Annotated in this window: 51 protein-coding genes and 2 pseudogenes (2 of these 53 cut by a window edge); 28 read left to right on the top strand and 25 right to left on the bottom strand. The window is 69.2% G+C overall.

From position 1 onward, the window contains the following. Together NGJ44_RS09265 and NGJ44_RS09260 are read left to right on the top strand one after the other, a co-directional pair. Nucleotides 1-1,273: the 3' portion of an ABC transporter permease gene (locus NGJ44_RS09265; RefSeq protein WP_251863760.1), read on the top strand. 398 nt of this gene lie to the left of the window's left edge; only the last 1,273 of its 1,671 coding nucleotides appear in the window; the start codon falls outside the window, past its left edge; it ends in the stop codon at nt 1,271-1,273. Between the two features lie 5 nt (nt 1,274-1,278). Next, the gene (locus NGJ44_RS09260; RefSeq protein ID WP_053245668.1) at nt 1,279-2,055 is read left to right on the top strand and encodes an ABC transporter ATP-binding protein; all 777 of its coding nucleotides are present in this window, start codon (nt 1,279-1,281) and stop codon (nt 2,053-2,055) included. Between the two features lie 38 nt (nt 2,056-2,093). Here the strand turns inward: NGJ44_RS09260 and NGJ44_RS09255 are convergent, their stop codons facing one another. The 3 genes from NGJ44_RS09255 to NGJ44_RS09245 all read right to left on the bottom strand — a co-directional run bounded on the left by NGJ44_RS09255 (nt 2,094) and on the right by NGJ44_RS09245 (nt 4,938). Beyond that, nucleotides 2,094-3,071, bottom strand: coding sequence for a Bug family tripartite tricarboxylate transporter substrate binding protein (locus tag NGJ44_RS09255; protein ID WP_251863759.1), 978 nt, complete (start codon nt 3,069-3,071; stop codon nt 2,094-2,096). Between the two features lie 62 nt (nt 3,072-3,133). Further along, nucleotides 3,134-4,039 carry a pirin family protein gene (locus NGJ44_RS09250; protein ID WP_053245665.1) on the bottom strand — a complete coding sequence of 302 codons (906 nt, stop codon included), beginning with the start codon at nt 4,037-4,039 and terminating at the stop codon, nt 3,134-3,136. A 200-nt stretch (nt 4,040-4,239) separates the two neighbouring features. After that, nucleotides 4,240-4,938: a pirin family protein gene (locus NGJ44_RS09245; protein WP_053245666.1), complete on the bottom strand. Its 699-nt coding sequence runs from the start codon at nt 4,936-4,938 to the stop codon at nt 4,240-4,242. Between the two features lie 140 nt (nt 4,939-5,078). Between NGJ44_RS09245 and NGJ44_RS09240 the strand changes: the two genes are divergently transcribed. Beyond that, nucleotides 5,079-6,020, top strand: a complete 942-nt coding sequence (locus tag NGJ44_RS09240; protein WP_251863758.1) for a LysR family transcriptional regulator — start codon at nt 5,079-5,081, stop codon at nt 6,018-6,020. Between the two features lie 136 nt (nt 6,021-6,156). Here the strand turns inward: NGJ44_RS09240 and ntrC are convergent, their stop codons facing one another. The 5 genes from ntrC to rdgB all read right to left on the bottom strand — a co-directional run bounded on the left by ntrC (nt 6,157) and on the right by rdgB (nt 12,363). After that, entirely contained in the window at nt 6,157-7,656 is a 1,500-nt protein-coding gene (ntrC, locus tag NGJ44_RS09235) for a nitrogen regulation protein NR(I) (protein WP_251863757.1), read from the bottom strand. Next, the gene (gene glnL, locus NGJ44_RS09230) at nt 7,656-8,720 is read right to left on the bottom strand and encodes a nitrogen regulation protein NR(II) (RefSeq protein WP_251863756.1); all 1,065 of its coding nucleotides are present in this window, start codon (nt 8,718-8,720) and stop codon (nt 7,656-7,658) included. Before glnL ends, ntrC begins: the two co-directional genes overlap by 1 nt. Before the next feature lie 188 nt (nt 8,721-8,908). After that, the gene (glnA, locus tag NGJ44_RS09225; protein WP_251863755.1) at nt 8,909-10,321 is read right to left on the bottom strand and encodes a type I glutamate--ammonia ligase; all 1,413 of its coding nucleotides are present in this window, start codon (nt 10,319-10,321) and stop codon (nt 8,909-8,911) included. A gap of 181 nt (nt 10,322-10,502) precedes the next feature. Next, a complete protein-coding gene (hemW, locus tag NGJ44_RS09220; RefSeq protein WP_053245064.1) occupies nt 10,503-11,726 on the bottom strand; it encodes a radical SAM family heme chaperone HemW in 1,224 nt (407 codons plus the stop codon). Between the two features lie 10 nt (nt 11,727-11,736). Next, nucleotides 11,737-12,363 carry an RdgB/HAM1 family non-canonical purine NTP pyrophosphatase gene (rdgB, locus tag NGJ44_RS09215; protein ID WP_053245067.1) on the bottom strand — a complete coding sequence of 209 codons (627 nt, stop codon included), beginning with the start codon at nt 12,361-12,363 and terminating at the stop codon, nt 11,737-11,739. Between the two features lie 252 nt (nt 12,364-12,615). Between rdgB and NGJ44_RS09210 the strand changes: the two genes are divergently transcribed. Beyond that, entirely contained in the window at nt 12,616-14,409 is a 1,794-nt protein-coding gene (locus NGJ44_RS09210; RefSeq protein WP_251863754.1) for an EAL domain-containing protein, read from the top strand. On the opposite strand, the gene NGJ44_RS09205 is transcribed toward NGJ44_RS09210, so the two are convergent. Next, the gene (locus NGJ44_RS09205) at nt 14,290-15,972 is read right to left on the bottom strand and encodes a methyl-accepting chemotaxis protein (protein ID WP_251863753.1); all 1,683 of its coding nucleotides are present in this window, start codon (nt 15,970-15,972) and stop codon (nt 14,290-14,292) included. The two genes, NGJ44_RS09210 and NGJ44_RS09205, sit on opposite strands and share 120 nt — an antisense overlap. Before the next feature lie 202 nt (nt 15,973-16,174). On the opposite strand from NGJ44_RS09205, the gene NGJ44_RS09200 reads away from it, so the two are divergent. Together NGJ44_RS09200 and NGJ44_RS09195 are read left to right on the top strand one after the other, a co-directional pair. Next, nucleotides 16,175-17,335 carry an acyl-CoA dehydrogenase family protein gene (locus NGJ44_RS09200; protein WP_251863752.1) on the top strand — a complete coding sequence of 387 codons (1,161 nt, stop codon included), beginning with the start codon at nt 16,175-16,177 and terminating at the stop codon, nt 17,333-17,335. Then, nucleotides 17,332-18,708 (top strand): MmgE/PrpD family protein, encoded by a 1,377-nt coding sequence (locus tag NGJ44_RS09195; protein ID WP_502802122.1) that lies wholly within the window; start codon nt 17,332-17,334, stop codon nt 18,706-18,708. The genes NGJ44_RS09200 and NGJ44_RS09195 overlap by 4 nt, the downstream gene beginning before the upstream one ends. Before the next feature lie 10 nt (nt 18,709-18,718). Here the strand turns inward: NGJ44_RS09195 and NGJ44_RS09190 are convergent, their stop codons facing one another. Both NGJ44_RS09190 and NGJ44_RS09185 read right to left on the bottom strand, forming a co-directional pair. Continuing rightward, nucleotides 18,719-19,471, bottom strand: a complete 753-nt coding sequence (locus NGJ44_RS09190) for an SDR family NAD(P)-dependent oxidoreductase (protein ID WP_251863750.1) — start codon at nt 19,469-19,471, stop codon at nt 18,719-18,721. Further along, entirely contained in the window at nt 19,471-20,799 is a 1,329-nt protein-coding gene (locus NGJ44_RS09185) for an MFS transporter (RefSeq protein ID WP_502802120.1), read from the bottom strand. The genes NGJ44_RS09190 and NGJ44_RS09185 overlap by 1 nt, the downstream gene beginning before the upstream one ends. 112 nt (nt 20,800-20,911) lie before the next feature. Here NGJ44_RS09185 and NGJ44_RS09180 point away from each other — a divergent pair, with 112 nt between their 5' ends. After that, a complete protein-coding gene (locus NGJ44_RS09180) occupies nt 20,912-21,712 on the top strand; it encodes an SDR family NAD(P)-dependent oxidoreductase (RefSeq protein ID WP_251863748.1) in 801 nt (266 codons plus the stop codon). On the opposite strand, the gene NGJ44_RS09175 is transcribed toward NGJ44_RS09180, so the two are convergent. Beyond that, nucleotides 21,709-22,194 (bottom strand): MarR family winged helix-turn-helix transcriptional regulator, encoded by a 486-nt coding sequence (locus NGJ44_RS09175; RefSeq protein ID WP_152968153.1) that lies wholly within the window; start codon nt 22,192-22,194, stop codon nt 21,709-21,711. The two genes, NGJ44_RS09180 and NGJ44_RS09175, sit on opposite strands and share 4 nt — an antisense overlap. Nucleotides 22,195-22,346: 152 nt before the next feature. Here NGJ44_RS09175 and NGJ44_RS09170 point away from each other — a divergent pair, with 152 nt between their 5' ends. Next, nucleotides 22,347-23,270, top strand: a complete 924-nt coding sequence (locus tag NGJ44_RS09170) for a cupin domain-containing protein (protein WP_251863747.1) — start codon at nt 22,347-22,349, stop codon at nt 23,268-23,270. Nucleotides 23,271-23,323: 53 nt separating this feature from the next. Here the strand turns inward: NGJ44_RS09170 and rph are convergent, their stop codons facing one another. Beyond that, nucleotides 23,324-24,061, bottom strand: coding sequence for a ribonuclease PH (gene rph / locus NGJ44_RS09165; protein WP_251863746.1), 738 nt, complete (start codon nt 24,059-24,061; stop codon nt 23,324-23,326). Nucleotides 24,062-24,259: 198 nt separating this feature from the next. On the opposite strand from rph, the gene NGJ44_RS09160 reads away from it, so the two are divergent. After that, complete coding sequence (locus NGJ44_RS09160) at nt 24,260-25,186, top strand: YicC/YloC family endoribonuclease (RefSeq protein ID WP_053246063.1); 927 nt, start codon at nt 24,260-24,262, stop codon at nt 25,184-25,186. A gap of 146 nt (nt 25,187-25,332) precedes the next feature. Here NGJ44_RS09160 and NGJ44_RS23105 read toward each other — a convergent pair whose 3' ends face one another. Further along, nucleotides 25,333-25,455: a hypothetical protein gene (locus NGJ44_RS23105; RefSeq protein ID WP_255352271.1), complete on the bottom strand. Its 123-nt coding sequence runs from the start codon at nt 25,453-25,455 to the stop codon at nt 25,333-25,335. 13 nt (nt 25,456-25,468) lie between these two features. Between NGJ44_RS23105 and NGJ44_RS09155 the strand changes: the two are divergent. From NGJ44_RS09155 to NGJ44_RS09135, 5 genes and pseudogenes are all read left to right on the top strand, one after another. Then, nucleotides 25,469-25,679, top strand: a pseudogene (locus NGJ44_RS09155) (helix-turn-helix domain-containing protein); the annotation flags it as partial. A 182-nt stretch (nt 25,680-25,861) separates the two neighbouring features. Further along, nucleotides 25,862-26,266: a group III truncated hemoglobin gene (locus tag NGJ44_RS09150; RefSeq protein WP_251863745.1), complete on the top strand. Its 405-nt coding sequence runs from the start codon at nt 25,862-25,864 to the stop codon at nt 26,264-26,266. 77 nt (nt 26,267-26,343) lie between these two features. Then, nucleotides 26,344-26,784, top strand: coding sequence for a succinate dehydrogenase, cytochrome b556 subunit (gene sdhC, locus NGJ44_RS09145; RefSeq protein ID WP_251863744.1), 441 nt, complete (start codon nt 26,344-26,346; stop codon nt 26,782-26,784). Continuing rightward, on the top strand, nt 26,781-27,113 hold the full coding sequence (gene sdhD / locus NGJ44_RS09140; RefSeq protein ID WP_251863743.1) for a succinate dehydrogenase, hydrophobic membrane anchor protein: 333 nt from the start codon (nt 26,781-26,783) through the stop codon (nt 27,111-27,113). The genes sdhC and sdhD overlap by 4 nt, the downstream gene beginning before the upstream one ends. Before the next feature lie 21 nt (nt 27,114-27,134). Further along, on the top strand, nt 27,135-27,830 hold the full coding sequence (locus NGJ44_RS09135) for a succinate dehydrogenase iron-sulfur subunit (protein ID WP_053246061.1): 696 nt from the start codon (nt 27,135-27,137) through the stop codon (nt 27,828-27,830). Nucleotides 27,831-27,869: 39 nt separating this feature from the next. On the opposite strand, the gene fdxA is transcribed toward NGJ44_RS09135, so the two are convergent. Genes fdxA through ytfE form a run of 3 tightly spaced genes read right to left on the bottom strand, consistent with a single transcriptional unit; the run spans nt 27,870 to nt 31,254 of the window. Next, nucleotides 27,870-28,199: a ferredoxin FdxA gene (gene fdxA / locus NGJ44_RS09130; protein ID WP_251863742.1), complete on the bottom strand. Its 330-nt coding sequence runs from the start codon at nt 28,197-28,199 to the stop codon at nt 27,870-27,872. Nucleotides 28,200-28,255: 56 nt separating this feature from the next. Continuing rightward, the gene (locus tag NGJ44_RS09125; protein ID WP_053246059.1) at nt 28,256-30,544 is read right to left on the bottom strand and encodes a nitric-oxide reductase large subunit; all 2,289 of its coding nucleotides are present in this window, start codon (nt 30,542-30,544) and stop codon (nt 28,256-28,258) included. A 29-nt stretch (nt 30,545-30,573) separates the two neighbouring features. Beyond that, nucleotides 30,574-31,254, bottom strand: a complete 681-nt coding sequence (ytfE, locus tag NGJ44_RS09120; protein ID WP_053246058.1) for an iron-sulfur cluster repair protein YtfE — start codon at nt 31,252-31,254, stop codon at nt 30,574-30,576. A gap of 156 nt (nt 31,255-31,410) precedes the next feature. Here ytfE and norR point away from each other — a divergent pair, with 156 nt between their 5' ends. Next, nucleotides 31,411-32,946: a nitric oxide reductase transcriptional regulator NorR gene (norR, locus tag NGJ44_RS09115; protein WP_251863741.1), complete on the top strand. Its 1,536-nt coding sequence runs from the start codon at nt 31,411-31,413 to the stop codon at nt 32,944-32,946. Nucleotides 32,947-32,970: 24 nt separating this feature from the next. Here the strand turns inward: norR and NGJ44_RS09110 are convergent, their stop codons facing one another. Then, on the bottom strand, nt 32,971-34,527 hold the full coding sequence (locus NGJ44_RS09110; protein ID WP_053246055.1) for an amino acid permease: 1,557 nt from the start codon (nt 34,525-34,527) through the stop codon (nt 32,971-32,973). Between the two features lie 127 nt (nt 34,528-34,654). After that, nucleotides 34,655-36,151 carry an AMP nucleosidase gene (locus tag NGJ44_RS09105; protein WP_369798779.1) on the bottom strand — a complete coding sequence of 499 codons (1,497 nt, stop codon included), beginning with the start codon at nt 36,149-36,151 and terminating at the stop codon, nt 34,655-34,657. 291 nt (nt 36,152-36,442) lie between these two features. Here NGJ44_RS09105 and NGJ44_RS09100 point away from each other — a divergent pair, with 291 nt between their 5' ends. Then, the gene (locus tag NGJ44_RS09100) at nt 36,443-37,045 is read left to right on the top strand and encodes a C40 family peptidase (protein WP_053246056.1); all 603 of its coding nucleotides are present in this window, start codon (nt 36,443-36,445) and stop codon (nt 37,043-37,045) included. A 50-nt stretch (nt 37,046-37,095) separates the two neighbouring features. Here NGJ44_RS09100 and NGJ44_RS09095 read toward each other — a convergent pair whose 3' ends face one another. Beyond that, on the bottom strand, nt 37,096-37,869 hold the full coding sequence (locus NGJ44_RS09095; protein ID WP_053246057.1) for an SDR family oxidoreductase: 774 nt from the start codon (nt 37,867-37,869) through the stop codon (nt 37,096-37,098). A 139-nt stretch (nt 37,870-38,008) separates the two neighbouring features. Here NGJ44_RS09095 and NGJ44_RS09090 point away from each other — a divergent pair. The 5 genes and pseudogenes from NGJ44_RS09090 to NGJ44_RS09070 form a co-directional block, all read left to right on the top strand. Continuing rightward, a pseudogene (locus NGJ44_RS09090) lies at nt 38,009-38,557 on the top strand (c-type cytochrome); the annotation flags it as partial. Beyond that, nucleotides 38,554-39,465, top strand: coding sequence for a c-type cytochrome (locus NGJ44_RS09085; protein ID WP_053244836.1), 912 nt, complete (start codon nt 38,554-38,556; stop codon nt 39,463-39,465). The pseudogene NGJ44_RS09090 and the gene NGJ44_RS09085, both read left to right, overlap by 4 nt. Nucleotides 39,466-39,549: 84 nt before the next feature. Next, nucleotides 39,550-40,182: a guanylate kinase gene (gene gmk / locus NGJ44_RS09080; protein WP_082308321.1), complete on the top strand. Its 633-nt coding sequence runs from the start codon at nt 39,550-39,552 to the stop codon at nt 40,180-40,182. 42 nt (nt 40,183-40,224) lie between these two features. Further along, nucleotides 40,225-40,428, top strand: a complete 204-nt coding sequence (rpoZ, locus tag NGJ44_RS09075; protein ID WP_053244837.1) for a DNA-directed RNA polymerase subunit omega — start codon at nt 40,225-40,227, stop codon at nt 40,426-40,428. Between the two features lie 22 nt (nt 40,429-40,450). After that, on the top strand, nt 40,451-42,748 hold the full coding sequence (locus NGJ44_RS09070; protein WP_251863740.1) for a RelA/SpoT family protein: 2,298 nt from the start codon (nt 40,451-40,453) through the stop codon (nt 42,746-42,748). A gap of 112 nt (nt 42,749-42,860) precedes the next feature. Here the strand turns inward: NGJ44_RS09070 and NGJ44_RS09065 are convergent, their stop codons facing one another. Both NGJ44_RS09065 and NGJ44_RS09060 read right to left on the bottom strand, forming a co-directional pair. Then, nucleotides 42,861-44,201: an aspartate aminotransferase family protein gene (locus tag NGJ44_RS09065; RefSeq protein WP_053244838.1), complete on the bottom strand. Its 1,341-nt coding sequence runs from the start codon at nt 44,199-44,201 to the stop codon at nt 42,861-42,863. A gap of 21 nt (nt 44,202-44,222) precedes the next feature. Beyond that, complete coding sequence (locus NGJ44_RS09060) at nt 44,223-45,695, bottom strand: N-acyl-D-amino-acid deacylase family protein (RefSeq protein ID WP_251863739.1); 1,473 nt, start codon at nt 45,693-45,695, stop codon at nt 44,223-44,225. A gap of 172 nt (nt 45,696-45,867) precedes the next feature. Here NGJ44_RS09060 and NGJ44_RS09055 point away from each other — a divergent pair, with 172 nt between their 5' ends. Further along, a complete protein-coding gene (locus NGJ44_RS09055; RefSeq protein ID WP_053245991.1) occupies nt 45,868-46,770 on the top strand; it encodes a MurR/RpiR family transcriptional regulator in 903 nt (300 codons plus the stop codon). On the opposite strand, the gene NGJ44_RS09050 is transcribed toward NGJ44_RS09055, so the two are convergent. The 3 genes from NGJ44_RS09050 to NGJ44_RS09040 are packed head-to-tail and all read right to left on the bottom strand — an operon-like array spanning nt 46,743 to nt 49,619. Beyond that, nucleotides 46,743-48,089, bottom strand: coding sequence for an amidase family protein (locus NGJ44_RS09050; RefSeq protein ID WP_251863738.1), 1,347 nt, complete (start codon nt 48,087-48,089; stop codon nt 46,743-46,745). The two genes, NGJ44_RS09055 and NGJ44_RS09050, sit on opposite strands and share 28 nt — an antisense overlap. Further along, entirely contained in the window at nt 48,079-48,264 is a 186-nt protein-coding gene (locus tag NGJ44_RS09045; RefSeq protein WP_251863737.1) for a hypothetical protein, read from the bottom strand. Before NGJ44_RS09045 ends, NGJ44_RS09050 begins: the two co-directional genes overlap by 11 nt. Before the next feature lie 35 nt (nt 48,265-48,299). Continuing rightward, entirely contained in the window at nt 48,300-49,619 is a 1,320-nt protein-coding gene (locus NGJ44_RS09040; RefSeq protein WP_251863736.1) for an MFS transporter, read from the bottom strand. A 278-nt stretch (nt 49,620-49,897) separates the two neighbouring features. Here NGJ44_RS09040 and folE point away from each other — a divergent pair, with 278 nt between their 5' ends. The 6 genes from folE to pdxR all read left to right on the top strand — a co-directional run. Continuing rightward, nucleotides 49,898-50,443 (top strand): GTP cyclohydrolase I FolE, encoded by a 546-nt coding sequence (gene folE, locus NGJ44_RS09035; RefSeq protein WP_053245988.1) that lies wholly within the window; start codon nt 49,898-49,900, stop codon nt 50,441-50,443. Nucleotides 50,444-50,625: 182 nt separating this feature from the next. Then, nucleotides 50,626-51,378: a response regulator transcription factor gene (locus NGJ44_RS09030; protein WP_251863735.1), complete on the top strand. Its 753-nt coding sequence runs from the start codon at nt 50,626-50,628 to the stop codon at nt 51,376-51,378. 217 nt (nt 51,379-51,595) lie between these two features. Beyond that, nucleotides 51,596-52,624, top strand: a complete 1,029-nt coding sequence (gene tauA, locus NGJ44_RS09025) for a taurine ABC transporter substrate-binding protein (protein ID WP_053245986.1) — start codon at nt 51,596-51,598, stop codon at nt 52,622-52,624. 92 nt (nt 52,625-52,716) lie between these two features. Continuing rightward, the gene (locus NGJ44_RS09020; RefSeq protein ID WP_251863734.1) at nt 52,717-53,550 is read left to right on the top strand and encodes a taurine ABC transporter ATP-binding protein; all 834 of its coding nucleotides are present in this window, start codon (nt 52,717-52,719) and stop codon (nt 53,548-53,550) included. Then, nucleotides 53,543-54,367 carry an ABC transporter permease subunit gene (locus tag NGJ44_RS09015; RefSeq protein ID WP_053245984.1) on the top strand — a complete coding sequence of 275 codons (825 nt, stop codon included), beginning with the start codon at nt 53,543-53,545 and terminating at the stop codon, nt 54,365-54,367. The genes NGJ44_RS09020 and NGJ44_RS09015 overlap by 8 nt, the downstream gene beginning before the upstream one ends. Nucleotides 54,368-54,484: 117 nt before the next feature. Next, nucleotides 54,485-55,150 carry the beginning of a MocR-like pyridoxine biosynthesis transcription factor PdxR gene (pdxR, locus tag NGJ44_RS09010; RefSeq protein ID WP_053245983.1) on the top strand. It continues 867 nt past the right edge of the window, so the window shows 666 of its 1,533 coding nt (coding positions 1-666); the start codon lies at nt 54,485-54,487; its stop codon lies off the right edge, out of view.

Genomic DNA, 55,150 nt, shown 5'->3' with positions numbered 1-55,150 from the left:
CGCGGTGCTGGGCTTCGACAGCCCGCGCCAGTTCCGCCTGCCCGACCTGCGCTCGATAGGCGGGGCCATTTTCGTGCTGGGTTTCGTGCTCTACCCCTACGTGTACCTGAGCACCCGGGTCATGTTCATGACGCAGGCCGCCAGCCTGCTGGAAGCCGCGCGCACCCTGGGCGCGGGCCGGGCCGAGGTCTTCTTCCGCGTCGTCCTGCCCCTGGCGCGCCCGGCCATCGCCGTGGGCGTGAGTCTCGCGCTGCTGGAAACACTGAACGACATCGGCGCCTCGGAGTTCCTGGGCGTGCAGACCCTGACCGTCTCCGTCTACACCACCTGGGTGACGCGCTCGGACCTGGCCGGCGCGGCGCAGATCGCCCTGACCATGCTGGCCTTCGTGGTGGGCCTCATCCTGCTCGAACGCCATGGCCGGCGCCGCCAGCGCTACGCCAACACGCAGCGCATGCGCCCCATGCGGCCGCGCCGCCTGCGCGGGCCGGCCGCCGCCCTGGCCGCGGCGCTGGGCTGGATTCCGGTGCTGGCCGGCTTTGCCGCGCCCGCCCTCTACCTGGTCTGGGAAACCTACAAGCGGCTGCATCTGGTGGGCGGCGTGTCCGACCAGCTGCTCGCGGGGCTGCGCAACACGCTGACGGTGGCCGTCAGCGCCACCGTGGTCACGCTGCTGTGCGGCCTGGTCGTGGCCTGGGCAGGCCGCAGCCTGCGCGAAAGCGCGGTCTTCAACCCGGGACGGGCCTGCGGCCGCATCGCCAGCCTGGGCTACGCCGTGCCCGGCACCGTGCTGGCCATCGGCCTGCTCACGCCCTTCGTTTGGATAGACCGCGCGATTGCGGGCGTGTTCGGCGGGTCGGGCCTCTTGCTCATGGGTTCCATGGCGGCGCTGGTATGCGCCTATTCCATCCGCTTCCTCGCCATTTCCACCGGCGCCATCGAGGCCGGCCTGGCGCGCATCCCGCCCTCGCTCGAACAGGCCTCGCGCCTGCTGGGCGAAACCTCCGCCGGCACGCTGCGCCGCGTGCACCTGCCGCTGCTGCGCCCGGCGCTGGCGGCCAGCGCGCTGCTGGTGTTCGTGGACGCCATGAAAGAACTGCCCGCCACCCTGCTGCTGCGTCCCATGAATTTCGATACCCTGGCCACCTGGCTGTACGCCGAGGCCGCGCGCGGCACCTATGAAGAAGGCGCCGTCGCCGCGCTGGCCATCGTGCTGGCCGGCCTGCTGCCGGTGGTGCTGCTGGCCCGCACCAACCTCAAGATGGGACATTGAACACCGTGCCCGACCTACTCCAACTCGATCATCTCTGCCTCGCCTACGACACCCCGCAGGGGCCGCGCCGCGTGGTGGACGACCTGACGCTGGGCCTGCCGGCCGGCGACATCGGCTGCCTGCTGGGCGAATCCGGCTGCGGCAAGACCACCGTATTGCGCGCCATCGCCGGATTCGAGCCGGTGCGCTCGGGCCGGATCCTGCTCGACGGCGCGGTGCTTTCCTCGCCCACGGCGCAGGTTCCGCCCGAGCAGCGCCGCGTGGGCATGATGTTCCAGGACTATGCGCTCTTTCCGCACCTCTCCGTCGAACAGAACGTGGGCTTCGGGTTGCGCCGCATGACGCGCGCCGAGCGCGCCCGGCGCGTAACCGAGATGCTCGAACTGGTGGGGCTGGCGCACGCCGCCGGCAGCTATCCCCACGAGATCTCCGGCGGACAGCAGCAGCGCGTCGCGCTGGCGCGCGCCCTGGCGCCGTCTCCCGACCTGCTGCTGCTGGACGAGCCCTTCTCCAACCTCGACGTGGACACGCGCGAGCGCCTGGCGTTCGAGGTGCGCGACATCCTCAAGCGCACCAACCATACGGCGATCCTGGTCACGCACAACCAGGCCGAAGCCTTCGCCATCGCCGACCACATCGGCGTGATGGCCCAGGGCCGCATCGCCCAATGGGACACGCCCTACAACCTGCGGCACCATCCCGCCAACGCCTTCGTGCGCGACTTCATCCGCCCCGAGGCATTGGCCGAGCAGCGCGAAGCGGCCTACGCGCGCGGCCGCTGAGCCGCGGGCGGAGCGTCCGCGCCCCGCCCGCCTAGCCTTCAATCGGCCGAGAGCTTCACCTTCCGCGACAAGGCCCTGAACGCCTCGTACTGGCTGCGCGTGAGCTTTTCCACGTCTTGCGGCGCGGAACCGAAGGGCGTGAAGCCGGCCTGCTGCAGCGTGGCCTTCACATCGGGCAGCGCCAGCGCCCATTGGAACGCCTCGCTCAGCGTGTCCGTCACGTCGGCCGGCATGCGCGCCGGCCCGTATACCGCGAACCAGGGATCGACCACCGCGCCGGGGTAGCCCAATTCGGCCAGCGTGGGCACGTCCGGCAGCGAGGGCGAGCGCTGGCTGCCCGTGACCGCCAGCGCTCGCGCCTTGCCCGCCTGGATATGCGGCAGCGAGGCCGGCAGGTTGTCGAACATCACCGGCAGGTGCCCGCCCAGCAGGTCGTTGATGGCCTGCGCGCTGCCCTTGTAGGGAATGTGCTGCATGCCCGCACCCGTGATCTGGTCGAACATCACGCCAGCCAGGTGCATGGACGTGCCCGTGCCGGGCGTGCCATAAGCCGTGCCCGGATGCGCCTTGGCGTATGCAACCAGCTCGCTCACGCTTTTCACCGGCACCGCCGCGCCTGTCTCCAGCACCACGGTGGAGGTGCCCAGCATGCTCACGCCGGTGAAATCCCGCATCGGGTCGAACGGCATGGACGGATAGACGAAGGGGTTGAGCGCATTGGTCGAAATCGCGCCGAAGCCGATGGTGTAGCCGTCGGGCGCCGACTTGGCCACGGCGTCCATGCCGATGTTGCCGCCCGCTCCGGGGCGGTTCTCCACGATGACGGGCTGGCCCAGCCTCTCCGTGAGCTTCTGCGCCGCCGCGCGCGCCACCAGGTCGGTGGTGCCGCCCGCGGTATAAGGCACGATGAAAGTAATGGGTTTGGCGGGAAAGCCCGCGGCATGCGCGGCCGTGCCCGCCGCCGCCAGGGCCAGCGCGGCCGCGCCGCACAGCGACTTGATGCGTGCTTGAATCATGATGTCTCCATTCCGCTTTTCTCGGCAAGCGGGTGGCGCATCATACCGCCGGCGCGCCCGGCTCAGGCGCGCGGCGCGGGCAGCGGGATGAACTCGGTTTCGTCGCCCGGCACGGTCTGGCCGAAGCGGTCGCGCTGCCATGCTCTCTTGGCCTCCTCGATGCGCTCCTTGCTGCTGGAAACGAAGTTCCACCACACAAAGCGCGGGCCGTCCAGCGGCTCGCCGCCCAGCACCGCGAAACGCGCCGCCGAGCGGGCGCGGATCTCCACCGGCCGGCCCGGCGCGAACACCACCAGGCGTCCGCTCTCGAAGACCTGGCCGTCCACCTCCACCGCGCCTTCGGTCAGATAGGCGGCGCGCTCTTCGTACTCCGCGGGCAGCACGACGGCCGCGCCGGCCTGCAGGCGCAGATCGCCATAGAAGAGCGGCGACAGCGTCCGCACCTGCGACGTCCGGCCGAACAGGGAACCGGCCACCACCTGCGCGCGCACGCCCTCGCCTTCCACCACCGGTTGCGCGTCCAGCCCGTAATGCGTGAAGCCCGGGTCCGCTTCTTCGTGCTCGCGCGGCAGCCCCACCCAGAGCTGCAGGCCACAGAGGCGCTGGGCGGCCAGGCGGCTCTCGGGCGAGGAACGCTCGGAATGCACGATGCCGCGGCCCGCCGTCATCCAGTTCACCTCGCCGGGCAGGATGGTCTGCACGTGCCCCGCGCCATCGCGGTGCACGATGGCGCCCTCGTACAGGTAGGTCACCGTGGACAGCCCGATGTGCGGATGCGGGCGCACGTCCAGGCCGGCGCCGGGTGCGAATTCCGCCGGCCCCATCTGGTCCAGGAACACGAAGGGGCCGACCGCGCGGCGCTGCGCCGACGGCAGGGCCCGGCGCACTTCGAATCCTCCGAGGTCGCTGGTGCGCGGCACCACGACGGTTTCGATCCGGCCCTCGCCGGCTGCTGACAAAGTGGACATGGCAATCTCCGCAGTAAGGGGCCCGTGCGGGGCGTGCGGCCCGGATCCGGAATCCGGTTTCGGATCGGGCCTCGAATCCGGGCTGAAAGCCGGCCTGGAAGCCGGTTTCAGGAACCCGCCCCCAAGTATGAACCATGGGCGCGGGCCGGCGAGCCCGCCCGGGGATGGCCCTTCCCCGGGGCGGCTCCGCTTTCCCGCCTTCAGGCGAGGTCGAACACCAGCACTTCGGCCTTGCTGCCGCCCGACAGCGTCACCCGCTCTTCGCCGGTGACGGCCGCCGCGTCGCCGGCCGACAGCGCCTGCCCGTTGACCATGATGCTGCCCCGGGCCACGTGCACCCAGGCCCGGCGTCCCGGCGCGAGGGCGAGCGATGCGCTCTCGTCGCCGTCGAACAGGCCGGCATAGAGCGTGGCGTCCTGGTGGATCTTCATGGAGCCGTCCACGCCGTCGCGCGAAACCAGGGCCTGCAGCCGTCCGCGCTTTTGCGCGTCGGAGAACTGCCGCTCCTCGTACTCGGGCACGATGCCGGTCACGTCGGGCTCGATCCAGATCTGCAGCATGTGGGTTTCACGGTCGGGCTGCGGATTGAATTCCGAATGCAGCACGCCCCGGCCCGCGCTCATGCGCTGCACGTTGCCCGGCTGGATGGTGGAACCGCTGCCCATGCTGTCCTTGTGGGCGACCGCGCCGTCCAGCACGTAGGTAATGATCTCCATGTCGCGGTGGCCGTGCGTGCCGAAGCCGCGGCCCGGGGCGATCCGGTCGTCGTTGATCACGCGCAGGGCGCCAAACCCCATGTGCGCCGGGTCGTAATAGTTGGCGAAGGAAAAGGTGTGGAAGGAATCGAGCCAGCCATGGTTGGCGTGGCCACGTTCGGCGCTGCGGCGCAGAGTAAGCATGATAGGCTCCTGTTTCAGTTAAAGTGAATGACCTCGCGTTCCGGTCGGATTCCGCTTGTCATCCGTCATGAGTGCTATTCTGCAGTCACCCGGACAGCAATTGAGCCACTGATTTTGAAGACATCATTCAATATTTTCGAATGAAGAATGACGCCCCCTCGCCGCACGCCATCACGCCCGACCTGCTGATGCTGGTGGACGCCATCGCCCGCCATGGCAGCTTCGCCAAGGCCGCCCGCGAACTGGGCAAGGTGCCCTCCGCCGTCACCTACGCCATCCGCAAACTCGAAGACGGGCTGGACGTGCTGCTGTTCGACCGCAGCGGCCATCGCGCCACGCTGACGCCTGCCGGGCAGGCCCTGCTGGACGACGGCCGCCAGCTCCTGCAGGCGCTGGACGACCTGGCCTGCCGCGTCAAGCGTATCGCCTCGGGCTGGGAAGTGGAGCTGCGCATCGCCGTAAGCGCCGTGCTGCCCTGGCGGCCCATCTACGAGCTGATCGAGGAATTCCAGGCGCTGGGCAGCGCCACCACGCTGCGCTTTTCGGTCGAGGTGCTGAGCGGCAACTGGGACGCGCTGGGCGCCGGACGGGCGGACCTGGTCATCGGCGCGCCGGCGGCCAGTCAGCCCGCCGGCCCCTACCGCACCCAGGCCATGGGCCAGACCCAGTTCGCCTTCTGCGTGGCGCCCCGCCATCCGCTGGCCGCGCTCAAGCGCCCGCTGCGCCGGGCCGATGTCGCGCCCTACAGCGCGGTGGTCGTGGCCGACACCTCCCGCGGGCTGCCGCCGCAGACGCGAGGCATCCTGGCCGAGCAGGCGATGCTGGTCATGCCCACCATGCAGGCCAAGATAGAAGCGCAGATCCGGGGACTGGGCTGCGGCTACCTGCCCATGACGCTGGCCGCGCCCTACGTGGCGCAGGGAGTGCTGGTGACGTGCGACACCGAAGAAGGCATGCCGCCCGTGGAGCACGTGGTGTACGCCTGGCGCGCCGAGGCGCCGGGCGAAGCCCTGAAGTGGTGGCTGCGGAAACTGCAATCGCCCCGGCTGTGCGAAAGCCTGCTCGGACTGGGCGAAGCGTAGGACGAGGCGCGGCCGGCGAGGCGCGGCTGGCGAGGCGCGGCCGGCGAGGCGCGGCCGGCGAGGCGCGGCCGGCGAGGCGCGGCCGGCGAGGCGCGGCCGGCGAGGCGCGGCCGGCGAGGCGCGGCCGGCTGCCCCGCTACTCGTCGTCGATGCCCAGCTCGCGCAGCTTGCGCGTGATGGTGTTGCGGCCGATGCCCAGCCGCGTCGCGGCCTCCACGCGGCGGCCCCGGCTGGCGTCCAGAGCGCTTTGCAGCAGGATTTTCTCGAACTGCCGCGTCAGCGTCGCCATGACCGCCGGCTCGCCCCGTTCGAGACGGTACTGCGCATCGCGCAGCAGCGAATCCTGCCAATTACGCGGCGAACCCTCTTCGGACACGGCCGGCGAGCTGGGCTGCACCACGGCGCCCACGCCGCTGGGCGGCGGCGCGGCCGGCGCGCGCGGCGCCATGCCCGCCTGCTGGTGCTCCATGGCGCGGATTTCCGGCGGCAGGTCGGCCCGGTCCACCGTCTGGCCCGGCGCCATCACGGTGAGCCAGTGGCAGAAGTTCTCCAGCTGGCGCACGTTGCCCGGGAAGTCGAATTTCGTGAGCACGGCCAGCGCTTCGGGCGTCAGCCGCTTGACCGGCACGCCCAGCGCGCGCGCGCTGGCCGTCAGGAAATGATTGGCCAGCGCGGGAATGTCCTCCACGCGTTCGCGCAGCGGCGGCAGCCGCAGGCGGATCACGTTCAGCCGATGGAACAGGTCTTCGCGGAACAGGCCCTGCTCCACGCGCTGCTCCAGCGGCTGGTGCGTGGCCGCCACGATGCGCACGTCCACGCGCACCGGCTGCGAGCCGCCCACGCGGTAGAAACTGCCTTCGGCCAGCACGCGCAGCAGCCGCGTCTGCAGCTCGATGGGCATATCGCCGATTTCGTCGAGGAACAGCGTGCCGCCGTGCGCCTCTTCGAAACGGCCGCGGCGCAGGTTGCTCGCGCCGGTGAACGCCCCGCGCTCGTGACCGAAGAGTTCCGCCTCGAGCAGATCGCGCGGAATGGCCGCCGCGTTCAGCGCCACGAAGGGGCCGTTGGCGCGCACGCCGTGGCCGTGCAGGGCCCGCGCCACCAGTTCCTTGCCAGTGCCCGATTCGCCCGTGATGAGCACGGTGACCTTGGACTGGGCCAGCCGGCCGATGGCGCGGAACACCTCCTGCATGGCGGTGGACGACGATTGCGTCATCATCCAGCGCTCGTTGTTCTGCGGCGACTCGCCCTGCCCTTCCTGGGTTTCCGGCGCGGCCGATTCCTGCATGGCGCGCTGGATCAGAGCCACCGCCTCGTTCACGTCGAAAGGCTTGGCGAGATAGTCGAAGGCGCCGCCCTGGAAGGCGGACACCGTGCTGTCCAGGTCGGCAAACGCCGTCATGACGATGACCGGCAGGCCCGGATGCCTTTCCTTGAGCTGGCGCAGCAGCTCCAGACCGTTGGCCCCGGGCATGCGGATGTCCGAAACCAGGGCCGCGGGCGTTTCCTGCCCCAGGGCCTCGATCACTTCGGCGGCCTGCGAAAAGCTGCGGGTGGGGACGCCGGCCCGCGCCAGGGCCTTTTCCAGCACCCAGCGGATGGCCTGGTCGTCATCGACGATCCATACGGGTTTCATCAGTGTGCGGGCTCCATCGGTAGGACCAGGCGAAACTCGGTTCGGCCGGGTCGGGATTCGAATTCGATGATGCCGCCGTGCTGCTGCACGAAGTCCTGCGCCAGACTCAGGCCCAGCCCCGTGCCGCCCGCCCGCGCCGTCACCAGCGGATGGAAAATGCGGTCGCGGATGTGCTCCGGCACGCCGGGTCCGTTGTCGATCACGGACAGCACCAGCGCCAGGCGGTGCTGGCGGTGCGCGAGCATGACCTGCCGCGCCACGCGCGTGCGCAGCGTCACCACGCCCGGCGCGAGATCGGGCGCCGGCGGCCGCGCCACCAGTTCCTGCGCGGCATTGCGGGCCACGTTCAGCACCGCCTGCATCAGGCGCGCCGCGTCGCCGTGGAGCTCGGGCACGGACGCATCGTAATCGCGCTGCAGCGCGACGTCGTTGCGGAACTCGGCCTGGATCAGCGCGCAGACGCGCTCGCAGATTTCATGGATATTGACCGGCCGCGCATTGAGCGGCACGCGCTGCGGACCGCTCAGGCGGTCGACCAGCGCCTGCAGGCGGTCGGCTTCGGAAATGATGACCTGGGTGTACTCGGCCAGCGCCGCATTGGGCAGCTCGGCCTCCAGCAGCTGCGCCGCGCCGCGCAGCCCGCCCAGGGGATTCTTCACCTCGTGCGCCAGATTGCGCAGGAGTTCGCGGTGCGCCTCGATCTCGTCGACCAGCCGGTGGTTGCGGTCGGCCAGCACGCGCTGCTCGATCTCGCGGGTTTCGATGAGGACGGGCCACGGCTGCCCGGTGAGCCCCACCGTGGTCACGGTGACCTCCACCGATTCGCCCGGGCGGCGCAGCGAGGCGAGCTGGCGCACGTCGGCGAAGCGCCCGGCGGCGGCGCGGTCGATGGAAGACTGGATGTTCTCGGGGTTGTCGAACAGCGTCGCCGCGGACTGCCCGGCGAGCTGCTTGCGGGACCGGCCGAACAGGTCTTCGGCCGCCGCATTGGCGTATTCGATATGGCCGCGTTCGTTGACCAGGAAAACGGACGTTGCCAGCAGATCGAGAGCTTCTACATTCATTTTCTATGTGCCTGATTGACGGGGATGACGGACAACTTCCGCGTTCGGCGCGCGAGGCGCCCCGCCCCGCGCCGCCAGCACGGCAAGCCTGGCGGCGCGGGCCATCGAACCTCGGCCTGGCGGAGCATGCGGTTTCGGCCCTGGTTTACGCCCGCATCGCATGCTCCGCCAGCCACAGCCCCGGAAAATCAGAGGCTGTAGTACATGTCGAACTCGACCGGGTGCGTGGTCATGCGCAGGCGCGTCACCTCGCCCATCTTCAGGTCGATATAGGCGTCGAGCATCTCGTTGCTGAACACGCCGCCGCGGGTCAGGAACTCGCGATCCTTGTCCAGGGCTTCCAGCGCTTCTTCCAGCGAGGCGCAGACGGTCGGGATCTTCGCGTCTTCTTCCGGCGGCAGGTCGTACAGGTTCTTGTCAGCCGGATCGCCGGGGTGGATCTTGTTCTGCACGCCGTCCAGGCCGGCCATCATCAGGGCCGAGAAAGCCAGGTACGGGTTGGCCAGCGGATCCGGGAAGCGCGTCTCGATGCGGCGGCCCTTCGGGTTGCCCACGTACGGGATGCGGATCGACGCCGAGCGGTTGCGGGCCGAGTAGGCCAGCTTGACCGGCGCCTCGAAGTGCGGCACCAGGCGCTTGTACGAGTTGGTGCCCGGGTTGGTGATGGCGTTCAGCGCGCGGGCGTGCTTGATGATGCCGCCGATGTAGAACATGGCGAATTCCGACAGGCCGGCGTAGCCGTTGCCCGCGAACAGGTTCTGGCCGTCTTTCCAGATGGACTGGTGCACGTGCATGCCGGAGCCGTTGTCGCCGACCACGGGCTTGGGCATGAAAGTGGCGGTCTTGCCATAGGCATGGGCCACGTTGTGCACGATGTACTTGACGATCTGGGTCCAGTCGGCGCGCTGCACCAGGGTGCTGAACTTGGTGCCGATCTCCAGCTGGCCGGCGCCGGCCACTTCATGGTGGTGCACCTCGACCGGCACGCCCATCTGTTCCATCAGCAGGCACATTTCGGAGCGCATGTCCTGGAAGGAATCGACCGGGGGCACGGGGAAGTAGCCGCCCTTGACCAGCGGACGATGGCCGGTGTTGCCGCCTTCGAATTCCAGGCCGCTGGACCACGAGGCTTCTTCCGACTTGATCTTCACGAACGTGCCCGACATGTCGGTGTTCCAGGTAACGCCGTCGAACACGAAGAATTCGGGTTCCGGGCCGAAGTAGGCGGTGTCGCCCAGGCCGGAGGACTTGAGGTAGGCTTCGGCGCGCTTGGCCAGCGAGCGCGGATCGCGGTCATAGCCCTTCAGGTCGGACGGCTCGACCACATCGCACGACAGGATCAGCGTCGGCTCTTCGCGGAACGGGTCCATGTTGGCGGTGGACAGGTCGGGGATGAGCAGCATGTCGGACGCTTCGATGCCTTTCCAGCCCGGAATCGAAGAACCGTCGAAGGCCTGGCCGCTTTCCAGCTTGTCTTCATCGATCGCCGAAACAGGCACCGACACGTGGTGCTCGCGGCCCACGGTATCGGTAAAGCGGAAGTCGACGAATTTCACTTCGTTGTCAGCGATCTTTTTCAGGACGTCTTTCGGGCTTGCCATGTCATCTCCATTAGATAAAAGGGTCGAGGGCAGCGCCGCTCGACTGGCATAAAAAGGGGAAGCAAGATGCGTGCCAGCTCCGGCTGCTGGGATACCCCGGGTGGGCGACACGGAAGCGGGAAATTTAGCACCATTATGGTGCAAAACATGGGGCGTTGCGCCCCATTTTGGTGCCGTACTGTTACAGGAACATTTCCTGCAGGTCATTCAGGAAGCGCCAACCCAGTGCGGTGGCCTTCAGCCGGGTCGGATCGGCATCGAGCAGCCCGCGGTTCACCGCTGCCTCCAATTGGTGCGCGATCGCGGCCAGCGACAGCCCCGTGCGTTCGGTGAAAAGCGAGGCGGGCACGCCGTCTTTCAGGCGCAGCGCATTGAGCATGAACTCGAAAGGCAGTTCGTCGGGCCCGACCTGGCGCTGCTCGGCCAGGTGGCTGCCGTCGCGCGCCATGGCGGCCTGCATCCACGACTCCGGGTTGCGCAGCCGCGCCTCGCGCACGATGCGGTCGGGGAACGACAGCTTGCCATGCGCGCCCGGGCCGATTCCCAGGTAATCGCCGAATTCCCAGTAATTCAGGTTGTGCCGGCACCGCGCCCGGGGCCGCGCATAGGCCGACACCTCGTAGCGGAACAGCCCGGCCGCGGCCAGGTCCGCCTCCACGGCGTCCTGCATGGCGGCGCTGGCATCGTCGTCGGGCAGATCCTTTGGCGGATACTTGGCGAACACCGTGTTCGGCTCCATCGTCAGATGGTAGAGCGAGAGGTGCTCGGTGCCGAAGCCGACGGCCTGGCGCAGGTCCGCGCGGCAATCCTGCAGCGTCTGGCCGGGCAGCGCGAACATGAGGTCCAGGTTCACGCGCGGCACGGCGCGCTGGGCCATCTCGACGGCCGCCCGCGCCTGGGCCGCGTCGTGGATGCGCCCCAGCTTGCGCAGCTGGGCGTCGTCGAAGCTCTGGATGCCCAGCGAAATCCGGTTGACGCCGCTGGCGGCATAGTCCGCGAAACGGCCCGCCTCGGCCGTGCCGGGATTGGCCTCCATGGTGATTTCGGCGTCCGGCCACAGGTTGAGGCAGGCGCGCAGCATGGCCAGCAGCTCGTCCAGGCCGGCCGCCGACAACAGGCTGGGCGTGCCGCCGCCGAGAAACACCGAAACCACCTGCCTTCCCCAGATGGAAGGCAGGGCCTGTTCCAGGTCGGCGCGCAGCGCGTCGAGATAGGCGCGTTCCGGAATGCCTTGCGGCTGGGCCGCGTGCGAATTGAAGTCGCAATACGGGCACTTGCGCACGCACCACGGCACGTGCACGTAGACCGACAGCGGCGGCAGGCTGGCCAGCGCGGCGCCGGCCTGCCTGCCGGCCGGCGCAGGCTTGCCGCCCAGCTCGGAACGGATGGGGATGGTGATGGACATGCGCGGCGCTTCAGCCCCGGGCCAGCTTGCCCAGCAGTTCGCGCAGCGCGCGCGCCCGGTGGCTGACGCGGTTTTTCTCGTCGGGCGGCAGCGAGGCCGCCGTCAGCGCCATGTCGGGAAGGTAGAAATGCGGATCGTAGCCGAATCCGTTCTCGCCCTCCGGCTGGTCGATGATCTCGCCGTGCCAGATGCCTTCGCCGATCAGCGGACAGGGGTCGTCCTCGGTCCGGACCAGCGCCAGCACCGCCACGTACCAGGCGCTGCGGTCTTCGACGCCGGCCAGCTCCCGCACCAGCAGGGCGTTGTTGGCCGCGTCGGATTTCTCGCCGCCCTGGCGCATCTGCGCATAGCGGGCGGAGTACACGCCGGGCGCGCCGCCCAGCGCGGCCACGCACAGGCCGGAATCGTCGGCCAGCGCGGGCAGGCCCGTCAGCCGGCTGGCATGGCGGGCCTTGGCCAGCGCGTTCTCGATGAAGGTGACGTGCGGCTCGTCGGCCTCGGGAACGCCGAGCTCACCCTGCGGCACCAGCTCCATGCCCAGCGGGGCGAACAGCGCGGAGAACTCGCGCAGCTTGCCGGCGTTGTTGGAGGCCAGCACCACGCGGCGCAGCGAATCGGGAATCTTGGGGGATGTCATGAGGCGGATTGTATAGGCGCGCGCCCGCAATACAGGGATTTCCCCCGATAGCGTCCAGGATGCAACATTTGGTGCAAATCGTTGTTGACAGCTATGTAACAGCCCCTGCATATTGCGCCTACCGGCTCGGCGCAACACCGTGGACACATTTTGTTGTCAGTATGTCTTTATTGTCACCGAACGTATCAGAGTGCACAGGCGATGAGCTCAACCCTTGCATTGCCCCGGCAAGCCCCCGCCGTTCCCGTCACGATGGCAGCGTCCGCCACGGTTCCGGAGCCCGCATGCCTGGCGGCCATCCTGCAATCGCGGCAACTCAGCCCGCGGTTCCAGCCGGTGGTCGATCTGGCCCACAGCAGGGTGTTCGGCCATGAAAGCCTGATCCGCGGACCGCAAGGCACCGACCTGCACCTGCCCGACGCCCTGTTCACCGAAGCCCGCCGCCAGGGGCTGCACCCGCAGCTCGAACTCGCCAGTTTTCGCGCCGGCGTGCAGGGTTTCCAGGAACGCGAGGCGCGCGGCAAGCTCTTTCTCAATCTTTCCGGTTCCGCCCTCATCCACTACTGGACGCTGTGGGGGCCGGCACTGCCCGCGAAGCTGCTCAAGGGCAGCAGCGTGGATCCCGCCAGCATCGTGGTGGAGCTGACCGAGCACGATCCGCTCTCGCCGCACATGAACGCCCTGGCCAGCGCCCTGGCCTGCCTGCGCGAACACGGCATGCGCATCGCGCTGGACGACTACGGCGCGGGCGGCTCCAATCTGCAGGTGTGGGCCGAACTGCAGCCCGACCTCATCAAGATCGACCGCTATTTCTTCGACGGCATCGGCCGGGACGAGCGCAAGCGCCACATGGTGGACGCCATTATGAAAGTGGCCCGGCACCTGGGCACCTCCATCGTGGCCGAAGGCATCGAAACGGCCGACGACCTGGCCGCCGTGCGCGACCTGGACATCCGCTACGCGCAGGGCTGGCTGCTGGGCCGGCCGGAGGAATCTCCGCTCGACGAACTGGCGCCCACGCTGCAGCAGTCGCTGCGCGTGCGCCCGCCTGCGCCGCGCCCGGCGCGCCCGGGCGGCGGCACCGCCGCCAGCCTGCGCGTGCAGGCCCCGGCCGCGCTGCTGCACAAGCACACCAACGACGACGTGCACCGCCTGTTCCTCGAGCACAAGGATCTGCACGCCGTGGCCGTGCTCGACGAGCAGCAGCGCCCGCTGGGCATCATCAACCGCCGCGACTTCTCCGAACACTACGCCCAGCGCTACACCCGCGAACTCTTCGGGCGCGACCCCTGCTCCACCTTCATGAACAGCGAGCCCGTGCTGGTGGACGCCGACGTGTCCATCGACCAGCTCAGCCGCGTGCTGGTTTCCGAAGACCAGCGCTACCTCATGGACGGGCTCATCATTACCCGCAACGGCTGCTACGACGGGCTGGCCACCGGCGAAACCCTGGTGCGCTCGGTTACCGAGATGCGCATCGAGGCCGCGCGCTACGCCAACCCGCTGACGTCCCTGCCCGGCAACATTCCCATCAGCCGCCACATCTCCGCCCTGCTCGAAGAAGCCGGCGATTTCACCGTCTGCTACGGCGATCTGAACAACTTCAAGCCCTTCAACGACGTCTATGGCTACTGGCGGGGCGACGACATGATCCTGCTGGCCGCGGAGATCATCAAGCGGCACTGCGATCCCCAGCGCGACTTCGTCGGCCACGTGGGCGGCGACGATTTCGTCTTCATGATGCGCAGCCCGGACTGGCGGGATCGCGCCCGCCGCATCATCGCCGACTTCAATGCGCGCGCCATCGATCTCTATGACGACGACGCGCGGCGGCGCGGCGGCATCGAAGCGGAAGACCGCTACGGCGTACCGCGCTTCTTCCCCTTCGTGACGCTGGGCGTGGGCACGCTCACCGTTACGCCTGCCCTATGCGGCCGCATCCGCCCCGAGGACATCGCCTCGGCCGCCGCGCACGTCAAGCACAAGGTCAAGCACGCCAATCTTTCCCTCGTCAGCGAGTCCTACCCCGGCGCGCTCGCCGCCTGACTCCGCCGCGCCGATCCGGAACACCGCCACCGCCTCGCGCACCCGGCGCGCCTGGCTTTCCAGCGCGGCCGCGGCCGCCGCCGTCTGCTCGGCCATGGCGGCGTTCTCCTGGGTGGCCCGCTCGATCTCCGACACCGCCCCATTCACCGACACAATGCCGTCCGCCTGCTGCGCGGCGGACAGGAAAATGCCGTCCACGATGCGCGTCACGCTGTCGGCGGCCTCGCGCATGCCCGCCATGGTCTGGCCGGCCAGCCCGACCTGCCGCACGCCCGCCCGCACCCGCGCGCCCGACTCCTCGATGAGCTGCCGGATTTCGCGCGCGGCCTGGGCGCTGCGCTGCGCCAGCGTGCGCACCTCGCCGGCCACCACGGCGAAACCCTTGCCGTGCGCGCCCGCGCGGGCCGCTTCCACGCCGGCATTGAGCGCCAGGATGTTGGTCTGGAAGGCGATGCTGTCCACCACGCCCACGATTTCGCCGATGCGCTGCGCGCTCTGCGCGATGTCTTCCATGCAGCGCGCCACGTCGGCCACCGCCTCGGCTCCCCGCCGGGCCAGGTCCGCCGCGCTGGCCGCCTGGGCGCTGGCCTGGCCGGCATCGCCGGCGGTGCGCTGCACCGCCTCCTCGAGCTGCGTCAGGCTGGCCAGCGCCTCCTGCACCGAACCCGCCTGGCGCGCGGCGCGTTCCGACATCTCCGCGCCGCCGGCCGCGATCTCGCCGGCCCCGGCGTGCAGTTCCTCCACGCCGCGCCGCACCGCGGCCACCGCCGCCGTCAGCCCCGACCGCATGCGCCGCATGGCCGAATAAAGCACGCCGATCTCGTTGTGGCCGCGCGCCGCGATGGCCGCGGTGAGATCGCCATCGGCGATGCGGTCGAAATGCGCGCCTGCCTCGTTCAGCGGCCGCAGCACCGAACGCCGCAGCGCCAGCCGGATCAGCACGGCCAGGAACGCAGCCACCCCCAGCAGACCGGCCGCGGCCAGGATCACGCGCTCCAGCGCGCGGCCCGCGCCGGCCACCGCGGCCTCGCCCCGCTGCCGCGCGTGGACCTGGTAGGCGTCCGCGCTCTGCACATAGGCCGCGCCCGCCGGCGCCAGCGCCTGCTCCACGATGCGGTTGGCCTCGATGCCGTTCCAACCCTGGATCGCCTTGTGCAGCGGCGCCAGCGCGCCATCGGCGAAACGGCCATAGGCCGCCAGCACCCTGTCGAACAGCGGCCCGCCGTCGGGGTCGCCGTCCGGGTTGGCGCGCAGCCGCCCGGCGCCCGCGGCCGCCTGCGCCAGCAACGCCTGCGCCTGGGCCAGGTGGGCGTCGCGCGCCTCCTGCATGCCGCTTTCCATGGCCGTCTTGGCGTCGGTCAGGGCGGCGCGCGCCTGGAACAGGCGGCCGGTCGTCTCGGCCAGATCGCCGGCGCGCTCGATGCTGCCGCGCCCCAGCGCCTCGATCTGCGCGCGATTGTCCCGCAAGACCGCAATGCCCGCCGCGGCAGCCACCGCGAACAGCACCACGAACACCGCCAGGGCGGCCGTCATCGCCGTCGTGACCTTGAGATTCCTTTTCATGTCCATCCATCGCGTGGCGCCCGCGCAGCGGGCGTAATGGCCCGGATTATGGACATCCAGTTTGGCAATTTCTTGACACATTCCCCGGCGCGCCCCGCCCAGCTTTCGCCTCCGAAAACCCCGTATTAATGAATTGTGAATTGGCAGCCGCCCGCCGTTGCGGCACATTGCCCGCTATCGCAAACCCTTTTTCGATTGCCTCATGTCTCAATCCGCCGACGCCTACCAGGACATCCGTGAAGCCGTGCGCGACCTCTGCGCCCAATTCCCCGCCGAGTATTTCCGCAAGATCGACGAAGAGCGCGGCTACCCCGACGACTTCGTGCGCGCGCTCACCGAGGCCGGCTGGCTGGCGGCGCTGATCCCCCAGGAGTACGGCGGCTCGGGCCTGGGCCTGACCGAAGCCTCCATCATCATGGAGGAAATCAACCGCAGCGGCGGCAACTCGGGCGCCTGCCACGGCCAGATGTACAACATGGGCACCCTGCTGCGCCACGGCTCCGAGGCGCAGAAGCGCCAGTACCTGCCGCGCATCGCCAGCGGCGAGCTGCGCCTGCAGTCCATGGGCGTCACCGAGCCCACCACCGGCACCGACACCACCAAGATCAAGACCACCGCGGTGCGCCGCGGCGACCGCTACGTGGTCAACGGCCAGAAGGTCTGGATCTCCCGCGTACAGCACTCGGACCTCATGATCCTGCTGGCGCGCACCACGCCGCTGGACCAGGTCGCGCGCAAGTCCGAGGGCATGTCCATCTTCATCGTGGACCTGCACGATGCCGTCAAGCACGGCATGACGGTCCGCCCCATTCCCAACATGGTCAACCACGAAACCAACGAGCTCTTCTTCGACAACCTGGAAATCCCGGCGGAGAACCTGATCGGCGAGGAAGGCAAGGGATTCAAGTACATTCTCGACGGCCTGAACGCCGAGCGCACGCTCATCGCCGCCGAATGCATCGGCGACGGCTACTGGTTCGTGGACAAGGTCACGGCCTACGCCAAGGAGCGCAAGGTCTTCGGCCGCCCCATCGGCCAGAATCAGGGCGTGCAGTTCCCCATCGCGCGCTCCTACATCAACGTCGAGGCCGCCAGCCTCATGCGCTTCGAGGCCTGCCGCCTGTTCGACGCGCACCAGCCCTGCGGCGCGCAGGCCAACATGGCCAAGCTGCTGGCCGCCGACGCATCCTGGGAAGCGGCCAACGCCTGCCTGCAGTTCCATGGCGGCTTCGGCTTCGCCAACGAGTATGACGTCGAGCGCAAGTTCCGCGAGACCCGGCTCTACCAGGTGGCGCCCATCTCCACCAACCTCATCCTGTCATACGTCGCCGAACACATCCTGGGCCTGCCCCGTTCCTTCTGACCATGAGCCTCGAACACTCCTCCCATCCAAGCGCGGAACTCGCCGCCTTCGCGGCCAACCTGCGCCACGAAGACATCCCCGCCGCGGTCCTGCGCCGCGCCGAAGACCTGCTGCTCGATTGCCTGGGCTCCATCCTGGCGGGCGCCTCGGCGCGCCCCGTGCAGGCCATCGAGCGCTACGCCCGCGCCATGGGCCCGGCCGACGGCCCCAGCGAAGTCCTCATCACCCGCCGCCGCACCACGCCCCTCTTTGCCGCCATGGTCAACGCGGCCGCCGCGCACGTGGTCGAACAGGACGACGTGCACAACGGCTCGGTGTTCCATCCCGCCGCCGTGGTGTTTCCGCCCGCGCTCGCCGTGGCGCAGGCCCTGGGCAGCTCCGGCGCCGAACTGCTGACGGCGGCCGTGGCCGGCTACGAGATCGGCATCCGGGTCGGCGAATTCCTGGGCCGCTCGCACTACAAGATCTTCCACACCACCGGCACCGCCGGCACCCTGGCCGCCGCCGTCGCCGTGGGCCGCCTGCTCAGGCTCACGCCCGAGCAGATGCTGCACGCGCTGGGCTCGGCCGGCACCCAGGCCGCCGGCTTGTGGGAATTCCTGCGCGACGCCGCCGACTCCAAGCAGCTGCACACGGCCAAGGCGGCCGCCGACGGCATCACCGCCGCCTATCTCGCCAAAGAAGGCTTCACCGGCGCGCGCCACATCCTCGAAGGTCCGCAAGGCATGGCCGCGGGCATGTCCACCGACGCCGACCCCAGCCGCCTGGTCGACCGCCTGGGCACGCGCTGGGCGCTGGCCGAAACCTCGTTCAAGTACCACGCCTCCTGCCGCCACACCCATCCGGCCGCCGACGCCCTGCAGCTCTCCCTGCGCGAAAACGGGCTCTCCGAATCCGACATCGAGCGCGTGGTGGCCCACGTGCACCAGGGCGCCATCGACGTGCTCGGGCCGGTCGTCAACCCCGCCACCGTGCACCAGTCCAAATTCTCCATGGGCACCGTGCTGGCCCTCATCGCCCGCCAGGGCCGCGCCGGCCTGGCCGAATTCGACGCCGGCCTGGACGACCCGGGCGTGGCCGATTTCCGCGCGCGCGTGGAAATGCAGCTCGACCCCGAAGTCGATGCCGCCTACCCCCGACGCTGGATCGGCAAGGTCACCGTCTACACGCGCGACGGCCGCGTGTTCCATGCCCGCGTGGACGAACCCAAGGGCGACCCCGGCAACACCCTCGGCCGCGACGAAATCGAGGACAAGACGCTGCGCCTGGGCCAATATGCCGGCGCCGCCACCGAAGCCGAGCTGCGCGGCCTGATCGGCGCCATCTGGAGCCTCGACGGCGCGCCGCGCGTGGGAGATCTGCTGCCGCGCTGAGGGCCCCGGCTCAGAAGGCCAGCAGGCCCGCCGCCAGGAATCCCCCGTCGACCGCCAGGGTCTGGCCGGTGATGTAGCCGGCCTCCTCCTCGCAAAGAAACGCCACGGCGCGCGCGATGTCCTCGGGCGCGCCATAGCGGCGCATGGGCACTGTCTGTTCATACGCGCGCCGCGTCGCTTCCGCATGCTGCGCCCGCGTCAGCGGCGTTTCGATCGGGCCCGGCGCAACGCAATTGGCCGTGATGCCATGCCCGGCCAACTCGATCGCCATCTGCCGGGTGAGCGCGGCCAGGCCCGCCTTGGAACTGCCATAGGCCGCGCGATTGACGCCGGCGCGCACGCCGCTGATGGACGTGATGTTCACGACGCGGCCCCAGCGATGCCGCAGCATCATCCTGGCGGCATGCTGGCCCAGCAGCATGGGGCCGGTCAGGTTGACGGCCATGACGTTTTGCCATTGCTCCAGCGTACCGTCGAGAAAAGCGGCGGGACGGGCGATTCCCGCGTTGTTCACCAGGATGTCGCAGCGGCCGTGCCGTTGTTCGAGCTGGGCGAACAGCGCGCTTATGCTGCCGGGTTCGCCCGCGTCCAGGCGGCGGGCCTCGGCGCTTGCGAGCTCCGCGGCGAGGCGGCCGGCCGCGTCCAGGTCGAGGTCGGCCACGATCACGTGGCGCCCCGTCTCGCAAAGCCGTCTTGCAATGGCCGCGCCGATGCCGCGGGCCGCGCCGGTGACCAGCGCCACGCGCTTCATGGCGGCCGCCATTATCGCGCTCCCCGTTCCACGAGACGCGACGGCAGGCGGAACACCAGCGCCGCGCCGATCACGGCCGCGCAGGCCAGGCCGTACAGCCCGCTGCTCACCTGCCCTGTCGCGTCGGCCGCCAGGCCGACCAGGTAGGGCGCGACGAAGCCCGACAGGTTGCCGATAGACGTGATCAGCGCGAACCCGGTGGCGGCGGCGGCGCCGGTGAGAAAAGCGGTAGGCAGGTTCCAGAACAGGGGAATGGCGCTGACGATGCAGGCCATGGCCACCGTGAGCGCCACGAACGACCAGACCGGATCCGCGCGCAGCACGACGCTGAGCACCAGCGCGGCCGCGCCCGTCAGCCCCGCGCACGCCAGATGCCGCCGGCGCTCGCCCGTGCGGTCCGAATTCCAGGCCAGCGCCAGCATGGCCGCCACCGCCGCCGCATAGGGAACAGCGGTCATCCAGCCAATCTCGGCGAGGCCGGCGTAGCCCAATGCCTTGATCAGGGTCGGCAGCCAGAAGCTCACGCCGTACAGCGCCGCCACGAAGGCGAAATAAATCATGCACAAGAGCCAGACGCGCCCGTCCGTGAGTCCCTGCCGGAAGCTGCCGGCGTGGCCCCCGTCGACCGGCCCCAGTTCGGCTTTCAAGGCCGCTTTTTCGTCCGCGCGCAGCCATGCCGCGTCGTCGATGCGGTCGGGCACGAGCATCCAAAAGGCAATGCCGCACAGGATTGCCGGCGCCCCTTCGCACAGGAACATCCATTGCCAGCCCTCGAGAGGCAGGAAGTGCGGCGTGGCGCTCATCAGCCAGGCCGACAGCGGCGCGCCGATGACGCCGGAAATGGGCAGCGCCGTCATGAAGGCGGCAATGATTCTGCCGCGCGTGCGCGCCGGAAACCATTGGCTCACGTACAGCATGATGCCCGGCGCGAAGCCGGCCTCCGCCACGCCGAGCAGGAAGCGGATCGCATAAAACGAAACCGGCCCGGCCGCGAACAGGGTGCAGGCCGACAGAATGCCCCAGCTCACCATGATGCGCGTGAGCCAGGCGCGCGCGCCGACGCGGTGCAGAATCATGTTGCTCGGCACTTCGAACAGGCAGTACCCGACGAAGAAAATGCCGGCTCCCAGGCCATAGGCCGCATTCGACAGCCCGATGTCGGGCGCCATCTGCAGCTTGGCGAAGGCCACATTGACTTTGTCGAGCTGATTGACGATCAGGCTGACGAGAATGATGGGTATCAATCGCCAGAAGATCTTCGCGTCGGTGCCGGCCTGGCAGGTCGCACGGTCTTGGATCAGGGTACTCACGATGGCTGTCTCCGTTCTTGAGCTGACCATTCAGGCTCAATTTATTATCATTTGATAATATATCGCAGGCAGGAGACGGTGCGTGCGCAAGCCGCCCTGGGACTATCCCTAGGAATGCGCCGCCCATAACGGGAGATAACGCATGGACTACCTTAATCGTGTCGTCGCCGTGACCGGCGCGGCCAGCGGCATCGGCCTGGCCACAGCCTGGGCGGCCGCGCGCCGCGGCGCCGCCGTCGTGGCGCTGGACTACAACAAAGCCGCCCTGGACGCCATGGCTCGGGCTTTCTCCGAAGCCGGGCTGCGGCTGACCGGCGCGGAAGTGGACGTGGCCTCCGAATCGTCCGTCAGGCGGGCCATCGCGGCGATCGCGGAAGCCGGCGCGGACACGGTCGACCTGCTGGTCAATTGCGCGGGCATCGTCTCGCGCGGGCGCTTCGAAACCACCAGCGCGCAGGAATGGCAGCGCGCGCTCGACGTCAACCTGACGGGCGCCTTTCTCTGCACCCGGCACATGCTGCCTCTGCTGGACGCTAGCACCGGCAAGGCGGTGGTGCACGTCGCGTCGCTGGCGGCCAAGCGTGTGTCGTATACGGGCGGCGTCGGCTACACGGCCGCCAAGGCCGGCATGCTGGGCCTGATGCGTCACACGGCCTTCGAGCTGTCGCCCAGGCGGATCCGCGTCAATGCCGTCTGCCCCGGCCCGGTGCTGACGGCCCTCACCCGCAATGCCCTGAGCGCCGCGGACATCGACCACGTGGCCGGCATGGTGCCGCTGGGCCGCTGGCTCAGCCCCGAAGACGTGGCCGAAAGCATTCTGTTCCTGGGCAGCCCGGCCGCGGGCATGATCACCGGCGCCACGCTGGACGTCGACGGCGGCCTGTCGCTGGTAACCGGCTCGTCCGCGCAAGCCTACCAGGCCGCGCGCGTCGACACGCCCTAGCCGTGCCGGCCCTTGCGGCCGAACAGCTCGTCCGACAGGCGCTCGACGTCTTCCTCGCCGTATTCGCTGCAGGCCACCAGCCGGTCCAGCAGGCCGTCCAGCGCCACCTGCTCGACCGGGGTGAAATCGCGCAGCACGTGGCTCTGCACCTTGAGCACGATGCGCGTGCCGAGCTCGTAGCTGCGCCGGCCCGCCGCGGTCAGCAGGTAGCGCGTCGCGCGGCCGTCGGTGGGATCCGGCATGGCCTCGACCATCTCGAGTTCGCGCAACTTGAGCAGGCTGCGTCCGGTCTGCACCGGCGTGAGCAGCATGTCGCGCCCGATTTCCGTGGCGGTGCTGCCGGGGGCGTCGGCCAGCTTGACCAGCACGCGCCAGTCGAGCGCGCGGATGCCGAGATGCCGCGCGAACAAGTCCTCGGCCAGGCCGAGTATGGACTCCGCCACGCGCCGGACCCGGTAGGCCGTCAGTCGTTTGAATTGCATAAGGCTGGATAGATAGGCTTGGGCCGAGAGCGTGGAATTCTATGCCATCCACGGCCCGCGACGGCAAAGCCATTCGGGGTCGCCGCCGACGATTTATTATCATATGATAATAAATAGCCATTGAAGGCGCCGAATTTCGACAGGAGACAGCAATGCAGGCCGTAATGGAAGACAACAAGGCGGGGCGCATGGCCCGGCAGCCGGGTGTGTACGTGTATGACGTATCCGGACAGCCCTGGCAGGATGTGGGCAAGGCCGGGCTGGCGCAGAAGATCGTCCGGCGCGACGACCGGACCGGACAGTCGTTCGGGTTCATGTTCTTCGACACCCTCACCCGGACCGGAGTGCACCAGCACCTGGGCAACGCGTTCAGCTACTTTCTCTCCGGCGCCTTGACGGATTACCAGGGCACGACGGGCGCCGGCGAGCTCGGCATCAATTTCCCCGGCTCCACCCATGACGCCATCGCCTATCTGCCCACGCTCACGGTGGGCCGGATGGAAGGCCCGGTCGCCTACGGGCCGGACGTCACCCACAGCCTGCATGCGGGCAACCGCCATGCGGCATTCGAGAACGCGTTTCCCGAACACCTGCCCGACCTCAACATCATGCTGGACGCCGTGCCGGTATCCGCCACGCGGGTACCGGGCCTGACGCGCCGCCTCGTCTACGACTATGCCAACACGCCGCACCAACGGCGCATGACCCAGCTCATGCTGCTGCCCGGCGCCTGCGTTCCCGCCCACCGGCTGACGGCGCTGGTGGACCTGTATGTGCTGGGAGGAGACGTGCGATTCCACTGCCAGGGCAAGTCCCTGGACGCGAAGGCGGGCGATTTCGTCATCATGGAGCCCGACGCGCAACTGCGCTTCGAATCCCGCTACGGCGCAAGCCTGCTTCTGTGGGCCGAAGGGCCCGCCCTCTGGGAGGACGGCCCGTCGAGCCCGGAACTGTACGGATTCACCTCCGCGCACGGCGATCCGCTGCGCTTCGGCAACCGCGCCCCCGGCGACTGGCAGGCGCAGCGGCCCACCCCCGTGCGCATCTCGCCGCCCGCCGCGCCGGACCGCGGATAGCCACAGGCCGGCCCGGCGCGCATGGCGCACCGGGCGGCCGCGCTCCGCCCTGCTCAGCCGCCCAGCGCCTCGCGCTGCGCCCGCACCAGCCCGGCAATGCCGGTTTCGGCCAGGGCCAGCATGGCGTCCAGCTCGGCGCGCGTGAAGGTGGCGCCCTCGCCCGTGCCCTGGACTTCCACGAACGCCCCGCTGCCGGTCATCACCACATTCACGTCGGCGTCGCAGGCGGAATCTTCCTGGTAGTCCAGATCCAGCACCGCGCGGCCCTGCACCAGCCCCACCGACACCGCGGCCACCGCGTCGCGGATGGGGTTGGCCGCCAGGTCGCCGCGCCGCATCAGCAAGTTGACCGCGTCGGCCGCCGCCACCCAGGCGCCGGTGATGCTGGCGCAGCGCGTGCCGCCGTCGGCCTGCAGCACGTCGCAGTCCAGGTGCAGGGTGCGCTCGCCGAGCGCTTTCAGGTCGAAGACCGCGCGCAGGCTGCGGCCGATGAGGCGCTGGATTTCCTGGGTGCGGCCGCTCTGCTTGCCGCGGGCGGCCTCGCGGTCGCCGCGCGTGTGGGTGGCGCGGGGCAGCATGCCGTATTCGGCCGTCACCCAGCCCTCGCCGCGGCCTTTCAGGAAAGGCGGCACCTTGTCCAGCACGCTGGCGGTGCACAGTACGCGGGTGTCGCCGGCCCTGACCAGCACCGACCCTTCGGCGTAGCGCGTGTAGCCGCGCTCCAGGCTGAAGGGGCGCAGCTGGTCGACGGCGCGGCCCGAGGGCCGCGCGATGGCGGAAGAAGTGTTCAAGGCAAGCTCCGTAGCGATGAAGATCGGTGTCGTCCCGGCGCGGGCCGCCTCGCGGGGCCCGACCCGGGGATCCGCCGCATTGTACGAGGCGGAGGCGGCGCGGACCGCGCGCTTGGAGTATCCTGCCGCGATATCGGGCCGGTCGCGGCGACGCGCCCCGCCCTGTTCCCATTTATCGCCATACCAGGACACCTCGCCATGATCCGCAGCATGACCGCTTTCGGCAACGCCCGCGCAGACCTCGAACAAGGTACGCTCGCCGTCGAACTGCGCAGCGTCAACAGCCGCTTTCTCGACCTGTACTTCCGCCTGCCCGACGAGCTGCGCCACGTGGAGACGCCGCTGCGCGAACTGCTGACCTCGCATCTCGGGCGCGGCAAGGTCGAGGTGCGCGTCTCCTACACGCGCAACGCCTCGGCCGAACTCGCCGCGCTGGACCCGGCCTGGCTGGAAGGACTGGCCGAACAGCTGCAGGCCGCGCGCCGCATCATTCCCGACATTTCCGCGCCGCGCCTGGTCGAACTCTTCAACTGGCCCGGCCAGCGCGCCGGCGACGCGCTGGACCCGCAGATATGGGGCGCGGCCTGCATGCAGGCTGCCCAGCAGGCGCTGGCCCAACTGCAGGATGGTCGCGCGCGCGAAGGCGAACGGCTCGCGGCCATGATGCGCGACTGCGCCGACGGCGTGGGGCGCATCGTGGACACGGTCGAAGCCCACCTGCCGCAGTTGCTCGCCGAGCACCGCGACAAGCTGGCGCTCAAGCTGCGCGAAAGCGTCGAAGCGGCTTTTCCCGGCGGCTTCGCCCACATCAGCGGCGAAGAGCTGTCCGAGCGCCTGTCGCAGGAAGCCACCCTTTTCGCCCTGCGCATCGACGTGGCCGAGGAACTGTCGCGCCTGCGCTCGCACCTGGAGGAATTGCGCCACCTGCTCACCGACGGCGGCAAAGCGGGCGGCAAAAAACACGCCGGCAGCGCCGGCAAGCGCCTGGACTTCCTGTTCCAGGAAATGAACCGCGAAGCCAACACCTTGGGCTCCAAGGCCGGCAGCCTGGAAGTGACCCGCGCCGCCATGGACCTGAAGCTGCTCATCGAGCAGATGCGGGAGCAGGCGCAGAACATCGAGTAAACGCGCGGGGGAGCCACGTCGCCCCAGGGCCAGCCAGGCCGCAATTGCGTCGCGGAACACGCACACGGGCCGCATGCCGGATTTTCTGCCGCCGTTCCAGCGCCCTCCCGCGCATTCCGCGAAAAGTCGCGCCAGGCTCGGGCCCATCAATGCACGCCGTTGCCGGACTGCCCTCCTACATCCTCCAGCCCGGGAAGCGCCTGAGCGCCGAAGAGCGCCAGGGCCTCATCGGCGATCTGGCCCGATCCCCCCAGAGCCGGACGCATCATGGAAGGCGCGGGCGGCGTGCGCGTGCACCGTCCGCGCCCCGTCGACGCAAGGGCCGTGCGGGCCCAAAGTGGGCATGCCCCGGGAGCAGTTCGCCGCGCGGTTCGGCTTTTCCAGGGCGACCCTGCGGCACTGGGAGCGCGGCGACCGCTCTCCGAGGGGACCGTCGCTGGCGCGGCTTGACGTGATCGAACGGAATCCCGAGGCGCTCATCGAAACCCTGGCCCGAACTTGCCGGATAGTCCGTCGGCGGCTTCCCCGCGACGATTACGCCTCCCGTTCAGCGCATGAAATGGGCTGAACCTCTCGTGCCTGCCCGATTTCCGCCCGAACCCGGCGCAGCGCTTTTCAAGCTGCAAGCCCCGATATAAGATGCATTGAACGTATATCTTATAAACAGGAGGCGCCGTGCGGTCGCCGGATCTTTGCACCGAAGAAGCCATCACGGACCTGGTGCACCAGTTTTATGCCGCCGTGCGCCGCGATGAGCGGCTGGGGCCGATTTTCAATGGCCATGTCCGCGACTGGGACGAGCACCTGGCCAAGCTGGTGGATTTCTGGTCGTCGATTCTGCGCGGCACGCGGCGGTTCACGGGCACGCCCATGCCCAAGCATATTGCGCTGCCCGACTTGAGCGCCGAGCTGTTCCAGCGCTGGCTGGCGCTGTTCCGCGAGACGGCCGCGGCGCAGCCGAACCAGGCGATGGCGGGGCACGCCGTGGAGATGGCGCAACGCATTGCCCAGAGTCTCTGGTACGGCTATCAGCTGAGCCGCGCGCCCGAGACGCCGCCCGCCGGGTTGCAGGATGGCTGAGCCGCGCCCGCCCTTGCGACGCGGCGGCGCGCGCCGCGTCGCCGCCCCGCCCTGCCTGGCAGGCGGGAGCCGCTGACATGGCGCGCGCGGCCGCCGCCTCCCGGCGCAAGGCGGTTTCGGCCGTGGGCGGCCGTCTCGATCCAGCACGGCTGCCGCGTTTTCTGAACCTGTTTGCGATCCGGTTTCCGGTGGGTGCGCTCGTGTCGATCGGGCACCGGATTTCCGGCGTCTGTCTGCTGCTGTTCGTTCCCTGGGCGCCGGATCTGCTGTCCCGGTCGCTGCGCGGCCAGGCGGAGTATGACGCGCTGGCCGCCGCGCTGCGTTCGCCCTGGGCCGCGCCGCTGGTGTTCGTGTTTCTATGGGCGTTCTGTTTTCACCTGCTGGCGGGCATACGCCACTTGCTGATGGACGCCGGCCTGGGCGCTCGCCTGCGCACGGCGCGGGCGAGCGCGCGGATCGTGCTGGCGCTGGCGCTGCTGGCGGCGCTGGCGCTGCTGATCGCATGGAGGGCGGCATGAGGCAATTCACGGGCCAGCGCGCCTGGCTGATGCAGCGCCTGAGCGCGCTGGCGCTGCTGGCGGCGGCCGCCGCGCTGGCGGGCTTTCTGCTGGCGGCGGGGCCGCCGGACTACCACACGTGGGCGGCGTTCGCGCGCCATCCGCTGGGCGGCACGCTGATCCTGGCGGTGGCTGCGGCGCTATGCCTGCACGGCTGGGTGGGTGCGCGCGACGTGGCGCTGGACTACATCCACCGTCCGTGGCTGCGGCTTGCCGTGCTGGCGTTGGCGGCGAGCGCGCTGGGGCTGGTGTTCCTGCGCGTGCTGCTGGCGCTGGCGCGGGTTTTCTGAATCCCGCCGCAGGCCCACGCCATGCGCTTCCAGGTCTACCGCTACGACCCCGATACGGACGCCCGCCCGCGCATGCAGGAGTACGACCTGCCCGATTCGCCCGGCGACCGCATGCTGCTGGACGCGCTGGTGCGGCTCAAGGGCCTGGACGACAGCCTGTCGTTCCGGCGGTCGTGCCGCGAAGGCGTGTGCGGCTCGGACGCGATGAACATCAACGGCCGCAACGGCCTGGCCTGCATCCAGCCCTTGCGCGCGCTGAAAGAGCCGGTGGTGCTGCGGCCGCTGCCGGGGTTTCCGGTCATCCGCGACCTCATCGTGGACATGACGCAGTTCTTCGCGCATTACGAAGAAATCCGCCCGTATCTCATCAACCGCGAACCGCCGCCCGAGCGCGAGCGCCTGCAGTCGCCCGAGGCGCGCGAGCGGCTGGACGGCCTGTACGAGTGCATTCTGTGCGCCTGTTGCAGCGGGTTCTGCCCGTCGTACTGGTGGAATCCCGACAAGTTCATCGGCCCGGCCGGGCTGCTGCAGGCGTACCGCTTCATCGCGGATTCGCGCGACACGGCGACGGCCGAGCGGCTGGCCTACCTGGACGACGTGTACAGGCTCTACCGCTGCCGCACAATCATGAACTGCACCGAAGTCTGTCCCAAGCAGCTGAGCCCGTCGCGCGCGATCGAGAAGATCCGCCTGGCGCTGGTGCGCGCCTCGGTATGACGGCAACGCGCGGGCGCCCGCCCCTGCGCCGCTTCGTCCCTACGGCCCCTCGTCGAGGAAGGCGCGCTTGGCTTGCACGCCGGCCCATCGGTCGGCGTCCGGCAAGGCGTTCTTGCCCCGCGCGATGACCGGCCAGCGCGTGGCCAGCCGGGCATTGATTTCGACGAAATCCCGCTGGTCCGCGGGCACGTCCGCTTCGAAAAAAATCGCGCCGACCGGACAGGCGGGAACGCAAAGCGTGCAGTCGATACAGTCGCCCGGGTCGATGACCAGCATGTCGGCGCCTTCGCGGAAGGCATCCACCGGACAGACGACCACGCAGCGGGTGTATTTGCAGCGTATGCACGGCTCGGTAACGACATGGGTCATGCGCTCTCTCCGGTTGGACGGCGGTCCGCGGGCGCGGACCGCCTTCGTCTTGCCGCTCAGCGCGGCACGCCCACCGCGGCGGCGTCGCGCGGCAGCGCCGGGATGCGCGCGCGTCCCAGCAGGCCCAGCACGACCTGCAGCGCCATGGAAACCGCGCCGGCGATGAACACCACGTCGCCGAAGGTGCGCACCCAGCGCAGGGTCTGCAGAATGTCCTGCTGCATGAACGCCTCGCTGCGCGCATACCACAGGCCCTGGCTGACGCTGGCGTGGAACTGGATGATGCCGATGGGCAGCAGGCTGGTGAGGATCATCAGCGCGAGCCCCAGGTTCAGCCCCCAGAACGCGGTTTTCATGAGCCCTTGCCGCAGCACGTAATCCGGCCGGATGTAGCGCAGCACCAGCAGGGTGAAGCCCAGCGCCAGGAATCCGTACACCCCGAACAGCGCGGCATGGGCATGCACAGGCGTGGTGTTGAGGCCCTGGATATAGTAGAGCGAGATCGGCGGGTTGATCATGAAGCCGAAAACGCCCGCGCCCAGCATGTTCCAGAACGCCACCGCCACGAAGCACATGAGGGGCCACTTGAGGTTCGCCATCCAGGGCGCGCGCTCGCGCAACCGCCAGTTTTCCCAGGCCTCGTAGCCCAGCACGATGAGCGGAACCACTTCCAGCGCGGAAAAGCTCGCCCCCACCGCCATCACCGGCGTGGTGGTGCCCGCGAAGTACAGGTGGTGGAAGGTGCCCGGGATGCCGCCCAGCATGAAGAGCGAGGCCGAAGCCAGGCTGGCGGCCGTCGCCATGGGCCGCGACACTAGCCCCAGCGTCGAGAAGACAAATGCCAGCGCCGTGGTGGCGAACACTTCGAAGAAGCCTTCCACCCACAGGTGCACCACCCACCAGCGCCAGTACTCCATGACGGACAGGTTGGTGCGCTCGCCGTAGAACAGGCCCGCGCCGTAGAAGAGCCCGATGGCCACGACCGACGCGGTGAGCAGCGCCAGCAGGTTCTTGTCGCCGCCGGGCTTTCTGAATGCGGGGGCGATGCCGCGCACCATCAGCAGCAGCCAGAAGGCGATGCCCGCGAGCTTGCCGATCTGCCACAGCCGGCCCAGGTCCACGTATTCATAGCCCTGGTGCCCGAGCCAGAAGTTCCACTCGGGCGGCATGACCTGCGCGATGGCGAGATAGTTGCCGACGAAGGATCCGACCACCACCACGACCAGCGCCCAGAACAGAATGTCCACGCCCAGCTTCTGGTGTTTCGGGTCTTTGCCGCCGTTGATCAGGGGAGCCAGGAACAGGCCCGCGGCCAGGAACCCCGTCGCGATCCAGAACAGCGCCGCCTGGATGTGCCAGGTGCGCACCAGCGAATACGGGAACCACTGCGACACGTCCACGCCGTAGAACTTCTGCCCTTCGACGGTGTAGTGCGCCGTGAAGCCGCCGATGAAGACCTGGAACACGAACAGGGCCGCCACCAGGAACAGGTACTTGCCCAGCGCGCGCTGCGAGGGCGTGAGCGCGAACGTGGTCAGCGGGTCTTGCGCGGCGGGGGCCGGCAGCGGCTCGTCGTGCTCGCGCAGGAAGGCCCAGCCCCACACCAGCAGGCCCACGCCGGCCAGCAGGATCACCACGCTGGCGATGGACCAGATGATGTTCTCCGCGCTGGGGTGGTTGCCGATGAGCGGTTCGTGCGGCCAGTTGTTGGTATAGGTGGCCTCGTGGCCCGGCCGCTCCGTCGCCGCGGCCCAGGCGGTCCAGAAGAAGAAGTGCGCGAGCTGGGCGCGGCGCTGGGCGCTGGGCAGCGTGTTTTCCTTCATGGCGAAATGCTCGCGGCTCTCGTGCAGCGCCGGCGCATCGGAAAACAACTGGTCGTAATAGGCCGCCGTCTGTGCCATGGCCTGGGCGCGGCGCGCCGACACGGTAAGCGCGCCGGTGGCCGGATCGGCGCGGTTGCCGCGGTATTCGGCACGCAGTTCCTCGCGCAGGCCGGCCTGGCGCGGCGCATCCAGTTCCGCGTACGGCATGCCGTAGCGCGCCTGGGCGGCCAGGTCCAGCCACGCGGTCAGTTCGCGGTGCAGCCAGTCGGCGGTCCAGTCGGGCGCCTGGTAGGCGCCGTGGCCCCAGATCGAGCCCAATTGCATGCCGCCCACGGACTGCCATGCGGTCTGGCCATCGAGGATGTCCTTCTGCGTGAAAAGCGTCCGGCCGTCGGCGGTGTCGACCCGCTGCGGAATGGGCGGCGCCTGCCGGTAGACTTCGGCGCCGTAGTAGCCCAGCAGCGAAAACGTTACCGCCAGCACGGCGATGAGAATGAACCAGAGTTTGCGGTACGGACCCATGAAAATGCCCTTTGCGGTTGGAAGTCGGGTCAGGCGTGCTTTGCCTCGGCGGCGTGGGACGCGTCTTCGAAAAGAATGTTGTTTTCCAGGTGGATGTGTTCCATCAGGTCTTCCCGGAACGCGGCCAGGCCCAGGTACAGCGCGCGCCAGGTGTTGCAGGCGCCGCGCGGCAGCGTGATGTCGTGGGTCAGCGCCAGCAGCTCCCGCAGCGCGTCGCCGTGCTGGTCGTGCTCCATGCGCATGACCATGATGGGGCCGCCCGCCATCGCGGCATGGCCGCGCGCAAGCAGCGGAAAGAGCACGAGTTCCTCTTTCTGCATGTGGCTTTCGAGTTCCTGCTGCATGCCGTGCAGCAGTTCGGCCAATCCCGCCGGGCAGTCCGGATGGCCGGCGTGCACCTGCTCGACCTTGCGCGCCAGGCGGATCAGCTCGGGCAGCTGCTCGCGGTGGCGCTCGTGGTATCGCACGAGAATGTGGTCGATCAGGTCGGAAGGCGAGGCCCCGCCCCAATCGCGGCGCTCCTGCCCCGCGTCGGTCGCGGCCAGCAGCCGCGCCTCGATGGCGGCGGGATCCAGGGATTTCTCGGCCGCGGCTTCCCGCAGGCTGTGCTTGCCGCCGCAGCAGAAATCGAGGTCGTATTCGTGGAAGATTCGGGTGGCGCCCGGAATGGTTCGCGCCAATTGGCCCAGCGGCTGGTCGATCAGGTTCATGGTGCTTTCCTCGCACGGTGTAGGGAGTACCGCTCTCAAAGCGAAAACCGTGCCAGCCGGAAATACCAGGAAAATCAAGGGCCGGGCCGCCGCTGAGGTAATATTTACCGCAGCTTCTTAAGGTATTTATTACCTTTAAATGGTGAAATAAACCCGATGCAAGCCCTGCTTCTCGCCGATCTCGTCGCCGAACTCCCGCAGGCGGTGCGCCTGCAGCGCCTGGTGAGCAGCCTGCGCGCGCACTTCCGGTGCGGCGCGGTGGCGCTGCTGCAGCTCGAGGCGGGCCATCTGCGGCCCATCGCCGTGGACGGGCTGGTCGAGGATGCGCTGGGCCGCCGCTTCGAGGTGGCGCAGCACCCGCGGCTCGCCGCCATCCTGGCGCGGCGCGGCGTGACCTGTTTCCACCACGAAAGCACCCTGCCCGACCCCTATGACGGCCTGATCGACGGCCAGGCCGGGCTTCCGCTGCCGGTGCACGACTGCATGGGCACCAGCCTGTATGTCGAAGGCCAGCCTTGGGGAGCGCTCACCCTGGACGCGCTGGACATCGGCACCTTCGACGCGCAGGCCCAGGCCGAACTGCACGAGTTCATTGTGGTCGTCGAAGCCTGCCTGCGGGTCACGCGCCTGGAATCTGAAATCCGCGCGCTGCGCGCCTCTCGCGGCGACGCGCCGAGCCTCGGCGCGGTGCACGAGGCGGGCGAGATCCTCGGGCAGAGCGAAACCATAAAGCGGCTGCTGCACGAACTCGAAATCGTGGCCGATTCCGAGCTGCCCGTACTGCTGTGGGGCGAAACCGGCGTGGGCAAGGAACTGTTCGCGCACCGCCTGCACCGGCTGTCGCGCCGCAGCGCCCGGCCGCTGGTGCACGTGAACTGCGCGGCGCTGCCCGAATCGCTGGCCGAAAGCGAGCTGTTCGGCCACGTCAAGGGCGCCTTCTCGGGCGCGCTGAGCGAGCGGCCGGGGCGCTTCGACGCGGCCAATGGCGGCACCCTCTTCCTCGACGAGGTCGGCGAGCTGCCGCTGACTGTGCAGAGCAAGCTGTTGCGGGCGTTGCAGAACGGCGAGATCCAGCGCCTGGGCGACGACCGGCCGCGCCACGTCGACGTGCGCGTCATCGCGGCCACCAACCGCAACCTGCGCGACCTGGTGCGCGACGGCGCGTTCCGCGCCGACCTGTATCACCGCCTGTCCGTCTACCCCGTGCCCATTCCGCCGCTGCGCGAGCGCGGCAACGACGTGCTGCTGCTGGCGGGCCGCTTTCTCGAGCTCAACCGGGCGCGCCTGGGCCTGCGCAGCCTGCGGCTGTCGCGTCACGCCGAGGATGCCTTGCGCGGCTACCAGTGGCCGGGCAACGTGCGCGAGCTCGAACATGTCATCAGCCGCGCGGCCATCAAGGCGGTCAGCCGCGGCGCGGGCCGCAACGAGATCGTCACGCTGGAAGCCGACCTGCTCGATTTGCAGGGCATGGCGCTGCCGCCCGCCGCCCCGCCCGCGTCGGCCGACGCCCAGACCGGCGGCGCCGGGGCCGCATTCACGACGCTGCGCGAAACCGTGGACGACTGCCAGCGGCAGGCGATCCGGCGGGCGCTGGCCGCGCACCAGGGCAATTGGGCAAAGGCGGCGGGCGCGCTGGCCGTCGACGCGAGCAACCTGCACAAACTCGCCCGCCGGCTCGGCATCAAAGCGTAGCGCGCCGCCGGCCGGCGGCGGGCGTCAGGCGCGGCTGCCCAGCGATTCGCCGCCCGGCGCCGCGCCATGCTCGCCGCGCAGCGCCGAATCCAGGTATTCGCTGCGGGCGCGCGCGGGCGGAAAGCGCATGTCGGCATAACTCACAAAGCGCGAACCGCGGGAAACGCGGTAGCCCAGCCAGATCAGCAGGAAGAGCGGAATTCCGATGTACGTGGCGGCCACGCCGCCCCAGTCGATGCGGTCCTGCAGGAACGCCTGGTAGTTCTGCCCCAGCGTGATGATCAGGCAGAGCACGAAAGCGAAGATCGGCCCGAACGGAAAGAACGGCGACACATAAGGCAGGTCGGCCGGGTTGCGTCCCTGCTTCAGGTAGCCCTTGCGGAAGCGGTAGTGGCTGATGGCGATGCCCAGCCAGGCGATGAAGCCCGTCATGCCGGACGTGTTGAGCAGCCAGATGTACACCGCGTTGGGGCTGAACACGAAAGTGAAGAAGCACAGCGCCGCCACGACGGTGGTGGCGATCAGGGCCCAGAACGGCACGCCGTTGCGGCTCACCCTGCCGAAGAGGGCCGGCGCCTTGCCGTCGCGCGCCAGGCTGTACAGCATGCGGGTGGCGGCATACATGCCGGAATTCCCGGCCGAGAGCACCGAGGTGAGCACCACTGCATTCATGATGGACGCGCCCGCCAGCAGGCCGGCGCGGTCGAAGATCAGCGCGAAGGGGCTCACGCTCACGTCGGTGACGTCGTTGCGCAGCAATTGCGGGTCGGTATAGGGAATGAGCAGGCCGATGACCAGGATGGCCATCACGTAGAAAAGCAGGATGCGCCAGAACACCTGGCGCACCGCGCGCGGCAGGTTGCGGGCCGGATCCTTGGACTCGCCCGCCGCGATGCCGATGAGTTCGGTGCCCTGGAACGAGAAGCCCACCACCATGGCCACGCCGATCAGGGCCGAGAAGCCGCCCGCGAACGGCGCGTCGCCCACGGTCCAGTTGGCCCAGCCGCCGTGCTCGCCGCCCCGGATGATGCCCAGCAGCATCAGCACGCCCATGGCCACGAAGCAGATCACGGCAATGACCTTGATCAGCGCGAACCAGAATTCCGCCTCGCCGAAGCCGCGCGCGGACAGCGCGTTCAGGCCGAAGGTAAGCAGCAGGAACAGCGCGCTCCAGTACACGCCGGGCACGTCGGGCAGCCAGTACGCCATGACCAACTGCGCGGCAACCAGGTCCACCGCCACCGTGACGGCCCAGTTGTACCAGTAGTTCCAGCCCAGGGCGAAGCCGAAGCCCTCGTCCACGTAGCGCGCGCCGTAGGTGGAAAACGAGCCCGCCACCGGCATGGCCGCCGCCAGCTCGCCCAGGCTGGTCATGAGGAAATAGACCATGAGCCCGATGAGCGCGTAGCCCAGCAGCGCGCCGCCCGGGCCGGCCTGGGCGATGGTCGCGCCGGAGGCGACGAACAGGCCGGTGCCGATCGATCCGCCCACCGCGATCATCGTGAGGTGCCGCGCCGAAAGCGTGCGGCGCAGCCCCTGGGGCCGCGCCCCGCTTTGCTGTTCCGAGGGAGCCAAATGCATTCCTTTCTACGTCTTGTGAAGGCGCCCCGAAGCGCTGCCGGGTGCCGGGAATCTGAAGCAACCGGCGAGCATAGCGCAACTGGCGTGGCCGCGTATAAAAAGGGACAGGCTTACCCTCGCGGCCGCGCTACTGGAATGCGGTTTCCATGAAGGTGCGCAGCTTGCGCGAATGCAGGCGTTCCGGCGGCATGCCGCGCAGGCGCTCCAGCGCGCGTATGCCGATTTCCAGATGCTGATTGACCTGGCGCCGGTAGAAGGCGCTGGCCATGCCGGGCAGCTTCAGTTCGCCATGCAGCGGTTTGTCGGACACGCACAGCAGCGTGCCGTACGGCACCCGGAAGCGAAAGCCGTTGGCCGCGATGGTGGCCGACTCCATGTCCAGCGCGATCGCGCGCGACTGCGCGAAACGCTGCACCAGGTCGACGTGGTCGCGCAGCTCCCAGTTGCGGTTGTCGATGGTGGCCACCGTGCCCGTGCGCATGATGCGCTTGAGGTCCCAGCCCGACAGGCCCGCGACTTCCTCCACCGCCTGCTCCAGCGCCACCTGCACTTCCGCCAGCGCCGGCACCGGCACCCAGGTCGGCAGGTCGTCGTCGAGCACGTGGTCTTCCCGCACGTAGCCGTGGGCCAGCACGTAATCGCCCAGGCGCTGCGAATCGCGCAGGCCCGCGCAATGGCCCAGCATCAGCCAGGCGTGCGGACGCAGCACGGCGATGTGGTCGGTAATGGTCTTGGCGTTGGACGGCCCGACCCCGATGTTGACCAGGGTAATGCCGGAGTGGTCGCCGCGCACCAGGTGGTAGGCCGGCATCTGCGGCAGGCGCACCGGCTGTTCGGCATCGTCCGAGCCGGTTTCGCCGCGCCGGGTGATGCGGTTGCCGGGTTCCACCAGCATGTCGTAGTCGCAGTCGCCGGCGGCCATGAGGGCCCGTGCGCGGGCGCAGAACTCGTCCACGTAGAACTGGTAGTTGGTGAACAGCACGAAATTCTGGAAATGCGCGGGCGCGGTGGCGGTGTAGTGCTGCAGCCGGTGCAGCGAATAATCCACGCGCTGGGCGGTAAAGGGCGCGAGCGGACGCGGCTCGCCTTCCCTGCCGCGCCACGAGCCGTTGACGATGGCGTCGTCGGTGACCGCCAGGTCGGGCACGTCGAACAGGTCGCGCAGCGGGCGCTTGAGCGCTTCCAGGTGCTCGCCCTCCACGTAGGCCCCTTCCGAGAACGCGAAATGCAGCGGGATCGGCGAATCCGACTCCCCGACTTCCACCGCCACGCCGTGATTCTGCAGCAGATGCCCCACCTGCTCGATCAGGTAGTCGCGAAAGAGCGCGGGCTGGGTGATGGTGGTCTGGTACACGCCCGGCTCGGCCACGTGGCCATAGGACAGGCGGGTGTCGATGGGATCGTAGGTCAGCACCGCGATGCGGATGGCCGGATAGCAGGCCCGCGCCCGGGCCGCCTCGCCGCCCGATTCCAGCACCTGGCGGAACGCCGCGCGCAGGAAAGCGGTGTTGCGGGCATAGATGTCGGCCAGGCGGTCTACCGCCGCCACGGCGTCGTGAAAGGGTTCGAAGGGAATGGGAGGCGGACGGTTCAGGGAATCTGCCGAAAATACCGCGTTCATCATGGCTGGGCTCCGCTGTCGATGGCCGGATCGGTCCGGCGGCGGCCGGCGGCCGCCGGCCGTCTCGCGATTATGCCCGAGCGCTGTGACGCCTCCCGCCCGGTCCGTGGCGCCCCGCAGCTTTCCGCCAGGGGGAATGTTGCATTGCACTACAAATGTATTGAAACATTATTCCATTACAATAAGGCCCAACGTGCGCACCCCCCGCCGGCAAGCCGGTTATTTCAGCGCCTTTTCCGCCGGCTTGCCTCCCGCATAGCCATTAACGCCCACTCCGGATCCTGAAGTGACGCAATGACTCCGCCTACGCGAAAAGACCGACTTTCCTCCCCCCGCAGCACCTCCCGCCTTCTTCTCTGCCCTCCGCTCCTGGCGCTCGCGCTCTGCTGGCTGCCGCAGGCCGCCCAGGCATCCCTGCCCACCGAGCAGGCGCGCGCCTCGCTCAACGGCCTGCGCCTGGCCCAGGAACCCACCGTGCCCACCCTGCGCGACCGCGTGGTCGAGGCGGGCCTGGAAGCCATCGGCACGCCCTACAGTTGGGGCGGCGACGACGCCGACGGCTTCGATTGCAGCGGACTGGTGCTGTATGTGTACCGCGAGATCGCAGGCCTGGAACTGCCCCGCACCGCGCGGCAGCAGCGCGCCCAGGGCAAGGTCGTGCGCAGCAAGCAGCAGCTCCGGCCCGGCGACCTGGTGTTTTTCGCCACGCGCGGACGCGGCGCGACCTCGCACGTGGGCATTTACATCGGCCAGAACCGATTCGTGCACGCGCCGCGGCGCGGCACCAAGGTCCGGGTGGACGAGCTGCAGAATCCATATTGGTCCAAGCGCTACCTGGGCGCGCGCAGCTACCTCGACATGCCCCAGGGCCAATTGCTGGCCCAGGCCGAGCGCTGACCCGATGTCCGCGCGGGCGGCGGAAAGCCCGCCCGCGCACGGCCGCCGCCTCAGCCGCGCCCCACGAAGGGCATGGTGGTGGCCATGATGGTCATGAATTGCACGTTGGTGTCCAGCGGCAGCCGCGCCATGGCGGCCACGGCCTGGGCCACGTGGGCCACGTCCATGCGCGGCTCGACCCTGGTGCTGCCGTCGGCCTGCAGCACGCCGGTCGCCATGCGCTCGGTCATGTCGGTGGCGGCGTTGCCGATGTCGATCTGGCCGCAGGCAATGTCGTAAGGACGGCAATCCAGCGAAATGGACTTGGTCAACCCCGTCACGGCATGCTTGGTGGCGGTGTAGGCAATGGAGAACGGCCTTGGGGCGTGGGCCGAGATCGAACCGTTGTTGATGATGCGCCCGCCGCGCGGGGTCTGCGCCTTCATGACGCGGATCGCCGCCTGGGCGCACAGGAACATGCCCGTCAGGTTGGTGTCCACCACCTCTTTCCAGACCGACACCGGCAATTCCTCGATGGGCACGGCGGGGGCGCCGCGTCCGGCGTTATTGAAAAGCACGTCCAGCCGGCCGTATTCGCGCTGCGTGGTTTCGAAAAGCTCGCGCACCGCCTGCTCGTCCGTCACGTCGGTGGGAACGACCAGCGCCCGCACCCCGTCTTCCCCGGCCGCCGTGCGCGTGGCCTCCAGCGGCTCGCGCCGCCGCCCGGCCAACACGACCCGATAGCCCTGCGCCAGGAATTCGAGCGCCACGGCCCGGCCGATGCCCGTTCCGGCGCCGGTCACCAGCGCGACGCGCGCCGGCGCTGCATTGTCGATCGTGCTCATTGGATTCTCCTTGTTATGGGCACTGATTGGAATGTCGCGCAAATGCTACCGCGAATCCCCCGCGCCCAACTGCAAGCGAAGTTTCCATTTTTTCCACCAGGGTTCCTCCCGCGCCCGGCGCCGCGGCGGACGGCTCGCCGGCGCGCACGGCGAGGGCAACCCGGATGCCGGTTTTCCGCGGCTGGCGGGCATGGGATCCAAATACCTGGCCGAACAGCTCGAAGCCATGGCCAATGGCTCGCGCGTCAGCCCGGTCATGGCGCCTACCGCCAAGGCGCTCGACGCGGCCCAGCGCCAGGCGGTGGCCGGCTATTACGCCTCGCTGCCCTTTCCCCTGGACGCGGACCGGCTGGCCGCGACCGCCATGCAGCCCGCGCGCCCCGACGACCCCGGCGCCTGGCTCGCCACCCGCGGCAACTGGCAGAAGAACGTTCCGGCCTGTAACCAGTGCCACGGCCCCGGGGGCATAGGCGTGGGCGAGAGTTTCCCCAGCCTGGCCGGCCAGCAGGCCGCCTACGTCGCCGGCCAGCTGCGCGCCTGGCGCCAGGGGCAGCGGCCGCCCGGCCCGCTCGGCCTGATGCCCGCCGTCGCCACCCGCCTCACCGACGCCGAAATCGACGCCGTCGCCGCCTATTACGCCGGCCTGCCCCAGGCGGCCGCCCGGCAAACCCAGGGAGCCCAGCAATGATCCGCGCCCGTCTCCGTTTCCTGGTCCTGGCCGCGGCCGGCGCCGCCGCTTCCGCGCTCGCCGCCGACGCGCCCCCGGTATTCACGCCGCCCCCGGAGTCGTCCATTCCCGACAACGAATTCGGCAAGGCGGTGCGCCAGGGCGAGCAGATTTTCCTGCACACGCCGCAGATGGCGTCGAAGTTCGTCGGCAACAACCTCACCTGCGCCAGTTGCCACCTGGACGCCGGCCGGCGCCCCGATTCCGCGCCCATGTGGGCGGCCTACGTGGTCTATCCCGCCTACCGCGCCAAGAACGGCCACGTGAACACGCTGGCCGAGCGCCTGCAGGGCTGTTTCCGCTTCAGCATGAACGGCAAGCCGCCGCCGGCGGACGATCCCACGCTCACGGCGCTGCAGACCTATATGTTCTGGCTCGCCAGCAAGGCTCCCACCGGCGTGAAGCTGCAGGGCCAGGGCTACCGCAAGCTGCCGCCGCCGCCCCAGCCGGCCGATTACGTGCGCGGCAAGGCGGTCTACGCGCAGTACTGCGCGGTCTGCCACGGCGAGCAGGGCCAGGGCCAGAAACACGGCCGGCACTGGGTCTTTCCCGCGCTCTGGGGCCCGGACTCCTTCAACTGGGGCGCCGGCATGCACCAGATCGGCAATGCCGCCGGGTTCATCAAGGCCAACATGCCCCTGGGCCAGGCCGGCATGCTGAGCGACCAGGAAGCCTGGGATGTGGCGTATTTCATGAACGCCCACGAGCGGCCGCAGGATCCGCGTTTCAAGGAGTCGGTGCAGGCCACGCGCGCCAAGCACCACGACTCGGACGATTCGCTTTACGGCAAAGAGGTCAACGGACACCTGCTGGGCAGCGACGCCCCGCCGCCCGGCGGCTCGCTGCGCCAGGAACAGGCCGGGGGCTGAACGGCCGCCAGGCGGGACGCCCGACCCTGCGGCGTCCCGCGATTTGCTATTCTTCCGTTCTTGGCATCACACCCCGTCGCATTCATGTCTTCCTCCTCCGGTAACGTCTTCATGGTCGTCGCGCCCAGCGGCGCCGGCAAGTCCAGCCTGGTGCGCGCGCTGCTGCAGCAGGATCCGTCCATCATGCTGTCGGTTTCCTGCACCACGCGGGCGCCGCGCCCGGGCGAAGCGGACGGCCGCGAATACCGTTTCGTCACGGTGGAGGAATTCCAGCGCCTGCGCGAAGAGCAGCGCCTGCTGGAGTGGGCCGAGGTCCACGGCAATTTCTACGGCACGCCGCGCGACCCCATCGACGAAGCCACGCGCGGGGGGCGCGACGTGCTGCTGGAAATCGACTGGCAGGGCGCGCGCCAGGTCAAGCAGCGCTATCCGGCCGCCATCGGCATCTTCGTGCTGCCGCCGTCCATCGACGAGCTCGAGAACCGCCTCAAGGCCCGCGGCCAGGACGCCCCGCAAGTAATCGCGCGCCGCCTGATGGCGGCCGGCGGCGAAATCGCGCACGCGCCGGAATGCGAATATGTTATTATTAATCAAGAATTTAGCGTGGCCTTGTCGGAACTGACCCAAATCGTCAGCGCCGCAAGGCTGCGTTTTTCGTCTCAGGCCGTGCGCCACGCCCAACTGTTCGCCCAGCTTGGCATCCCGGCCGGGCACTGAGGCGGTTCGTTCCCTCTTCATCCATCAGCACCAGGTGTCCTAATGGCTCGCATTACCGTCGAAGACTGTCTGACTCAGATCCCCAACCGTTTCAAGCTCACGCTGGCCGCCACCTATCGCGCCCGCGAGCTGGCGCAGGGCCATGCCCCGCGCCTGGACAGCAAGGACAAGCCCACGGTCACGGCGCTGCGCGAAATCGCGGCGGGCCTCACCGGCACGGAAATGCTGCGCAAGGTTCCGACCTGATCTTCCCAGGGAGGCGGCAAGCATGGCTTTTCCCGGGCTGAAGTACGCCTCATCCGGCCTGCTTGCCGCGCTGCGCGCGGGGTCCCGCCTGGGACGCCGCGGCGGCAAGAAGAACAAGACCGCCTCCACCCTCCCCGTCGCCGATGCCGAACGGGAAGTGGCCGAGGCCACGGCCTCGCCCGTGGCTTCGCTGGCCCCGCTGACCGAAATCATCGCGGGCTATCTCGACAAGAAAGACGTCGAACGCGTGCGCGAAGCCTACCGCTTCGCCGACCAGGCCCATCTGGGCCAGTTCCGCGCCAGCGGCGCGCCGTACATCTCCCATCCCATCGCCGTCACCGAGATCTGCGCCGGCTGGAAGCTCGACGTCAACGCCCTGTCGGCGGCGCTGCTGCACGATGTCATGGAAGACCAGGGCATCGCCAAGCAGGAGCTGGCCGAGAAGTTCGGCCCCGAGGTCGCCGAGCTCGTCGACGGCCTGTCCAAGCTCGACCGGCTCGACTTCGCCACCAAGGCCGAGCAGCAGGCCGAGAGCTTTCGCAAGATGCTGCTGGCCATGGCGCGCGACGTGCGCGTCATTCTCATCAAGCTGGCCGACCGCCTGCACAACATGCGCACGCTGGACGCGGTCAGCCCCGAAAAGCGCCGCCGCATCGCCCGCGAAACGCTGGAAATCTATGCGCCCATCGCGCACCGCCTGGGGCTGAACCTGCTTTTCCGCGAACTGCAGGATCTCTGCTTCGCGGCCATGTACCCGAACCGCTACCAGGTGCTGTACAAGGCCGTGCTGGCCGCGCGCGGCAACCGCCGCGAGGTCATCGGCAAGATCGCCGACGCGGTGCGCGCCGCGCTGCCGGCCGCGGGCATCGAGGCCGAGGTCACCGGCCGCGAGAAAACGCTTTATGGCATCTACCGCAAGATGGTGGACCAGAAGAAGTCGTTTTCCGACGTGCTCGACATCTACGGCTTCCGGGTCATCGTGCATACCCTGCCCGAGTGCTACCTGGCGCTGGGCACGGTGCACCAGCTCTACCGGCCCGTGCCCGGCAAGTTCAAGGACTACATCGCCATTCCCAAACTGAACGGCTACCAGTCGCTGCACACCACGCTGGTGGGGCCGTACGGCACGCCCGTGGAATTCCAGTTCCGCACGCGCGACATGCACCACGTAGCCGAGGAAGGCGTGGCCTCGCACTGGCTGTACAAGAGCGCCGACCTCACGCTCAACGACCTGCAAAAGCGCACGCACCAGTGGCTGCAGTCGCTGCTCGACATCCAGAGCCAGACCGGCGACTCGGGCGAATTCCTCGAGCACGTCAAGGTCGATCTCTTTCCCGACGCGGTGTACGTGTTCACGCCGCGCGGCAAGATCATCTCGCTTCCGCGGGGCGCCACGCCCGTGGATTTTGCCTACGCCATCCATACCGACATCGGCAACCAGGCGGTGGCCGCCAAGGTCAACGGCGAATTCGTGCCGCTGCGCACCGAGCTTTCCAGCGGCGACACGGTGGAGATCGTCACCTCGCCCGCCTCGCGGCCCAACGCGCAGTGGCTCAACTACGTGCGCACGGGCCGCGCCCGCTCCGAGATCCGGCACTACCTGCGCACGGTCAAGTACGAAGAATCGGTGGCCTTCGGCGAGCGCCTGCTGGCGCAGGCCCTGCAGGAGCTGCACATGCCGCTGCCCGCGGCCGACGACCCTGCCTGGCAGAAGCTCGCGCGCAGCACCGGCGCCAGCTCGCGCGAGGAAATCCTGGCCGACATCGGCCTGGGCAAGCGGCTGGCCGCCGTGGTGGCGCGCCGCTTCGCGCCCGAGCACCAGTTGGTGGCCACCACCGCCGCCGCGGTGGACGAGCTCACTTCCGCGCGCAGCGCGCCCATCCTCATCCAGGGCAACGAAGGCCAGGCGGTGCAGCTCGCCCCCTGCTGCGGCCCCTTGCCCGGCGATCCCATCGTCGCCGGCATGCGCATGGGGCACGGCCTGGTGGTGCACACGGCGGACTGCCCGGTCGCCATGCGGCAGCGCCTGCGCGAGCCGGAACGCTGGATCAACGTGGCCTGGGACACCCACACGGCCAAGCACCTGGCCACCCGCCTGGACATCGTCACGCGCAACGAGCGCGGCGTGCTGGGCCGGCTGGCGGCGGAGGTCACGGAAGCCGACGCCAACATCATCCACGTCACCATGCACGACGACGCGGTCGCCACCGTCTCCCTGCACCTGACCATCCAGGTCGACAGCCGCAAGCACCTGGCCCAGGTCATCCGCGCCATCCGGCACGTGCCGCAAGTGCAGAAAATCGTGCGCGTCAAGGGCTAGGGCCGGCGCCCGCCGCGATCAGAAAATCGTCCCGCATTCCGCCTCGAGGCGGCCAGATCGAAAAAGCGCTGCCGAGGCAGCGCTTTTCTTATCGCGCCCGGTTTCAGCAGGCTCAGGCCGCCGCCCGCGCCCGCGGGAACACCTGGTCCACCGAGGCGGCGAACAGGTCGGCGATGCGGTCCACGTCCTGCGCAGTGCAAATGAACGGCGGGGCAAACAGCACATGGTCGCCCCGCGCGCCGTCCACCGTGCCGCCCATGGGATAGACGAGCAGCCCTTGCCGCATGGCGGCCGCCTTGAGGCGCGCGTGGGTTTTCAGGGCCGGGTCCAGCGTGGCCTTGCTGGCGCGGTCGGCCACGAACTCGACGCCGACGAAAAGGCCCCTGCCGCGCACGTCTCCCACGTGCGGGTGCCCGGCCAGGACCTCCTTCAGGCGGGCGCGCAATTGCTCGCCGCGCGCCCGCACGTTCTGCAGCAGGCCGTCGCGTTCGATGACCCGCTGCACTTCCAGCGCGGCCGCGCACGCGATGGCGTGGCCCAGGTAGGTGTGGCCGTGCTGGAAGAAGCCGCTGCCGCTCACGATGGCGTCGTAGATGCGGTCGCTGCAAAGCATGGCGCCGATGGGCTGGTAGCCCGCCCCCAGCCCCTTGGCCAGGGTGATGATGTCCGGCGCGACGCCGTCTTCTTCGCACGCGTACAGATAGCCGGTGCGGCCCATGCCGGACATGACCTCGTCCAGGACGAGCAGCACGCCGTACTTGTCGCAGACGGCGCGGATGCGCTGGAAATAGCCGGGCACGGGCGCCACCGCGCCCGCCGTGGCGCCGACCACCGTTTCGGCCACGAAAGCCGCCACGTTCTCGGGCCCCAGCTCCAGGATCTTCGCTTCCAGTTCGTCGGCCAGCCGCGCCGCGTACTGCGCGTCGGTTTCGCCCGCGGCCTGGAAGCGGTAGGGAAAGCACGGCGACACATGATGGGCGGGCGTGAGCAGCGGCAGAAAGGGTTCGCGCCGCCAGGCATTGCCGCCGATGGCCAGCGCGCCCAGCGTATTGCCGTGGTAGCTCTGGCGCCGGGCGATGAAATGCCGCCGCGAGGGCTGCCCGGTTTCGACGAAGTATTGCCGCGCCAGCTTGAGCGCGGCTTCCACCGCCTCGGAGCCGCCCGAGACGAAATACACGTGGTTCAGGTCGCCGGGCGCCCTGGCCGCCAGCAGGTCGGCGAGCGCTTCGGCCGGCTGGGTGGTGAAGAAGGAGGTGTGCGCGTAGGCCAGCGCGTCGGCCTGGCGCTTGATGGCCTCGATCACGTCGGGGTGCCGGTGTCCCAGCGAAGACACCGCCGCGCCGCCGCAGGCGTCCAGGTAGCGCTTGCCGGCGCTGTCCACCAGCTCCATGCCCTGCCCGTCCACGACGGTGGGCGGCGCTTGGCGGGGGTTGCGATGAAAAACATGGCTCATAGTCGTCTCCAATGATTCAGTTCAGGCGGCGTCGGGCGCGCGCCGCAAGACCTGGCCGGAATAGGCCGGCAGCGCACGGCCTTCGTTCCAGACCCGCCGTCCGTTGACCCAGACGCCGTCGATGCCGGCGCTCACCTGGATGGGGTCCTCGAACGTGGCGCGGTCCTGCACGCGGTCGGCGTCGAACAGCACCAGGTCGGCATGGCAGCCCGGCGCGATGCGCCCCCGCTGCGCCAGCCCGTACTGGCGCGCCGCCAGGCCCGTCATTTTGTGCACCGCCTGCTCCAGCGTCATGAGCCCCGACTCGCGCACCATCCGCGCCAGGATACGGGGAAAGGTGCCCCACTGGCGAGGGTGGGGCCGGGGATCGAAAGGCAGCCCGTCGGAGCCGAAAAGCGTGAGCGGAAAGCTGGCGATGCGCTCCACGTCGCCCTCGTCCATGACGAAATAGATGGCCGCGGCCGGCCGCAGCTTTTCGAGCAGGCCCTGCTCGTCCAGGCCCAATGTCCGCATGAGTTCGTGGAAATCGCGCCCGCCCGCCTCGGGATAGCCCTTGGACCAGGTGATCATGGTGCGCGAGGCTTGGCTCACGCGGTCCAGCCGCAGCATGGTGGAAGTGGCCGGATACGGATGGCAGTCCAGGCAGAGCGGCTGCAGGCGCGAGGCCTGGCCGAGCAGGCCCAGGGTTTCGCGCGAGCGCCCGAAATTGCGCTTGCCCGCCACCTTGTGATGGGAAAACACCACCATGCAGTCCAGCGCGCGGCCGATGCGCAGCGCCTCTTCGATGGCAGGCACGATGTCGTCGGTTTCGTCGCGCAGGTGCGTGGAATAGATGCCCCGGCGCCGGCGCACGGGCTCGCACACGGCGATGATCTCGGCTTCGGTGGCGGCCGCCGCGGGCGGATAGAAGGTGCCGGTGGATACGCCGAACGCGCCCGCCCGCATGGCCAGCTCCACCTCCTCTCGCATGGCCTCCGTTTCCGCGGGCGTGGCCGGGCGCGACAGGTCTTGCATGGTTTTCACGCGCAATGTGGAATGCCCCACCAGCGGCGCCACGTTCACGTTGGTCGGCGCATCGCGCAGCGCCTGCAGCCAGTCGCCGAAGCCGGCGAAGCGAAACAGCGACGGCGGCCCCATCAGGTCCAGCGGCTGCGGCGGATCGTCGTGCACGAGCGGGGCCACGCTGATGCCGCAATTGCCCGTCACCACGGTGGTCACGCCCTGCGAGATCTTCGGTTCCATGCCGCGATGCACGAGCAGATAGCCGTCGTCGTGCGTATGGGTGTCGATGAAGCCGGGCGCCAGCACGCGCCCGCGCGCCTGCACCACCTCCTGCGCGCCGGTGGCGTCCAGCGCCTCGCCCACGGCGAGGATGCGGCCTTGCGCGACCGCGACGTCGGCCGTGCGGCGGGGCGCGCCCGTGCCATCCACCACCGTGGCGCCGCGAAACAGGATATCGGCATGGCGCCGCGGGGCTTGCTTCGGATTGCTCATGGATTCCTCGATTCTTGCGCCGGCCGGCGCGGGGCATGCAACGCCCGCCGGAAACGCTTCATGAAACGTTTGTTTCTTTAGTTGATTCAATAAAACATATGATACACGCCGGATGCATTGCGCGGCGGCTTATGCAACAATCGTTGCACATTTGCCACCCCGACCGCAGACCATGTCGCAGCCTACCCCCATGCCGCCCCGGACCCTGGAATCCCTGCTTGCCCTGCTGCGCGAGCAATACGCCGGCCTGAGCACCCAGTTCCAGGGCGGCGCGCGCTACCTGCTCGACCATCCCCAGGAAGTGCCGCTGCTCTCCATGCGCCGGATCGCCACCGACGCCGGCGTGCAGCCCGCCACGCTGGTGCGCCTGGCCCAGTCGCTGGGCTTCGACGGATGGCAGAGCCTGCGCGAACTGTTCGTGGAAGCGTTTCGCGCCGGCCCGCAGCCGCAGCCCTACGCCAAGCGCGCCCGGAAACTGGTGCGCGAAAGCGGCTCGGACCGCCTGCTGGATGCCATGTTCCAGGCCCAGCACGGCAACCTCGAGCGCACCGCCCAGGCCAACGCCCAGCTGCTGCCTCAGGCGGCCGCCCTGCTCGCCGCCGCGCCCCACGTGCACGTGGCCGGGTTCCGTTCCTGCCATCCGCTGGCCTTCGGCTTTCATTACCTGTACCGCCTGTTCCGCAACGCCGTGCACCTGATCCGGGGCGAGGGCGGCACGCTGGAAATGGACCTGCGCGTGCTGGCCCCCAAAGACGCCGTGGTCGTCATCAGCTTTGCCCCCTACTCCCGCGAAATCGTGCGCGTGGCCGAGGCGGCGCGCAAGTCGGGCTGCAAGGTGGTGGCGCTCAGCGACAGCGTGGTGGCTCCCATCGCGCTGGAGGCGGACTGCACGCTGGTATTTTCGGTGGACAGCCCTTCGTTCTTCCCGTCCGTTACCGCGGGCATGGCGCTGGTGGAGGCGCTGGTGCAGCAATTGCTGGCCCAGAAGGGCAAGGGCGCCATCAAGGCGCTGGAGCAGGCCGAGGAGCAATTGCACAGCACGGGCGCCTACCTGCCCTCCGCCGGCCACGGCTGAACCCGGCTGCGGCACAGGCCTTGCGCCTGCAGGGCGCGCGCCGCCCGCAGGCACAGCGCCTCGCCGTCCGGCGGCCCGATCAGTTGTACCCCCAGGGGCAGGCCCGGGCCGGCGCAGGGCGCCGCCACCACCGGCAGGCCGGCCAGCGACACCGGGCGCGTCATGTGGCCCGCATCGGCGCGCGGCGCGTAGCGGCGGCCCTCCAGGATCACCGATTCCGCGCCCAGCGGCGTGGCGGCATAAGGCGTGGCGCAGGCCAGCAGGACGTCCACCTCCTGGAACAGCGCCGCCAGCCGCTCGCGCCAGGCCCGCTGCCATGCCCGGGCCGCCTCGTACCACTCCCGCGGCACCGCTATCCCGGCCAGCATGCGCTGGCGCACGACAGCGGTGTAGCCCGCATGCCGCCGCGCGAAACCGCGCCGCGCATGGTTGCGCCCCGCTTCATAGGTCGAGATCAGGGTAGCGGCCGCCCGCGCCTGCTCGGCATCAGGCAGGTCGATGTGCCGCGCCGAGGCGAATCCCTCGGCCACGCGCGCCACGGCGGCATTGGCGGCCGCCGTGGCAAAGTCGCCGAAGCCCGCCCGCAGGATGCCTGCGCGCAAGCCGGCAATCGAAGGCAGGCCCGCTTCGTCCGGCGGCCGCCCGCGCAGGACGGCGTAGGCGCGCGCCAGCAGCCCGGCGTCCGAGGCCATGGGTCCGACGGCGTCCAGGCTTTCCGCGTAGGGAAAGCAGCCCTCTGCCGAGAGCGCGCCGGCGCCCGGCCGCAGCCCCCAGATGCCGCAGAACGCGGCCGGCGCGCGGATGGAGCCATTGGTGTCCGACCCCAGGCCCAGCGGCACGATGCCCGCCGCGATGGCCGCGGCGGTTCCCGCCGACGAACCGCCCGCGATGCGGCCAGGGTCCAGCGGATTGCGCACCGGCCCGCCGATCACGTTTTCGCCGGTGGCGCCGCAGGCGTATTCGTCCATGTGGGTCAGGCCCACCGGGATGGCGCCCGCCTCCAGCAAGGCCCGCACCGCGGCGGCGTGGCGCGGCGCCGGCGGTTCGCCCAGCCGGGCCTGCGCGCCTGCCAGCGTCGGGCGGCCCCGCAGGTCGAATAGATTCTTGATGACGAAAGGCACGCCCGCCAGCGGGCCGGGCGCGGCGCCCGCCGCCTGTGCGCGGGCCAGCGCCCGGACAGCCTGCGCGGCCTCGCTGTCGAGCAGCGCCGAAAAAACATGCAGAGGCTCGGCCCGCGCCGCGCGCGCCAGCGCATCCCGGGCGACTCCGGCCCAGTCGGGCGCGCGGCGCGGCTCCAGCCGCGGATCGTCATGCGCCATGGCGCGCCTCCCCGGGGCCGGGGGCCTGCGCCGGCAGTTCCAGCGCGCGGACCCCGTCTTCCATGGCCCGCAGCAGCGCGGCGGCGGCCTGCAGGTCGGCGGCGTCCACCGGCCCTTCCAGGCTGCCGGCCGCCGCCCGCACCCGCGCGAAGGCCGCGTCGAAAGATTGCGTCATTCGGTTCCTCCTGGGCGCGGCGCGCCCGTATCGGCTCACGCCATCAGGCGCCGCGGAATGGCCAGGATGAGCAGAGCCGCCGCCAGCATGAGCGCGGCCAGCACCAGCACCGCCACGGAAATGCTGCCCGACCATTGCTTGACCCCGCCCATCAGAATGGGCCCGATCAGGCCCGCCAGGCTGGCCGCGCTGTTGATCATGGCGATGCCGCCCGCGGCCGCCGTACCCGCCAGCACCCGTCCGGGCAGGCCCCAGAACATGGCCAGCGTGGCCATGAGGCCCGAGATGCCGATCGTCAGGAAGCACATGGCGATGGCGGTGTTGTGCGGCGCCAGCGTACTGGCCCACATGCCGCCCGCCGCCACGAACATCGGCACCGCGCAGTGCCAGCGCCGCTCGCCCGTGCGCTCGGCGTGCGCCGCATTGCGGTTCATGACCACGCAGGCCACGGCGTAGGGAATGGCGGTGAGCAGCGCGATCTCCAGCGTGGATTGCAGGCCGGTGGACTGGATGATGGTGGGCAGCCAGAACACCAGGCCATAGTTGCCGATGTTGAAAAGCAGGCAGATGGCCATCAGCGTCCACAGCACCGGCGACCTGAGCGCGGTGAGAAAGCGGGTGCTTTTCCGGGCGTTCTCGCGGTCCAGCAGCGCCGAGACGGCCTCGGCCTCTTCGGCGCTGAGCCAGCGCGCCTCGCGCGGCGACTCCGGCAGCATGCGCAGCAGCAGCAGGCCCAGCAGCACGGCGGGCAGCGCTTCGATGAGGAACATCCACTGCCAGCCGTCCAGGCCGTGCAGGTCGTGCGTGCCCGCCATCAGCGCGCCCGAGACCGGGCCGCCGAGCACCATGCCCAGCGGCATCGCGAGAAACAGGAGGGACATGATGCGCGACTGCCGGTCCGCCGGATACCACTTGTTGAGGTACATCACCGCGGCGGGGAAGAAGCCGGCTTCGGTCACGCCCAGCAGGAAGCGCGCCGCGTAGAACTCCATGGGCGTGGTGACCAGCATGGTGGCCGCCGACACCAGGCCCCAGAGAATCATGATGGCGGCCATGCAGCGCCGCATGCCCAGCCGGTAGATCAGCAGGCTGCTGGGCACCTGGCAGAGCATGTAGCCCCAGAAAAAGATGCCCGCGCCCACGCCGTAGACCACGTCGCTCAGGCCCAGCGCCTGCTGCATCTGGAGCTTGGCGAAACCCACGTTGACGCGGTCCAGGTAGCTGAAGAAGTAGCACAGCACGATGAACGGCACGATGCGCCGCGTCACCTTGGCGTAGGCGGTGTGCGCCGCCGCGTCGCAGGCCGCCGCCTCGGCCGCCGTGGCGTCCAGCGCCGCCGTGTTGCCTGAATTCATATGCTCGTCTCCTTTCCCTGATGTCCCGGTGTCCCGGCGTCCCGATGGCTGCCCATGGCGGCCGGCCGCGCCGCAGGCGCGCCGGCCCCTCCCGCGCCCGCGCACGCTCGCGGCGCGGCGAAGGCATGGCCGGATACTAGTTTTTATGAAACAAATGATCTATCAGTAATTACCATGAAACAGTCGATTCAATACGCCGCCGCCGGCGGCATGACGGCCGGCGCGCTGCGGTAGACTTGCATACGCGCGCCCAGGGCGCCCGCAATACAGGAGTCCCCATGTCACTGGAACAGCACTACACCGCCATACTCGAAGCGCTTGGGGAAGACCCCTCCCGCGAAGGCCTGGCGGACACGCCCGCCCGCGCGGCCAAGGCCATGCGCCATCTCTGCCGCGGCTACGGACAGAACCTCGAAGAAATCGTCAATGGCGCCCTCTTCACGTCCGATACGCGTGAAATCGTGCTGGTCAAGAATATCGAGCTCTACTCGCTCTGTGAGCACCACATGCTGCCTTTCATCGGCAAGGCGCACGTGGCCTACCTGCCCAACGGCAAGGTGCTGGGCCTGTCCAAGGTGGCGCGCATCGTCGAGATGTATGCCCGGCGCCTGCAGATCCAGGAAAACCTCAGCCGGCAGGTCGCCGAGGCGGTGCAGCAGGTCACCGACGCGGCCGGCGTGGCGGTAGTCATCGAGGCCCAGCACATGTGCATGATGATGCGCGGCGTCGAGAAGCAGAATTCCTCCATGGTCACCTCGGTCATGCTGGGAGAATTCCATGACAACCCCTCCACCCGCGCCGAATTCCTGAGCCTGATCCGCTGAAGCGGGCGGACGCGCCCCGCAAGAGCCGCCCGGCCTCCGCGCCCGGCGGCTTTTTCGTGGGCGGCGCCCGCCGCCTCTCAGCTTTAAGACTCTTCCGGTTTTCATTCCGGACAGACCGGGCCAGCATGAGTGGTTGATCTCCGACGGCGCTCTCGCGCCGGCATTGGCCCGCCCGCTGCCCCATGAACGTTCTTGCCATCGAACCCGATTCCCGGCTCGGCCAGTTGCTGGCCGCCGACCTGGCCCGCCACGGCCACACGGCGCGCGTGGCGTCCGGCGCGCGCGAAGCCCTCGATGCCGGTCCCGATTTCGACCTGATCCTGCTCGAGCTCGACCTGCCCGACGCCGACGGCTTCGACGTGCTGGCGCAATTGCGCGGCCTCACGCAGACGCCCATCGTCGCCCTGACCCGGCGCGCGTCGCTCGCGGACCGGGTGCGCGGCCTGAGCGAAGGCGCGGACGACTACCTCGCCAAGCCCTACGCCCTGCCCGAGCTGCTGGCGCGCATGCAGGCCGTGAGCCGCCGCGCCGGCCCGCCGCGCGCGCAGGCGCGCTCGCTGCGCGTCGGCAGCCTGATGCTCGACCTGCTGGCCCGCAAGGCCGTCCGCGAAGGGCGGCGCATCGACCTGACCACGCGCGAATTCTCGCTCCTCGAGCAACTCATGCGCGCGCCCGGCCAGGTGCTGTCCCGCAAGCGCCTGGCGCTGCGCGTCTGGGGCGGCGAGTTCAACCCGCGCACCAACGCCATCGACGCCACCATGCGCCGGCTGCGCGTCAAGGTGGACGAGCCCTTCGAAAGGCGCCTGCTGCACACCATCTGGGGCGAGGGATACGTGCTCGAAGACCGCGGCGGCGCGGGGCATCCGCCGCGCCGCCGCCGGGCCCGCCGCAAGGCGGCCGCCGCGTCCGCCTCGTCGGGCCGGGATTCCGTCTGATCCCCCTCCTCCAAGGCCGCCTCCGGCGTCTGGACGATTTCCCCGTGGCCGCTCCCGGCGGCGCATCATCCTGCCGCGCCAGGCGCGCCGTCTTGGCTCCACCTGAACCGCCCATCTGGACCTAGCGTTTCCGCCCTATCCGGGCAAACTGGAACAGGACCGGCCAACGGTGCCGGCCTCGCCCCGGGACGCAGCCCATGCTCTTCAGGAGATCTCCATGAACGCGCTATTCCGCCTCATCCGACGCTGCACCCTGGCCGGCCTAGCCGCCGCCCTGGCTGCCGCGCCGGCCTATTCCCAGACCAAGGTCGTGGTGGGCTACCAGCTCATCGTCGGCCCCTTCCTCACCGCCATTTCCGATGGCAGCTTCGACAAGGCGCTCAAGGCGGCGGGCTACCAGGTCGACTGGCGCCAGTTCACGTCCGGCGGCGACATCTCCACCGCGCTGGCCTCCGGCAACGTGCCGGTCGGCGTGCTGGGCTCCACCGGCATCACCGCCGCCGCCACCCGCGGGGTGGACCTGCAGCTCTTCTGGATTCTCGACAACATCGGCAAGTCGGAAGCGCTGGTCGCCCGCAACGGCTCCGGCATTTCCCGCCCGGCCGACCTCAAGGGCAAGCGCGTGGCCACGCCTTTCGTCTCCACCTCGCACTTCCACCTGCTGGTGGGCCTGGAGCAGGTCTGGAAGATGAACCCCCGCGACGTGCGCATCCTCAACATGCAGCCGCCGCAGATCGTGGCCGCCTGGCAGCGGGGCGACATCGACGCGGCCTACGTCTGGCCGCCGGCCCTGACCGAAATCGAGAAAACCGGCAAGGTCATCGCCGATTCGGAGGAAATCGGCAAGGCCAGCGTGCCCACCTTCGACGGCCTGGTGGCCGACCGGGCCTGGGCGCAGAAGAACCCGAAGTTCATGGCGGCGTTCACCGAAGTGCTGGCCAGGGCCTATGCCGACTATCACGCCAACGGCGCCAAATGGACGGCGGACTCGCCCGAGGTCAAGAGCATGGTCAAGCTGATCGGCGGCAAGCCCGACGACATGGTCAGCGCGCTCAAGCTGCTGGTGTTTCCCACCGCGGCCGAGCAGGCATCCGGCCAGTGGCTGGGCGGCGGCAAGGAAGGCGGCGCGGCGCGCGCCTTCGCGGCCAGCGCCAACTTCCTGAAAGACCAGAAGCAGATCGACCGCGCACTGCCCGACTACAGTCCGCACGTAACGGACCAGTACGCGAAAGCGGTGGCCAGATAGGCCGCCGGACTGACCGGCGCGGGCGGGCTGCCCTGCCCGCGCACCGCGCGCCCGTGCGGACGCGGGCGCGACGCCACAAGGGGAATCGGGCCATGAGCCAGCCATCCGCATCCGCCGCGCAGACCCTGCGCGCAGAAGGAGTCAGCGTGACCTACCCCGGCCTGCACGACAGCGGGCCGGTCATCGCGCTGCAGAACGTCAACCTCACCATCGAGCCGGGCGAGTTCGTGGTCGCGCTGGGAGCGTCCGGCTGCGGCAAGACCACCCTGCTCAGCCTGCTCGCGGGTTTTCTGTCGCCCACGGAAGGCAGCATCACCCTGGCGGGGCGGCCGATCACCGGCCCCGGCGCCGACCGCGGCGTGGTGTTCCAGAAACACGCGCTGCTGCCCTGGCTGAACGTGCTCGACAACACGGAGTTCGGCCTCAAGCTGCAGGGCGTGGACAAAGCCACGCGCCGCGCCCGCGCGCAGCGCAACCTGGAGCTGGTGGGCCTGCAGGACTTCCACCGGCACATGATCTACCAGCTATCTGGCGGCATGCAGCAGCGCGTGGGCATTGCGCGCGCGCTGACCTGCGATCCGGCCATGTTGCTCATGGACGAGCCCATGGCGGCGCTGGACGCGCTCACGCGCGAAACCATCCAGGAGCTGCTGCTGCACATCTGGCGCCAGACCCACAAGATGTTCTTTTTCATCACCCACAGCGTGGAAGAAGCGCTGTTCCTGGGCTCGCGGCTCATCGTCATGTCGCCGCGGCCCGGACGCATCACGCACACCTTCACGCCGGACTTCAACCGGCGCTACCTGGAGACCCGAGATGGACGCGGCATCAAATCCAGTCCCGACTTCATCGCCATGCGAGAAGAAGTCCTTGGCATCATCTATGGCGACGAACGCAGCGTCCGCGCCGAGGCGCTCCATGTCTGAGCGCAGCCGGGGCAGGCCCGCCAAGCCGGGCAAGGTATACGGCGCGCCGGGCGCGGGCTACAGCGGCCACATCAGCCTGCTGACCAGCATCGCGCTCGTCGCGCTGTGGTTCCTGGTAACAGGCATGGGCTGGGTCAAGCCGCTCTTTCTGCCCTCGCCCATGGCGGTCTACGACAAATTCATCGTCGCCATGACCGAAGGCGTGGCCAACTCCACACTGGCCGAGCATGCCGCGGCCAGCCTGTCGCGCGTGTTCGGCGCTTTTTTCCTGGCCTGCGCCACCGCCATTCCGGTGGGCATCCTGATGGGCGTCAACCGCTATGCGCGCGGCATCTTCGATCCGCCCATCGAGTTCTACCGGCCCCTGCCCCCCCTGGCCTACCTGCCGCTCATCATCATCTGGTTCGGCATCGGCGAGTTTCCCAAGATCTTCCTGATCTACCTGGCGATCTTCGCTCCCATGGCCATCGCCGCGCGCGCCGGCGTGCGCTCGGTGTCCATCGAACAGGTGCACGCGGCCTACGCCATGGGCGGCACGCCGGCCCAGATCGTCTGGCACGTGGTGCTGAAGGCCGCGCTGCCGGAGATCTTCACCGGCATGCGGATCGGCATCGGCGTGGGCTGGACCACGCTGGTGGCCGCCGAGATGGTGGCGTCCGACCGGGGCCTGGGTTTCATGGTGCTCAACGCCGCCCAGTTCCTGGCCAGCGACACCGTCATCATGGGCATCATTGTCATCGGCGTGTTCGCGTTCGCGTTCGACCTGCTGGTGCGCTATCTGGAGAAATTCGCCATTCCCTGGAAGGGACGCATCTGACAGGGCAATCCCCCATTCCCCGCCCCGCCCGGCTCCTCTATGCTGGAGTGCGGAAACCGCGCCCTTCCGGCTGCGCCGGGAGGGCGCGCCTGCGCACCCGTTCTTGAAGGAGTCCTCATGTCCAGCCAGGCTTCCATGCTCAAGCCCGTGTTGTGGGAGCGCCTGTTCGAAATGGAAAGCGCGCCCAACCTCAGCCTGCAGGGCCGGGTGCGGCAGATGCTGGTGTCGGCCATACTCAGCGGACACCTGCCTCCCGGCGCGCCCGTGCCGTCCAGCCGCTACCTGGCGGACCAGCTGCGCATCGCCCGCAACACCGTGGTGTTCGCCTACCAGCAACTGGTCAGCGAAGGCTACCTGGTTTCGCGCGAGCGCAGCGGCCATTTCGTGAGCGAAACGGTGATGCAGGGCCATTCCGGCGCGTCCCTGGAAGCCGCCTGCTGTGCGCCGGACGCCGAGACCTGCGCGCCCGTGCGCTGGGAAGAGCGGCTGCGGCTGCGCCCTTCGCGGCAGCGCAACATCAGCAAGCCGCGAGACTGGCAGAAACAGCCCTACCCTTTCGTCTACGGGCAATACGACCCCGATCTCTTTCCCACCGCCGAATGGCGCGAATGCTGCATCAAGGCGCTGTCGGTGCTGGACATACGGAGCTGGGCGCCCGATCTCATCACCCACGACGACGCCGCCCTGATCGAGCAGATACGCACCCAGGTGCTGCCGCGCCGCGGCGTGTGGGCCGACGCCGAGGAAATCGTCGTGACCGTGGGTGCGCAGCACGCGCTCTAC

The organism is Achromobacter sp. Marseille-Q4962, assembly GCF_943737005.1.
In the GTDB taxonomy this organism is placed as follows: Bacteria; Pseudomonadota; Gammaproteobacteria; order Burkholderiales; family Burkholderiaceae_B; genus Achromobacter.
This window is presented reverse-complemented; position numbering and strand designations above follow the sequence as displayed.

Bases quoted from the DNA above. Each gene is read 5' to 3' on its own strand.
- NGJ44_RS09255 (WP_251863759.1), bottom strand. From the start codon at position 3,071: ATGATTCAAGCACGCATCAAGTCGCTGTGCGGCGCGGCCGCGCTGGCC.
- NGJ44_RS09250 (WP_053245665.1), bottom strand. From the start codon at position 4,039: ATGTCCACTTTGTCAGCAGCCGGCGAGGGCCGGATCGAAACCGTCGTG.
- NGJ44_RS09245 (WP_053245666.1), bottom strand. From the start codon at position 4,938: ATGCTTACTCTGCGCCGCAGCGCCGAACGTGGCCACGCCAACCATGGC.
- NGJ44_RS09240 (WP_251863758.1), top strand. From the start codon at position 5,079: ATGAAGAATGACGCCCCCTCGCCGCACGCCATCACGCCCGACCTGCTG.
- ntrC (WP_251863757.1), bottom strand. From the start codon at position 7,656: ATGAAACCCGTATGGATCGTCGATGACGACCAGGCCATCCGCTGGGTG.
- glnL (WP_251863756.1), bottom strand. From the start codon at position 8,720: ATGAATGTAGAAGCTCTCGATCTGCTGGCAACGTCCGTTTTCCTGGTC.
- glnA (WP_251863755.1), bottom strand. From the start codon at position 10,321: ATGGCAAGCCCGAAAGACGTCCTGAAAAAGATCGCTGACAACGAAGTG.
- hemW (WP_053245064.1), bottom strand. From the start codon at position 11,726: ATGTCCATCACCATCCCCATCCGTTCCGAGCTGGGCGGCAAGCCTGCG.
- rdgB (WP_053245067.1), bottom strand. From the start codon at position 12,363: ATGACATCCCCCAAGATTCCCGATTCGCTGCGCCGCGTGGTGCTGGCC.
- NGJ44_RS09210 (WP_251863754.1), top strand. From the start codon at position 12,616: ATGGCAGCGTCCGCCACGGTTCCGGAGCCCGCATGCCTGGCGGCCATC.
- NGJ44_RS09205 (WP_251863753.1), bottom strand. From the start codon at position 15,972: ATGAAAAGGAATCTCAAGGTCACGACGGCGATGACGGCCGCCCTGGCG.
- NGJ44_RS09200 (WP_251863752.1), top strand. From the start codon at position 16,175: ATGTCTCAATCCGCCGACGCCTACCAGGACATCCGTGAAGCCGTGCGC.
- NGJ44_RS09190 (WP_251863750.1), bottom strand. From the start codon at position 19,471: ATGGCGGCCGCCATGAAGCGCGTGGCGCTGGTCACCGGCGCGGCCCGC.
- NGJ44_RS09185 (WP_502802120.1), bottom strand. From the start codon at position 20,799: ATGGTCAGCTCAAGAACGGAGACAGCCATCGTGAGTACCCTGATCCAA.
- NGJ44_RS09180 (WP_251863748.1), top strand. From the start codon at position 20,912: ATGGACTACCTTAATCGTGTCGTCGCCGTGACCGGCGCGGCCAGCGGC.
- NGJ44_RS09175 (WP_152968153.1), bottom strand. From the start codon at position 22,194: ATGCAATTCAAACGACTGACGGCCTACCGGGTCCGGCGCGTGGCGGAG.
- NGJ44_RS09170 (WP_251863747.1), top strand. From the start codon at position 22,347: ATGCAGGCCGTAATGGAAGACAACAAGGCGGGGCGCATGGCCCGGCAG.
- NGJ44_RS09160 (WP_053246063.1), top strand. From the start codon at position 24,260: ATGATCCGCAGCATGACCGCTTTCGGCAACGCCCGCGCAGACCTCGAA.
- NGJ44_RS23105 (WP_255352271.1), bottom strand. From the start codon at position 25,455: ATGATGCGTCCGGCTCTGGGGGGATCGGGCCAGATCGCCGATGAGGCC.
- sdhC (WP_251863744.1), top strand. From the start codon at position 26,344: ATGGCGCGCGCGGCCGCCGCCTCCCGGCGCAAGGCGGTTTCGGCCGTG.
- sdhD (WP_251863743.1), top strand. From the start codon at position 26,781: ATGAGGCAATTCACGGGCCAGCGCGCCTGGCTGATGCAGCGCCTGAGC.
- NGJ44_RS09135 (WP_053246061.1), top strand. From the start codon at position 27,135: ATGCGCTTCCAGGTCTACCGCTACGACCCCGATACGGACGCCCGCCCG.
- fdxA (WP_251863742.1), bottom strand. From the start codon at position 28,199: ATGACCCATGTCGTTACCGAGCCGTGCATACGCTGCAAATACACCCGC.
- NGJ44_RS09125 (WP_053246059.1), bottom strand. From the start codon at position 30,544: ATGGGTCCGTACCGCAAACTCTGGTTCATTCTCATCGCCGTGCTGGCG.
- ytfE (WP_053246058.1), bottom strand. From the start codon at position 31,254: ATGAACCTGATCGACCAGCCGCTGGGCCAATTGGCGCGAACCATTCCG.
- norR (WP_251863741.1), top strand. From the start codon at position 31,411: ATGCAAGCCCTGCTTCTCGCCGATCTCGTCGCCGAACTCCCGCAGGCG.
- NGJ44_RS09110 (WP_053246055.1), bottom strand. From the start codon at position 34,527: ATGCATTTGGCTCCCTCGGAACAGCAAAGCGGGGCGCGGCCCCAGGGG.
- NGJ44_RS09105 (WP_369798779.1), bottom strand. From the start codon at position 36,151: ATGATGAACGCGGTATTTTCGGCAGATTCCCTGAACCGTCCGCCTCCC.
- NGJ44_RS09100 (WP_053246056.1), top strand. From the start codon at position 36,443: ATGACTCCGCCTACGCGAAAAGACCGACTTTCCTCCCCCCGCAGCACC.
- NGJ44_RS09095 (WP_053246057.1), bottom strand. From the start codon at position 37,869: ATGAGCACGATCGACAATGCAGCGCCGGCGCGCGTCGCGCTGGTGACC.
- NGJ44_RS09085 (WP_053244836.1), top strand. From the start codon at position 38,554: ATGATCCGCGCCCGTCTCCGTTTCCTGGTCCTGGCCGCGGCCGGCGCC.
- gmk (WP_082308321.1), top strand. From the start codon at position 39,550: ATGTCTTCCTCCTCCGGTAACGTCTTCATGGTCGTCGCGCCCAGCGGC.
- rpoZ (WP_053244837.1), top strand. From the start codon at position 40,225: ATGGCTCGCATTACCGTCGAAGACTGTCTGACTCAGATCCCCAACCGT.
- NGJ44_RS09070 (WP_251863740.1), top strand. From the start codon at position 40,451: ATGGCTTTTCCCGGGCTGAAGTACGCCTCATCCGGCCTGCTTGCCGCG.
- NGJ44_RS09065 (WP_053244838.1), bottom strand. From the start codon at position 44,201: ATGAGCCATGTTTTTCATCGCAACCCCCGCCAAGCGCCGCCCACCGTC.
- NGJ44_RS09060 (WP_251863739.1), bottom strand. From the start codon at position 45,695: ATGAGCAATCCGAAGCAAGCCCCGCGGCGCCATGCCGATATCCTGTTT.
- NGJ44_RS09055 (WP_053245991.1), top strand. From the start codon at position 45,868: ATGTCGCAGCCTACCCCCATGCCGCCCCGGACCCTGGAATCCCTGCTT.
- NGJ44_RS09050 (WP_251863738.1), bottom strand. From the start codon at position 48,089: ATGGCGCATGACGATCCGCGGCTGGAGCCGCGCCGCGCGCCCGACTGG.
- NGJ44_RS09045 (WP_251863737.1), bottom strand. From the start codon at position 48,264: ATGACGCAATCTTTCGACGCGGCCTTCGCGCGGGTGCGGGCGGCGGCC.
- NGJ44_RS09040 (WP_251863736.1), bottom strand. From the start codon at position 49,619: ATGAATTCAGGCAACACGGCGGCGCTGGACGCCACGGCGGCCGAGGCG.
- folE (WP_053245988.1), top strand. From the start codon at position 49,898: ATGTCACTGGAACAGCACTACACCGCCATACTCGAAGCGCTTGGGGAA.
- NGJ44_RS09030 (WP_251863735.1), top strand. From the start codon at position 50,626: ATGAACGTTCTTGCCATCGAACCCGATTCCCGGCTCGGCCAGTTGCTG.
- tauA (WP_053245986.1), top strand. From the start codon at position 51,596: ATGAACGCGCTATTCCGCCTCATCCGACGCTGCACCCTGGCCGGCCTA.
- NGJ44_RS09020 (WP_251863734.1), top strand. From the start codon at position 52,717: ATGAGCCAGCCATCCGCATCCGCCGCGCAGACCCTGCGCGCAGAAGGA.
- NGJ44_RS09015 (WP_053245984.1), top strand. From the start codon at position 53,543: ATGTCTGAGCGCAGCCGGGGCAGGCCCGCCAAGCCGGGCAAGGTATAC.